Source organism: uncultured Methanobrevibacter sp. (assembly GCF_947169325.1).
GTDB lineage: Archaea > Methanobacteriota > Methanobacteria > Methanobacteriales > Methanobacteriaceae > Methanocatella.
The window spans coordinates 1-41,613 of record NZ_CAMVPN010000011.1; the positions used below are offsets into that span (position 1 = coordinate 1).

Consider the following 41,613-nt stretch of genomic DNA (forward strand, 5'->3'; position numbering starts at 1 on the left):
AGAGCTAACTTTCATCAGAAAATTTCAAATCAACAAAGTTTTTGAAAGAGTCAAAACATTATACTTTATTAATGTGAAAAATCATAATTAATAATAATATCATTTTTTGAAAATTTTTTGAAAAATTAAGATAATAAAATTACATGATTAGTTATAAGTTATAAATTATAGGATAGGGGTGAAGTTAATTGTATTCAGTTAAATCAGTAAAAGAAATTCAAGATTTGAATCCATTCATAGTAGTGGGTTGTGGAGGAGGTGGAGAAAAATTCTCCAATCTTGAAGGTATCGAAACAGTAGGATTCATCGATGATGATGAAAGAAAGCAAGGAAAGCAGTTTTGCAATCATGTTGTTTCAGGCAGTTTGGAAAAGTGCCTTGAAGGTGCACCGGATGCAAAGTCTCTTGTTATAATGTTGCCTATTGGTGCCGAAGGTACTGCATTGAAATATGCTGTCCAGGCAATTGATGCTGGTTTGAATGTCATAACTTCTTTTAGATCTTTGTCTGTTAGTGAAAACTTGTCATTAAAGAAATTCGCTGATTCAAAAAATGTTACAATCAAGGAAATCGGTCCTAGACTGGATGTTGTTGAAAAGATAGCTGGAGTCGCCCCTGAAAAATCATGTGAAGTTTTACCAAAAATATCCTATAAGCCTAAAGCTCCCGTAATCTTTGTTGGAGGCACATCCCAGGAATGCGGCAAACGGACCACAACCAAAATGCTTGGTTTGGCAAGCAGTGAAAGAGGATTGACTCCTGCAATCATATCCACAGATGAAATGGGTCTTGAAGAGCCTACTGATTTTAATTTTAGAGCAGGAAGTTTATCTGCCATGGATGTTCCTGCAGCAGTGCTGTCTGCAATTAAATATGTTGAAGAAACAAAAAACCCTGATATTATTTTTATTGAAGGTCAGTCCAGTTTGACTGAAATGGGTAATCCTCACCCAAGAGGTTTGTCTGCAGCAATTTTGATTGGTGCAAACCCGGATGCAGTCATTGTTGGGCACAGGCCAAATCACCCATACAGAGAACCTCGCGGCATTGAAGAGGAAATCAAAGCTATTGAAGCTGTTGAACCTACAAAGGTTGTCGGACTTTCAGTCAATCTTAAAAACGCTGAATTGGACTTATGTCCTGAATACTTTGAATCAACCTTTAATCTGCCTGCAGAAGACGTTTATAATAATGGTGCAGCTAAATTGTTAGATGCTATTCTTGAATACTTAGAGGAGTAATTTAAATGAGTTTTATGGATAATTTAAAAAGAAGTTTAGGCTATGAAGAAACAGAAACCAACAATCTGAACGCTAATAAGGAGAGTGCTCTTTCAAACATATCAGCAATGTTTAATAACCTGACAAATTCTTCAAATAACCATAACGCACAGCAAAAGAGTAATAATCAACAATACAGGCAAACTCCAAAACCTTCTCAAGCTCACAATCCTGCCCCAAAACCTAATCCTGCTCCAGTTTATGAAGATTATGATGAGTATGAGGTTATTACTCCCGAACAATCCTTTTATGAAATTGTTTTAATCAGACCAAAAACAATTGATGACATCAACTATGTTGTCGATCAGGTATTGGAAGAGAAAAACCCTGTTATCATGGATTTGTCATTCCTTGAAAGGGAAAGTGCAGCTAACTTTAAATTGGCAGGGGATAAAATAAAACAGATGAGGTCAAGATACGGTGTTCAGGCATTATTGCTTGCAAGAACCGATGACAAGGATTTGGTAATTGTTGCCCCTAAAAAAGTCAGAATAATTAATAAAGGATAAGTAGATTAATTTCTACTTTCTACATTTTTTAAAAACTTCAAATATCTCATCAGAATATACAGCACAATCACGACGGCTATTACCGTTTCTATTTTTAATATTGGATTCAATATTGTTTTATATCCTATTTTTGTTAAGACGCCTTTTGTGGCAAGTGTGCTGATTACGAATGGAAATGTAAATGCCGCAAAGCTAGGGTAGAAATCCAGATTCCTGTATTCGATGAATTTGGACAATGAGAATATGTAAAATATGCATGCAAATATGTATAATATTGTTATAAATTCATTTGATATGTTCTGTGCGGAATTCAGATATCCCACAATCAATATGCTTAAAACCGCATTGAAAATGCAGATTAACGGTTTGTTTGCATCAGGAATGTCTGGATGTTTAATGTATCTGTAGATTACAAGAGGCAAGGTTATCAGCATTGCAGAAAAACCTATAATGAAGAATAGGAATCCCATTTCCTCAATTCCATGGACACTTGATGTGATTGCACCCATTGTGATTCCAATGTAGACTATCCAGTAGCTAGGATAGACATTCGAAATATTGAAATTAAGGACAATAAAATGATAGGTAAAGTAAATCATCAGTAAAATGTGCAAAGCTATTGCGCAAATCCATATAGTATATGCCAAAGTCGAATTAAATTGAATGACATATGTGGATAGAATCATCAAACTCATGGAAAAAGTACCGGAACTGCTGACAATCACCGGATTTTTGAAGTCATCCTTGATTTTGGATGAATAAAAAATGATTTTTAAAACTATTAAAATTAAAAATATCACTCCAATGCCGCCAAAAACATATCTGAGATATGGATGGATGTCCTGTGTCAGATTTCCCAAGGACAGTAATGCGAGAATCAATCCGCAGATTGGTATTGGTATATTTTTAATTAATTTCATGTTTTTTCCTTTTAACTGTAACCGTATGTTATCACATATCCGTTTTCGTCAACGAGGCGGAAGTATCCGTCATCATAGCGGATTTTTGTAGTTCCGTCGCTCATTTTTTCACGGGAAACTTCATGTTCGGACGGATTCCAACCGTCGGAGGTTATCTCGCTTTCATGATAAGGAGTATAACCTTTGTAATTTATGTCATTTGTCGGACGGTTTGCGTCTATGGAATTCATTTGGCTTGACTTAACACTTTCATCTTCAAATTTGAAGCTTTTATAATCATCAACGGGCAAATATTTGTTGTTTCCATCAAATGTGCAATTTATATCATAATTGCCTTCGGAAAGGTCATTCAATTTCAATGTTGCAATTCCTTTTTTGTTGGTGGTAATGTCATATTCATTAATGTCGTCCCCGTTAGTTAATGTGATTTTTATTGTCTCATTGGCGATTGCGGTTTTGTTTAAATCAGTTAATTTTACTTTAATTGCATCCCCATTATACATTGTGTCATTGCAGATGATTTTCATTTTGCATTCTTCTTTGCCTGTGTTCTGCAAAATCATTGTTGAAATTCCTGCCGCAAGGATTGCTATAATGATTACTAATAAGATAATGATTATTTTTCTCTCATCCATATTTTCACCAATATTCATTAGATATTGAAGAATTTCTGAGCGTTCTCATGCGATATTTTTTTGATATTGTTATTTTCATATCCTAATCTTTCCAATTCTCGAATTGTTTTAGGAACTGATAGTGGATCTGATGGTTTGTTGCTGATATCGCTGTTCAATAGAAATCTGTCAAAGCCGTATTCATCTAAAATGGCTATTGCATCTTCCTTATCCATCTTTTGAGGCTGCACTGTTAGGCCTAGCATGCTTTCTGATGCAATCGCTTCTGCTATGACGTTCGGATTGATGTGGTCAATGACGGCCTGCTTTTCATCTAAGTGCTGGGGAAGAATTTTCAAAATTTCTTTTAAAACTTCCCTTTTGTTTTTTCTTGGAGTGTGTATGATTACTTTTGAATTTGTTTCATCTGCAATGTCCAGTTGCTTTTTAAAGATTGAAATTTCGTCATCGGTTAAATCTTCAAGGCCAATTTCTCCAATGGCTATTATCTGGTCCTTTTCAATCCATTTGTACAGGTTTTCATAGATTATTTCAGGATCTTTGATTGCATTTGCTGGATGAATTCCTAAGGCCACTTTTAAATCAAGGCCGTATTCGGATGCCCTTTTAGTGTCATACTCACGGATTCTGTTTAGATGATTTAACAATACGGTTTTATTGTCTATTTTATATGGATAATAGCTGCATGTTATTGCAGTGTCAATTCCTGCAAGATACATCTTTTCAAAGTCTTCACTACTTCTTGAATCGGCATGCATATGGGTATCAATCATTGTATCACATCTCAAAAGTTATCTAAGTTCATTTTTGTTAGTTTTCTTTTAAAAAAATATCTGAAAAACCCATTGTTTTTAAAGTTTATGGAAGTGTGCATCGGTGCTTTTGTTCACTTTGATATGTTTTATATCATATAGTAATAAAAATAAGAACATAAGTAATACTACATAGGTGGTTAACATGATAGAAAATATAGAACGTATAGAACATGTCGATTCAATTTTTGAAGATGTGAAATTCGCATCAAATTCCGCAATACGACTTAAGATATTGGCTACTTTATTCAGAAAGCCTCAGAACATGAAGGAACTGACTGAAAACACAAATTTGAGTTACAGTTCGATTTCAAGCAACATGCATGTTTTGGAACTGAAGGATTTCATTTACAGGGAACACAACCGGTATTACCTCACCAATTCCGCTAAAGTCAGAATTGAAGACCTTTTGGAATTCAATTGCGTGATAATGTTGATAAATGACTTTTTCAACATTTTGGTCAATCATGACGTTGACATGATTCCTCCAGAATCAGTATCTGAACTTTATCTGCTTAGGAATGCCAATCTGATGGAGTCCAGTGGTGTAGATGCATACAGGACATACAATTTCATAGATAAGTGTCTGGCAATGGCAAGCAACGTCAAATGTGTGCTGCCGTTTTACTACGAACCGTTCTTCAGCAGCATTGAAGACCTTCTTTCTAAAAAAAGGGATGTGGAGCTCTTTGTTCCTGAAGCCGTTTTGGAGATACTTGAGGATACGACAAATATAGGGAATGTGGATTCCTTTGATGAGCACCATGTCTTCCTGTTGATTGTTACAGACCAGGTAATGATTCTTGGATTGTTTATGGAAAACGGCACCTTTGATAAAAATAGATTGGTTGCCTCAAAAAACCATGATTCCATTCTTTGGGCAGATAATTTGTTTGAAAACTTCAAAAAGAGAAATGATAAATGAGTTTACACTCATTTATAATATTTTTCTAAATATTGTGCAATTTCTGAAATTGCTATTCTTTCCTGTGCTTCGGTGTCCCTGTCCCTTATTGTTACCATATTGTCTTCAAGAGACTCGAAGTCAACAGTTATTGCAAGAGGAATACCAATTTCATCTGCTCTTGCATATCTTTTACCGATTGTTCCGACTGCATCGTATTCGACAGTAAAACCTTCCATTCTCAGGTTTTCAGTTAATTCCTGAGCGATTTCACGAGGTCCTTCTTTGTTTACGAGTGGGAATATTCCAAGCTGTACTGGAGCAACGGATTTGTCGAATTTGAAGTAGTCCTTTTCTTCGGTTTCGGTGAATGAATGCAATAAAACAGAATATGTTATACGGTCAATACCGAATGAAGGTTCAATTACGTGGGGAACGATCTTTTCTCCAGTAATTTTTTCTTCAACATCTTCAAACATGAGCAGATCTTCAGTCACTTCATAAGTTTTATCCAATTCTATTGTGAATTTGCCTTCGCTTTCTATTGCTTTTTTGATTTCCTCAACGTCGGCTTCTTCAATTGCTTGTTTTACTTTAGGAGAATCTCCTTTAAATATTGGTCCGAATTTGGACAAGTTAGGTTTTACAACGGTTTTCTGAACAATTTTAGGTTCATCATATTCAACAAAGACATTCAATTCATCATTACTGTACTGTGAATGTGAAGTTAAGTCGTAATCTCCCCTGTCTGCGATTCCAATTATTTCAACCCAGCCATATTTGTCGGTTTTAACTTCAACGTCCCAACAGTCAAGAGCGTAGTGGGCCATTTCTCCTGCCAGGTGTTGTCTGAATCGCAATACTTCTTCAGGAATTCCAATTTCGGTTAAGAATTTACGGGCCAAATACAACTGGTAAATCAACATTTCATTGGCCACTATTCCTTTATCAAGTGCTTCACGTGCAGTGATTTCTAAAGGTTCCAAATTATTTTCCTGCACTTCCTGTGAGTTTAATCGCAATACTACATCTTCAATCTGTGAAAATTTAGGGTGTGTCTTGTCCTGAGGATTTAAAAAGATTTCCGCTTCTGCTTGTGTGAATTCTCTGAGCCTGATTACTCCTTGCCTTGGTGAAATTTCATTTCTGTATGCTTTTCCAAGTTGCACTGCTCCAAATGGCAATTTTCCTCTGAAAAATCTTTCCAATCTTTTGAATAGAATGAAGATTCCCTGTGCTGTTTCAGGTCTCATGTATCCGACTTTATCGCCTTTTGCACCTATTTCGGTTTTAAACATGAGGTTATAGTTCCAGATATTTGACAGTTTGCCTCCGCATTCTGGACATACGATGTTATTGTCAATGACGATTTGGTCAAGCTCTTCATTTTCAAGGCTTTCCACATCTTCGCCAATGACCTCTTCAATAATGTGGTCTGCTCTGAAAACTTCTCCACATGATTCACATTTACACATTGGGTCTGTAAAGTTATCAACGTGTCCTGATGCTTTCAATACTTCTTTTGGCATTACGGTTGGACCTTCAATTTCGTAAAATCCTTCACCTGAAACGTATTGTTTTCTCCATTTTTGCATGATGTTGTTTTTTAGACTTGCTCCAAGAGGACCATAGTCTGTAAAACCGGATACTCCGGAGTAAATCTCAAAGGACGGCCATAAAAATCCTCTTTTGGCACTAATATTGGACATTTTGTCATGATTCATAAATATTATCTCCATTTATTTTTTTAATTCGTAATCACGTTTAATTCTACTGCTTTCTGGACTGGTCTGGCCCATATATTTGCTGTTCCTACTTGGGTGTCCATATGGTATTTCTGAGGGACTTGTCATTGTCTCAAAAACGATTTGACACACTCTTTGACCGGGATAGAGTGCTACAGGCATTGCGCCTATGTTGGATATTTCCAATGTGATTTTACCTTCAAAACCAGGATCGATGAATCCTGCTGTAACGTGCATTGTAACACCTAATCTTCCCATACTTGAACGCCCTTCCACTCTTGCAACCAGATTGTCGGGCACTTTAACATACTCCAAAGTGGTGGCCAGGGCAAATTCATTTGGATGTATTATAAATGCTTCGCCTTCTTCAACGGTTGTTGATTCCATATATGATGATACGTCCTCTTCATCTTTAGGATCAATGAAAGGTTTCCTGATTACTTTAAATACTTTAAATTCATCTCCCAGTCTCATGTCAATAGAAGATGGCTGTATTTGTTTTTCATCTAAGATAGGTTCAATTTTTATTTTACCTTCTTCCAAATATTCTCTTATATCTTTATCGCTTAAAATCGCCATTTTTTCACACAAGTAAATTTATAAATATTATAATTCTTTGATTTCTATTAAATCGTCAATTCTGTTGACTACATTGTCAATGGTTTGGGAAGTGTAGTCGATTTCAATTGCATCGAATTTGCATGAATTGACGCAAAGTCCACATCCTTTGCAGTTGTCATTATCGATGCTTATTTTATTATCTTTAAAACTGATTGCCTCAAACATGCAGCTTTCCAGGCATTTTTTGCATTTTTTACAGTTTTCCTCATGAAGTTTGACACTGACGCCATCGAGCTTTTCTAATTTATCGCTGATGTCTGAATCCAAATTAGGATAAACTTTCCATAAACAGCAGCATGGACAGCAGTGGCATATTGTCAATAATCCTTTTCCTGGATGCACGTTCATCCAAACTGCATCAATTCTATTTCTTCCGATGATGTGGCTTAAACCTGCCTCATCTGCCCTGTCAACTTGAGCCAAAGCTTCTTCAACAGTTGCCAGTTTACCGATGTGCTTTGGAATTTTTCTTGCTGTGGGTCCAAGGAAAATGCATCCAATGTCTTGAGGGTAATCCTTACAGTCATTGGAGGTTCTGCAAAGACAGGTATTCATTAAAACAATGTCATTGCTGCGCTTTATCACTTCTTTAATCACGTCTGTAGGAAGGAATTCAGACCCTTCAGATTCTATTTTTTTGTTGATATTGATTGTATTTGGTATGACAACAATTTCATCATCTTTGAATAGTGTGAAATCGATTATTTTCTTGTATATTTTTGATTTTTTTGTTATTTCTGCTATCCAGAATCTCCAATTGAAGATATACTTAAGGATAAATCTGCTGAAATCAACTATTCTAGGTCTTCTCATTGTTCACCAATTTTATTTTTTAATCTTCTTAAAATGCCTTTAAGAGTGTGGGCTTCTCGTCCTGTTATGAATGCTCTTGAAATGATATTGTTGAATGTTTTAAGGCCGTTCCTTTTTTTATGGTCGGGAATGTCTAAATAATCAATCAACGCTTTCATGTCTTTTATTAAATATTCCTTTTCCAATTCTGTACTTTCATTAATTCCTTCAACACCGTATTCATGCTTGTTTTTGAATAATTCATAGAATATTATCGCAGCTGCATGGGAAATGTTCATGATTGGGTAAGTTGGGTCTGTTGGAATGGAAACGCAAATGTCACAGTCTCCTATTTCCTTATTTGAAAGACCGTCCCCTTCCCTTCCAAATAATATTGCTATCTTATTAGATACGTTCATGGATTTACCCAGTTCTTCTGGTTTAATTGGGATTCTTGATAGATTGTAGCTTCCTCCAGCCATTCCTGTTGAAGCAACCTTGAAGTCAATTCTTTGTGATTGGTAAAAATCATCCAAAGTCGGAAATATTTTTGCGTTTTCCACAATGTATTTTCCATGGGTTGCCTGATAGAATGCTTCCTTTGTTAATGTCGGAGGATTAATCAATACTAAATTTTTCAATCCGAAGTTTGCCATTGTCCTTGCAAGAAAACCAATATTTCCAGGAGTTTCACATTCAACAAAAACAATATAAATGTTTTCTTTAAAAAGACTGATTTCCTTTTCCTCCTGCTCTCTAACAAGCTTGTCTCTTGCAGTTCCTCTGGACTGCACTCGGGATTTTGATTTTTTTGTTGAAGTTGCCTTTTTTTCGCTGTTGCTTTTTTCTTTTTCATCGGGTGAACTTACTGATGCGGTTTCAACCACTTTCTGTTCACTTACAGCGGCGTCTCCTATTTTAATCAACTCCAATTTTATTTATTCGTAGGCTTTATCTAATAATTCAAGAATATGCATGGATTTAATATCTTCACAACCAATTGCATCTAAACCGTCCTGAAGGTTCAACTCACAAAACGGACAGATTGTAACTACTACATCAGCATCAGTGTCCTTAATCATCTCTGCTTTTGATTTGGATAACTCCAGTGCTATTTCCGGTTTTCCGGATTTTATTCCACCGCCTGCTCCGCAGCATTGGCAAGGATATAGCATTTCTTTTAGCTCAACACCTGGGATTTTTTCTATAATGTCTCTTGGTGCATCTTTAATGCCTTGACCTCTTCCTAAATGGCACGGATCATGATATGTGACTGTCATATTCACTTCTTTTAACTTGCTTTCATCAAGTTTATCAACCAAAAACTCGCTGATGTCCATTACATTCAATTTAGACCCGAATTCTGGGTGGTTGTTTTTCAATGTAGCTCCGCAACCTGAACAGATTGTAATGACTGTATCATAATCCTTAAAGACTTCCTTATTCTTATCAACAAGTTCCTGAACGATATCGGTTTGTCCGGTTCTTAAAAGTGGAGAACCGCAACATACCTGGCCTTCAGGAACATCAACATCAATTCCATTTTCTTTTAGAATTTTAACCAATTTATGCCCAATTTCTGGGAATTTGTAATCGGTCATACATCCTGTAAAGAATGCGATTTTTGAACCGGTATAATTTTCAGCTTCTTCGATAAATGGGGTCTTATCAGTTTTAACGGATCTTCCGGTTTTTAGGATATTTTCCTTAAACGCAACATGTTCCGGAAGAGGTCCTGAACCGTTTGCAACAGCAATTGCCCTTAACTTTTCTATTGCATCGCCAAAGGTATTGATGTTTTTAGGACAAACTGCAAGACATTTGCCGCAGCTTGTACACTTGTATAAACCTTCATCCAATGCTTCTTTGAGCCTATCAAAGTTATCTCTTGGATCGCTTTCGAATTTGCGCATGTATCTCATCAGATAAGGTCCGCCAAATTCTTCAGTTGCAATATTGACAACAGGACAGGTTGATAAGCATGAATAGCACTCGATACAGCTTCTTACCTTTTTGGTATCTGCTGAATCCGCTTTTGTAATTGAAGTGTCAAGTTCGTCGCATTTATGGTCGCATTGAAGGGATAACTCCAAATCCTTTACTTTTGCTTCGATACTTGATTTGTCCACAATCAAATCTTTAATCACAGGGAATCTAAGAGGTTCGATAATTGCTCCGTCCTTTATTTCCTTTTGGCATGCCAGAGCTCCATTTCCTTTAAATAATATTCCGCATGAACCGCACTGGCCTGCTCTGCATGAGCTTCTAAAACTGATGTCCGCATCGTATTTTTCATTGATGGCCTGCAATGCATCCAGAACTTTCATATGGGGTGTTTTTTCAATTTCATAACACTCCAAATGTGGTTCCGTATCAGTTTCACGGTTGAATCTTGAAACATAAACCTTAATCATCATTTCTCTCCAAAATTATTAAAAGCTTATAAAACATTATAATATATTATTTATAGGTAAAGGTATTATATAATAATATTGTATTATTGATTATTTTGAGGAAAATATATGAATTTAAAAGAATTAGTTACAGGAGCTGCCGGTGAAAAACAATTTTTACTTGGTAACGAAGCGGCTGTTAGAGGTGTTATAGAGGCAGGTGTTTCTATTGCAGCCACTTATCCCGGAACTCCTTCATCAGAAATTGGAAATGTGCTCTCAGTATTGGCAAAAGAGGCCAATATTTATTTTGAATTTTCTACTAATGAAAAAGTCGCAATGGAGGTTGCAGCCACTGCAGCTGCATCCGGACTTAGGTCATTTACTTTTATGAAGCACGTGGGCATGAATGTAGCTGCAGATTCATTCATGACAACTGCATATTCAGGTGTCAACGGTGGAATGGTTATTTTATCCGCTGATGATCCGTCATTGTTCTCATCACAGAATGAACAGGACACCCGTAATTATGCAAGATTGGCCAATGTGCCTATTTTGGAACCTTCCAACTGTCAGGAAGTTAAGGATATGGTCAAATATGCATTTGATTTATCAGAACAGTTCAATTTACCAGTAATTGTCAGAACAACCACTCGCGTATCTCATATGAGAGGAGTAGTTGAATTCGGTGATGTTCGAGACAATTCATCAAACAACGACAATCACTGGAAAAGAGGCCACTTCAAAAAGGACCCTTCAAAATATGTTCCTGTTCCTGCATTTGCAGGCGACATGCACGTAAGACTATGGGATAAAATCCACAAACTTGAAGAAGTCACAAATAAAAGTGAATACAACAAAGAAATAGACTTTTCCGCTGATAAGAAATACGGTTTGATTGCTTCAAGCAGTGCATATAACTACGCTCATGATGTTGTTAAATTCAATGAATTGGACATTAACATCCTGAAATTGGGATTTTCTTATCCGTTCCCACAGGAATTGGTTGGCGAATTTTTAGCAGATTTGGATGAAGTGTTCATTGTTGAGGAAGTTGACCCGATAATTGAAAGGGACGTTCTTGCAACATTAGGTGCCAAAAAGCTGAATGTCAATGTCCACGGTAAACTGGACGGCACATTCCCACTTTACCATGAGTTCAACTCAGACATTGTCAGTGACGGCTTAAATAAGGTATTGAACTTCAAGGAAGATGAAAGCGTTGCATATTCCACAAGCCTGGAAAAACTCCAAGAGGACATTCCCAATAGAGCCCCGGTATTGTGTGCAGGCTGTCCTCACAGGGCAATGTATTATGGAATAAACAAGGCAATTGATGAATTGGGCTTGAAACTTGATGATGTGGTATTTGCATCAGACATAGGATGTTATACATTAGGTATCAATCCTCCTTACAACTGTGCAGATTACCTGCTGTCAATGGGTTCAAGTGTCGGTGACGGTTGCGGATTTTCAGTTTCAACAGATCAAAAGGTAGCAAGCTTCATTGGGGATTCAACATTCTTCCACAGCGGTATTTCACCTTTAATCAATGCTGTTCACAACAAGCATAACTTTGTTCTAACAGTCCTGGACAACAGGATAACCGCAATGACCGGAGGCCAGCCAAACCCAGGAATTCCTGTTGATGGAATGGGTGACGAGGCTCCCGAAGTGTCAATCCGTAAACTGGCGGCCGCCTGTGGCTGTGACTATGTGCGTGTAATAAACCCATTCAATTTGGAGCAGGTCGTTAAAACTTACAAGGAAGCGTTCGAACGTGACGATACTGCAGTGATTGTTTCAAAAGCTCCATGCACATTAATCAAAGGATTGACTAAAAAACCGCCGGTCAAGTTTATTGAAAGTAACTGTAACAACTGTGATAAGTGTGTAAGTGAATTGGCTTGCCCTGCCATTTCAAAAATCAATGGAAAAATCACAATCGATAAATCCCAATGTGACGGATGCAATGTATGTATTCAGGTTTGTAAGTATGGCGCTCTAGAGGCAGGTAGGTGAGAAAATGGATAATCATTATAGTATTTATATTTGTGGTGTAGGTGGTCAAGGAATCATAAAGACATCTACAATAATTGGTGAAGCTGCTATGAACCAAGGTTTGGATGTGGTAATGAGTGAAATTCACGGAATGTCTCAAAGAGGAGGATCTGTTTCTACAGAATTGAAAATCGGAGGATACAACTCTTCAATCATTCCAAACAAAGGGGCAGACATGCTGCTTGCTTTTGAACCTATCGAAACTATAAGGGGTCTTGATAAGGTAAATTCAGAGACTAAAATCGTTTACAATACTCATCCTATTGTACCTTCTTCAGCGGATAAACCTTATCCAAGTGTCGACAACATTACAAAAACATTAAAGGAAAATTTCAAACATGTTCTTCCAATCAATGGAACTGAACTTGCTGTTGAAGCCGGAAGCGTTTTAGCTTTGAACATGGTTCTTTTAGGTGCCGTAACTGCTGATGACAAGTTTCCACTAACCAAAGAGTCAGTCATTGAGGCAATGAAAAATAATTTAAAACCTAAATTCCATGAAATGAATTTAAAAGCTATTGAAAGTGGGTACAATTCTATCAAAGGTTAAATTTTAAATAGTATTTGGAATAAAAAATTAATTAGATAATTGAAGTTGTGGTAATATGGCTTATAAAATTGACAATGCTATTGTAAAAAAAGATATTGCAGGCAATTTAACATTAATTGACCCGGATAATGTATTTGAAGATGAAGATGCATTCATTGCTGTTAAAAGTGATGATTTAATCACTATCCAACTTTTAATCAATGGAATCTTGAAAAATGACTTTAAAAGTTGGAGGGAATTGGGAGTAGTTCCTGAAACTGACCCATTGAAAAGTATTCTCGTACGTTTAGGTTATTCAAAAGAAGATATAGCTAACTTATTAAAAGAGTTATAGCTATCTTTCTTTACTTTTTTTTAAAATTTTTCTCTAAAAAATAAGTTTAGAAAAGATGTTAATCTTTTCTATAAGTCTTTAATATCGTTTTCATCCAATATTTTAACATTGCTTTCTTTTAATGCATCTATAGCCTTTTCCATATTTTCCAATCTCATAACGACAATGGCTTCATCAGTTTTGCTACTTACAAATGCATACAGATATTCTAAATTGATTCCTTTTTCATCAAAGACAGCTAATGTTGAGTTTAATCCATTAGGCTCATCTGGAACAGCTAAAATGATTACCTCATTTTCCTTAACAATGAATCCATCATTTTCGAGTGATTCTATTGCTTTTTCATTATCGGAAACGATTAATCTTAAAATTCCGTATTTTGTAGTGTCTGCTATTGAAAGTGCACGAATGTTAATGTTCTGCTTAGCCAATGTGTCAATAGCCTTTTTAATTCTACCTTCTTTGTTTTCGACAAAAATTGAAATTTGTTTTACTGCCATCATATCACCTATTCAAAATTCCTTTCATCAATTACACGAACAGCTTTACCTTCACTTCTTGGTAGTGATTCCGGTTCACAGATTGTTACATCCACTCTTAGTCCTGTTTCTGACCTGATGGATGCTTGGATTTGTTTTTCCACTCTTTCCATTTCTTTCATTTCATCTGAGAATAACTCTTTTGATGCTTCCACTTTAACTTCCACTTCATCTAAGATATCTGGTCTTGTCACATGGATCATGTAGTTAGGACTGATTCCGCTAATTTTAAGCAATGCCTTTTCAATTTGTGATGGGAACACCATGACTCCTTTGATTTTAAGCATATCATCGCTTCTACCAGTGATTCTTGTCATTCTGACGGTTGTTCTTCCACATTCGCATTCCTCTTCAATAAGTGAAGTCAGGTCTTTTGTTCTAAATCTTAAAATAGGCATTCCTGTTTTTGTCAATGATGTTAAGACAAGCTCTCCTTTCTCACCGTAACCTAAAGTTTCACCAGTTTCGGAGTTAATAATTTCCGGGTAGAAATGGTCATCTTGAATGTGCATTCCGTTTTGTTCGCTGCATTCCTGGGCAACGCCCGGACCCATTACCTCTGTTAATCCGTAAATGTTGTGGGTTTTAATTCCGAGAGATTTTTCGATTCTCTTTCTCATCTCGTCTGTCCACATTTCTGCTCCATGGATTCCTGCCTTCAAGTTAATGTCTTCTAGGGGGATTCCCGCTTTTTCTCTTGACTCGCCGAGATACATTGCATAGGATGGTGTGCATGTTAGGATGTCACTTTGGAAATCAACCATTGTGTCCAGTTGCCTTTGTGTATTTCCTGCAGAAATTGGTATTGTTATTGCACCCATTTTGTTTCCGCCGTGATGGATACCGAATCCTCCTGTAAACAATCCGTATCCGTAAGCATTTTGGATAATGTAGTCTTTTTCAGCACCTGCCATTTTCAGTCCACGTGAAATGCATTCTCCCCAGATGTCCAAATCGTTTTGGGTGTATGCGGTTACTGTTGGTTTTCCTGTTGTTCCTGAAGAGGCATGAACCTCCACAATCTCTTCACGGGGAACTGCAAGTAAACCTAATGGATAAGCTTCTCTTAAATCGCTTTTTGTAGTAAATGGAATTTTTTCGATATCTTTTAAAGTTTTTATGTCTTCAGGTTTTATTCCTGCATCATCAAATCTTTTTTTGTAGAATTCAACATTTTCATATGCCAGTTTCACTGTTTTTTGCAATCTCTCAAGTTGAATCTTTTCCTTCTCTTCCTTAGTCATGCATTCTGCTTTTTCATTCCAAAACATTATATCCCTATTTCATGATTTTTTTTAATGTGTTTAATTATAATCTTCATTCATTATAAAACTTTATGAAACTGTTTAATTTTTTCATATTTTGGCAGGTGATTATTTTAACATTGAGGAAACAAAATTGTTCTCATTTTGTTATATTGCAAAAGGACAACTAAATTTACTTTATTCTTATAAAAAACTATTTATAATTGGCAGATTATAGATTAACATGGTGATAACTATGGATTCAAAAATTAACAAAGGAAGAATAGAATTTAATGATGAAAATTATGAAAAAGCATTGTCCTACTTTGATACTGTTGCGGAAGATGATGAGGACTATGACTATGTGCTGATTTTTAAAATCACTTGCCTGATGGAACTTGAGAGATATGACAAGGCTCTCTTTTTGATTGATTCCCTTCTTGCCGAAGACGATGATGATGAGCTGCTTTTGTATGAAAAAATCCGGTGCCATATTGCCTTGGACGAAAGGTCAGAGGCACTCGCCACATTGAAGAAATTTGAACGCATCATTCCTAAGGACAACAAAAACGTCATGCTGGACATTGCTCGGTTCTACAAATTCTTGGGTGAATTCAAAAGCGCATTGAGATTCTGCAATTTGGCATTGTCCATCGATGGTGATTTTGAAGAGGCAATCTATGAAAAAGCACTGGTTGCAATTGCAATGGGCAATGATGAAATCGCTGATAACTGTGCAAACAAGCTTCTGGATGTGGCAGGCGATGACAAGTATAAAATCATCCCAATATTCATGCTTAAAATAAACTGCGGAAAATTGAGGGATTGCGTCGGCATCGTTGACAGTTTGGAAGATAAATTTCAGGATAATACATGCAACATGCTTAGAATAGTGATTTACAATCAATTGCGTGAAAAATTGGATGTTAATGTCCATTTAACTGATGATGCCGATTTGTCTGTCGCTGAAGCTATTGATCTCTTGCTTGATTATGAACAGACTGGCGTTAAATGGGGATTTGTCAATGATGTTGGTTTCATCATTATGTAATGTACATAAATGTACCTTGATGTATATAAAAATAGTAATGTTTATATAATTTCTTTATTAATATAAAATATTGTAATTATTATAAATTATTATTAATTATTTTTTTAGAGGTAAATATTTATGGACGTAATGATTTTAGCAATTGTATTTATTATTTACATATTTGCGCTTGTTTTTGTAGGTTATTATGCATACAAAAAAACCAATTCCTCTGAAGACTTCATGATAGCGGGTAAGGACACTCACCCATTCATCATGGCGATGAGTTATGGAGCCACATTTATTTCGACAGCCGCTATTGTAGGTTTTGGAGGTGTTGCCGGTGAATACGGTATGAGTGTTTTATGGTTGGCGTTCCTCAACATCATCATAGGGGTATTCATCGCATTTGTATTCTTAGGAAAAAGAACCCGTAGGATGGGGCATGCTTTAGGATCTCTGACCTTTCCTGAGTTTTTAGGAAAACGTTTTGACAGTAAATTCATTCAATATGCTTCAGGATTAATCATCTTCTGCGCAATGCCGATTTATGCCGCTGTGGTATTGATTGGAGCTGCAAGATTTTTGGAATCATCACTGTTGATTGATTTTAGCATAGCATTATTGATTTTATCAATCATTATCACATTCTATGTGCTGTTCGGTGGAATCCGTGGTGTAATGTATACTGATGCCCTTCAAGGAACAATCATGGTTGTTGCAATGGTATTCCTTTTGGTATTCGTATACTGGTTGCTTGGAGGAGTAAACACCGCAAATACTGCACTTTCAGGAATGGTTAACTTATATCCTGCCGATGCCATAGCAACGGGTGGAACGGGTTGGACTTCGTTTCCGGAATTTGGAACACCTTTCTGGTGGTCACTGGTTTCATCCACATTAATCGGTGTAGGTATAGGTGTACTGGCCCAGCCTTCCTTGATTGTAAGGTTCATGACAGTTAAATCAGACAAGGAACTGAACAGGTCAGTTTTAATCGGAGGTATTTTCATTGCAATCATGCCAACCACAGCTTATATTGTAGGATCTCTTTCAAACGTGTATTTCTTCGATAAACTGGGGAAAATCGCAGTGGATGTGGTTGGAGGAAACATCGACAAGATTATTCCGACATTCATCACAATGGCACTGCCTGAATGGTTTGTTTACATATTCCTGTTGTCTCTGATTGCGGCTGCAATGTCAACAATATCATCACAACTTCACACACAGGGAACCGCATTCGGTGTGGACATCTATTCAGTTATAAGGGACAAATCCAAACAGAAATTGGACCAGGTATCCATTTCAAGAGTAGGTATCTTAGTTGCTATCATCTTGGCTTTGATAATGGCATTCTCACTTCCTGGAAGTGTAGTTGCACTCGGAACAAGTTTGTTCTTTGAAATCTGTGCAGCAGCATTCCTTCCAGTGTTCTTGGGAGCACTTTACTGGAAAGGAATTACAAGACTCGGAGCCATTGCAGGAATCGTATCCGGAACATTGGTAAGCCTTTTCTGGTTGATGTTCGTGTTCAAAAAGACAGCAGTCGGACTTGGAATCTGCAAATTCCTATTGGGTGTAGAAACAATCTTGCCTTCCGCTCCATGGCCGTTCATTGACGTGATGCTGATAGCTGTACCTGTCTCAGCAATATTCGTTGTTGTCGTAAGTCTGCTTACCCAACCCCCTGCACAGGATGTCATCGATAAGGCATTTTCAAACATAGACAAAAAGGGAAGTGATGCATAATGGCAATTTTAGGAATTAGTGACCCATTGATTTGGGGAGTGTATCTTGGAATTATCTTATCCACACTTTTATGTATTGTTTATGGTATCGTAAACTGGAACAAGGGAGATTAGATTCTCCTCACTTTTTTTTTTATTTTTAATTGCATTTCTATTCACATTAACGCAAGCTATTTTCAATTTCCACATTAAATTTCTGTGGGATATATATGCAATCATCAACAGATTTAGTATCAGAACTTTGGAGAAGTATATATGGCAAGTCCGATTGAAGTAATTTTAGTGCCGGCGTTAATGATTTTATTAGGATTTTTCCTAAGACAAAAAGAGATTTTGGAAGATAATGCCCGTGAAACATTGTCAAAAGTTGTTTTGTATATTGCGTTGCCTTCAATGATTTTTGTAAATCTCCGGACAGCAAGTATTTCTCATGATATGCTCTTTTTACCAATTTTGGGTATTGCTACCAGTTTCACATTATTGATTGTAGCTTATCTTTACTGCAGGGCTCGTAACTACTCTAAAAAGAAATCCTGGACAATAATGATTGCATCATCCATCATGAACACAGGTTTCATCGGATTTCCGGTTTCAATGGGTGTTTTTGGAAATGAAGGGTTTCTGAATGCCGTATTTTTTGATCTTTCCACTTCAATGATGATTGTAATGTATGGTGTTATCCTTGCAAGGGAATTCGGAGGAGACCGTAATGAGGTAATCAGAAATACAGTAACTTTCATTCCTCTGTGGGCGGTCATTTTCGGATTGATATTCAATGCATTCAATATACCATTGGTCTATGTGATTGAAAACATCCTGAACTACTTCGCACAGGCCACCATTCCATTGATAATGCTTGCAATAGGTCTTTCACTTGATTACAGTAACATCAAGAATTATCTCTCCGATTCCATTGTTGTTTCGATATTTAAGCTGGTGCTGGCTCCTGCAATCATTTTTGTGATGCTTTCTCTTTTGAAAATTAAAGGAATGGCGTTCAATATTGCAATACTTGAGGCGGCAATGTCAACGGCGGGCAATTCGTTGGTGCTTGCAGTTCAATATGACTTGGACAAGGATTTGATGAGTTCGTTCATTTTCACCACGGTGGTTTTAAGCGTTTTGACATTGACGATTATAATTTCAGTTCTAACACTGTAATCTTAATTTAAAGTAGGATAATATTATTAATAAGTTCAAATATATTTAGTAATAATTAAGTTAAATGGATGAAAATATATGTGGCAAATGCAATTCTCGCTGCAGTATTATCTTTTTTAATTCCTGGATTAGGCCAAGCTTATGCAGGCGACATTAAAAAAGGAGTAATTTTCTTTGTAATCGCTGTCATTTTAGCAGTTGCATCATTCTTTACAGGATTTTTACTGTCCATTCTATCATTAATATTTGCAATTTACGCAGCATATGATGCTTATAAAATGGTAGAATAATTTTAGGTTTAAATCCTATGATTTAAAACATTATAATTTTTCTTCTTTTATTTTTTTTTTTTTTTTTACTGAAATCTTTTTATAACTTTTTTTCCAAATCTATTTTCATGAAATACTTATTTGAGAATTTTACCCGCTTTGAAAAAAATGACCCAGAATTTCATGAAATCTTTAAGAACTTTGCCTACGGTGAGGTATTTGAATATTCCACATTATCCAGAAAGGATTCTGTTTTGGTGACTTTGGCTTCATTGATTGCCGCCCAATCACCAAAAGCTTTCAAAAAGATTCTGATGGCTGCTTTAAATGTTGACATCACTCCCGAAGAGATTAAGGAACTGCTTTACCAGTCCGTCCCATATGTGGGATTTGGAAGGGCACACAATTTCTTCGGTGTTGTGATAAAGGTCTTTGACAAAAAAGGAATTGAGTTGCCTTTGCCTGAGCGATCAAACACAACTCCTGAAAACAGACATCAGAAAGGTCGTGAAATTCAGGAAAGCTATTTTGGAGCGGAAAACATTGAAATGATGAGAAATGCCACACCTGATGACCAGAAACATTTCAACACCTTCCTTGAAGGGTTCTGTTTTGGGGATTTCTACACACGTGACGGCCTGAACGACCAGCAGAGGGAACTTATCACATTCACATTCATTGCAACCTTAGGGGGATGTGAAAATCAGCTGAGAGGCCACACACAAGGCAATCTGGCCGTCGGCAATGACAAGGAAAAGCTGATTTCTGCAATAACTGTCATGATGCCTTATATAGGTTTTCCAAGGACACTCAACGCATTGGCAATCGTCAATGAAATCTGCGGTTAAGTATTTAAATGATGTTGTTCATTTAATAACAAGCGAAGGTGATATTCATGATATACAAATGTACAATCTGTGGCCACATCCACAATGAGGAAGCAACAGGAATTTTATTAAGTGAATTGGACGCATGTCCAATCTGCAAACAGGAAATTTCCAAATTTGTTGAAGTGGAAAACTCAAAATCCAGCGAAAACGTTGACATTAACTCTGAACTATCATATGATAAGAACTATGCAAAAAGCGACAAGGACATAAGGGCAATGGATGCCATACACCAGATGGCAATTACAGGTGAAAGCATCGTTGCTGCAATGTATACAGAACTTCAGATGCCAAATTGGGATGAGATACTGATTTTGGGCAATCAATTGAATCCTCAACCCTTGGAATCAACTGTGGAAGTCAACACCCAAACAGTCATTGGTAAGAACGCCAAAAAGCCGTTGGTAATTGAAAGTCCAATCTACATCACTCACATGTCCTTCGGGGCGCTTTCAAGGGAAACAAAAATTGCACTTGCCAAAGGCAGTGCTGCTGTTAAAACAGCCCAGTGCAGCGGTGAAGGTGGAATCTTAATTGAAGAGATGGAAAACGCTTACAAATACATTTTCGAGTATGTTCCAAACAAGTATTCTGTTAATGATGAAAACCTAAGAAATGCTGATGCGATTGAAATCAAGATAGGCCAATCCACAAAACCTGGTCTTGGAGGACAATTGCAGGGCGAAAAGGTAACCTCTGAAATTGCAAAGGTACGTGGAAAGCCAATCGGTAAGGATATTCATTCTCCCGCTACAATTCCTGAAGTGAACTCAAAAGAGGATTTGAAGGATTTGGTCGATGAGCTGAGATTAAGATCTGAGGGTCGTCCGATCGGTTTGAAGTTTGCAGCCGGAAGAATTGAGGATGATTTGGATTATGTATTGTATGCAGAGCCGGATTTCATTACCATTGATGGTCGTGGAGGCTCAACCGGTGCAAGTCCACAGTTAATCCGTGATTCAACATCAGTTCCAACAATATATGCACTTGCAAGGGCTCGCAAATACCTCGATGAGCATGAAAGTGACATTGACCTGACAATAACTGGTGGGTTGAGATTGTCCTCTGATTTTGCAAAGGCTCTGGCAATGGGGGCAAATGCGGTAGCAATCGGTACTGGGGCTATGATTGCGGCGGCATGCCAGCAATATAAAATCTGTGGCACTGGTGAGTGCCCTGTCGGTGTTGCAACCCAGGATGCGGAATTGAGGGAGCGGCTCAAGATTGAAACTGCTGCAAAAAGGGTTGAAAACTACCTGAAGGTTTCAACTGAAGAGCTTAAGACTTTTGCAAGAATCACTGGCCATGATGACGTGCATGATTTAAATGTCAGTGATTTGTGCACAATCAACTCTGAGATATCTGACTATACTGATATAAAACACGTTTAGGATGTTTGGGCGTTAATGTTTAACATTAATGCTCAAGTTTACTTTTTAATATCTATTTTAAAAAAATTACTTGTTCAATATTATTTTTTTCAAGTTCGATTTTTGATTTAGGTTTGTAATTTATTTTATTTCGTAATTATTGTTAATTTCACTTATTTTTGAATTTAAAGAATCTTCAGTGAAAATCTATTTTTTCGATATGATATTACCTCATATCAGTTTTCATGCCTATTTTAGTTTCGTTATGAAAATATTTATATGTCAGTGTTAAGTAAAATAATATTACTAATCATGATATTTAGATGATAGTTAGGATTGGGAAGGAATGGAGAAATACTATTTGGGCATTGGATTGATTTTCATTCAATCAATTAATGTTTTTTTCGCTGCTGTGTTTGGGTCCATTTTCGTTTAATGGATGTGAATTGGAGCAGTATTGATGGTGCAGGGATATTTGCTGGGCATCGGCAATAATTTTATTTTCTAATCTTAGATGATGCATTTAATGTCTGATGGTGCTTTAAATATATTCAAAAGGAGGATACCAATGAAATCTATGAAAAAAATATTACTTGTTGCTGCTATAGCATTAATAGCAATCGTATGTGCAAGTTCTGCAGTTAGTGCTGGCTGGTTTGACTTTTTAGGTGGATCCGGCAATAGTACTGATACTAGTTTAGATGGTAAGGAAGTAAACTTAGCTGCTGCAGCTAGTTTAAAAAACGTATATGATGAAAAGTTAATCCCTATGTTCCAGGAAAAATACCAAGGTGCAAAAGTTACTCCAACTTACGCTTCCAGTGGGGATTTACAAACACAAATTGAAAATGGGTTAGAAACTGACGTGTTCATGTCCGCTTCAAATAAGCAGATGAACGCTTTAGTCAATGAAAGTTTAATAGACAATAATACTAACCTTCAATTCTTAGAAAACAAAGTAGTTTTAATCGTACCTGCTAACTCAAGTTCAAATATCTCTTCATTTGATGATTTAGCAAACGCAAGCGGAGTCATCGCTATCGGTGACCCTGAATCCGTACCTGCAGGTCAATATGCTAAAGAAGCATTAACCAACCTCGGTATTTGGGATTCTGTAGAATCTAAATTATCTTTAGGTACTGATGTAACTGCTGTATTAAACCAAGTAGCTCAAGGATCTGCTGATTGTGGTATTGTATACTCTACTGATGCAAAATCCATGCCAGATGATGTAAAAGTGGTTTGTGAAGCTCCTGAAGGATCTTTAAACACTTCTGTCATCTATCCTGTAGCTATGATTAAAGACGCAAAAGACGCAGATGCTGCACAAGCATTCTTAGACTTCTTACAAACCAAAGAAGCTAAAGATGTCTTTGTTGAATACGGATTTACTATCCACGAATAGATTTGGTTCTTAATAGTTAAAACATGATAAAGGAGATTAGACATGACTGATTGGTCCCCGATTTTCATTTCAATGAAAACTGCAAGCTTATCAATATTCATAACCTTCTTTGTAGGTTTGATTGTAGCTTGGGGCCTGGTTAAGCTTAAAAATGACTCATTAAAAATAGTGCTTGACGGTATTTTCACATTACCTATAGTGCTTCCCCCTACTGTTGTTGGGTTCTTTTTACTCTACATTTTTGGTGTCAGGGGACCAATCGGCAGATTTTTCATAGACTTTTTTACTGTGAAAATTGCTTTTTCATGGCATGCGACTGTCATTGCTGCCGTTGTCATGTCTTTTCCTTTAATGTATCGTTCCGCCAGAGGAGCATTCGAGCAAGTTGATTCTAATTTACTGGATGCAGGCCGTACATTAGGAATGTCTGAGTGGAACATTTTCTGGAAAGTTTTATTTGCAAATGCATTGCCGGGAATTATCAGCGGAGGAATCCTTGCTTTTGCCCGTGGTTTAGGCGAGTTTGGTGCTACAGCAATGCTTGCAGGTAATATTGCCGGACAAACCAGAACACTCCCGATGGCAGTCTACTCGGAGGTGGCTGCAGGTAATATGGGAGAGGCTTTTAATTATGTAATTGTCATTGTTATCATATCATTTATAGCTATTTTTATAATGGATTACATTTCCATACGTAAGGAAAGGCAATGGAAATAGGTTAAGGTTATTGGGGATATATTATGAATAATAAATTATTGAAAGTGGATATCCAGAAGGAACTTAATGAATTCGACCTTGAAGTCGATTTTGAATTGAAAAATAAACGTTTGGGTATTCTAGGCCCTTCCGGCTGCGGTAAAAGTATGACCCTGAAATCCATTGCGGGAATTGTCAATCCGGATAATGGTGTTGTAAGTTTGAACACCGGTGAAGAAACTACTTATTTTGATTCTAATAAGAAAATTAATTTGAAACCTCAGGAGAGAAATGTAGGTTACTTGTTTCAGAATTATGCTCTCTTTCCCAATATGACTGTAGAGGAAAATGTTACTATTGGATTGTCTAAAGAGGGCAATGGTAAAAAAACATCCTTTTTAAATCGTTTTTCATCTAATCGTACAGTTAAGGGAAACGTTGCAAGCGGCTTGTCTAAAAGTGATGATGAAAGAGTTGCTGAAATGATTAAACGTTTCCATTTGGAAGGACTAGAAAAAAGATATCCTCGACAGTTGTCTGGAGGTCAACAGCAAAGAGTTGCCCTTGCCCGTATATTGGCATATCGACCGGATGTTATATTGCTGGATGAGCCATTCAGTGCAATGGACACTTTCTTAAAAGAGCAATTGCGTATGGAACTTGCCAATCTGCTAAGGGATTTTGACGGATTTTCCATCATGGTTACCCATGACCGTGACGAGGCATTCCAGTTTTGCGATGAGCTCATAATACTGGATGCAGGTAAAATTATCGCAAAGGGAACTACATATGAAATATTCGAGAATCCTAGAAGGGTTGAAGTTGCCAGACTTACAGGGTGCAAAAACATTTCTGAAATTGAAATCATAGATGATTATCATCTCAAATCTTTGGATTGGGATGTTACTTTTGAAGTATCACAAAAGATTTCACCTAACATCACTCACATTGGAATAAGGGCACATGACTTTTCTGCAGCTCAAAAGGGTGATGTTAATGTCTTCAGCACTGAAAATTCAACTGTATTGGAGATGCCTTTTGAATGGGAAATAACCTTGGCAAACGGGTTATGGTGGAAATATGACAAACAGATTTATGAGCATGATTTTGTGATTCCAAAGTATCTGAAAGTGGATCCTCAAGATATAATTTTATTGGAAGAGTAACTGGATTCTGTAATAAATTGCCATTGATATAAATTAAAATAATATTCGATAATCTGATTAAATAACGCTTATTTTTAATTTTTAGAGTTTTTAACAAATATTTTATTTTTCGATATAGGATATTTTGAGTATTTTCATAACAAAAGTTTTATATATCTGATTTTAAAGTTTACATGTGTGAATTGTTATTCATAACGTTTTTTTTAAAATTTGGAGTAATCATAATGAAAAATAAGACCTTGTTTGCAATTACTATAATTATTTTAATCATTGCGGTAATGGGCGCATCATTCACATTCGCATCGGATAATGCAAAATCCGGTTCTATCGTTGTTTATGCTGGAGCGGGATTTTCTGAATTGGGTGATGACCTGGTAAAAACTTTCAATGAGAAGTATCCCAACATTGAAGTTAACATGAGATATGGTGGAAGCGGAGAGCTTTTCACCACAATGGAAACTCAAAAAAGCGGCGATGTATTCTTCCCTGCCGCATACAAATATATGGGCGAAGCTGTTGAAAACGGTTATGTTGAAAATGACACTGTAAAAAATGTAACCAAAAACATTCCCGTTATTATTGTACAGCCTGGAAATCCTAAAAACATCACAGGTATTGATGATTTGGCACGAAGTGATGTAAAAGTGGGTTTGGGTGAAGCTGAAGGGCCTGCGATTGGTAAATCCTCACAGGAAATACTCAACAAAAGCAATGTGACTGTGGATCCTGTTGTTACAACTACCACTGTGAACCAATTGGTGACCTATCTCATTTCAGGTGAAATCGATGCTACCATCATATGGAAAGCAATGACCACCTGGGCGGATAATCAGGGCAAATTTGAAGTAATTGAAATTCCTGAAAATCAAAACAAGATAAGCACCATTCCGATTGCTGTTACAACATTTACCGAAGACAGTGACTCCGCACATGCATTTGTGGACTTTGTCACCGAAGATGAGGATGCACACAAACTGTTTGAAAAATGGGGATATGAATTATTATAGATAACCTCTATTTTTCTTTTTTAATTTATAATATGGAAAGGGGATTATGCGTTCTAAATTTGAAATTTTGGTTATTTCCATAACGGTAATCGTTACTTTAATCTTATTTTTAGTAATTGGAAGCATGTTTTTAGTAACCACTCCACAGGGCTTTTTGGAGTCCCTTTTTTCATCTGAATTCGCATATTCAATTTGGCTGACCATATACACTTCATTAATATCTGCAACTTTGGTGGTTATATGCTGCATTCCAATGGCATACAGTTTATCACGGTTGGATTTTCCCGGAAAATGGTTTTTCAGAATCATATTGGACATTCCAATGGCGTTGCCTGAAATTGTTGTGGGAATTGCTCTTTTGATGTTTTTGGGAAACTACGGCATCGGGGGAATGTTGGATTCAATTGGAATCAAGTTCGTTTTCAATACTTTAGGAATAATAATTGCCGAATTTTTCATAGCGCTTCCATATGCTATTAAAATGCTGCATTCAACATTCAACTACATTGACACAAGGTATGAGTTTGTTTCAAGAAGTTTGGGGTACAGCGATTTTGAAACTTTCTATAAAATCACACTTCCTCTCTCAAAGCAGGGATTGTTTGCAACAATCATCATTACTTTGGCACGTTGCATAGGGACATTTGCTGCAGTGCTCTTTGTCGGAGGAGGAATTCTGCATAAGACTGACACGTTATCGATTACAATGTATCTGCATTTGTCCACAGGAAATATGGACATGGCAATCACTGCAGGAATAGTATTGGTCATAATATCTGTAATCACAATAGCCATCATGGAGAAATATGCTCCCGAAACGTATAATCAATAGGGTGATATCATGTATCTTGAAGTTGAAAATTTAAATGTCAATCTTGGTGAGTTTCACCTGAAGGACATAAGTCTGGAAATTGAAAGGGGAGAATACGTAGTTTTGATTGGACCAACAGGTTCTGGAAAATCCGTTCTGCTTGAAACAATCATAGGCTTTTATCAGCCGGATTCAGGAATCATTAAACTTGATGGAAAGATTCTAAACGATGTTGCTCCAGAAGAAAGAAACATTGGCATCGTCTATCAGGATCATGTATTGTTTCCAAATATGAACGTCTATGACAATATTGCATATGGTCTAAAAAGGGATAAATCCCTCACAAAAGAGGAAATAGATGAAAAAGTAAAAAGTATCGCTGAAAAAATGAATATTTCCCATATTCTGCACAGGGATGTCTTGACATTAAGCGGAGGGGAATCTCAAAGAACAGCACTTGCCCGTGCAATTATTGTCGGACCGGATATAATTCTGATGGACGAACCTTTCTCTGCATTGGATGTAACAACACAGGCAAAATTAACATCTTTGATTAAAGACATAGGAGTGGAGTATAAAACAACATTTCTTCATGTGACTCATAACTTTAATGATGTCTGGAACTTAGCAGACAAGGTAGGGGTTATGAAAAACGGTGTTTTACATCAACTGGACTATATCTACAAAGTATTTTCAAAACCTGCTAATGATTTTGTTGCCAGTTTTGTAGGTGTGAACAACATTTTTGATGGAAAAATAGTAAATACGAAACAGAATTCAGTCACCGTGAAACTAAATGACAATATTCAGATACAAAGTACTGATGATGAATACTGTAACCTCGCATCCCATGAGGTTATCGGAGAAAACGTTTTGGTTGCAATAAGGCCTGAAAACATTATCTTTGCAAAATCAACATTTGAATCATCTGCAAGAAACCAACTTAAGGGAAAGATAACCAAAATAGAAGAGTCTGGACCAATAGTCAATGTTGAAACGGATGTTGAAGGCATATTATTTAAAGGAATTTTAACCAGAAATTCATTTGAAAATCTTGATTTGAAATTGAATGGCGAGGTTTATTTGATTTTCAAATCTGTAAATGTTAATGTCTTGGACAGTTATAACACGTTTAAGTTATCTTGATTGCTTTTAATTGAATGTGTTTTTCATTAACAGCATTGTTTTTGATTTTCAATCTGATTTTTCTTTGGGGATATATATCCTACTTCTGATTTAGGATGCAAAACGAATTTTGCTGATGGTAATGTCAAAATTTAAAGCAGCCCTTCTCATGATTGTCAATAACTCCAATTGATTCTAGATATGAATATATGATTGTTGGGCCGACAAATTTCATTCCTCTTTTTTTTAGATTTTTGGAAATCTCTTTGGATAAATCAGATTCGGTTAGATATTCGGCTTTGATGATTTCACCATCCGTAAATGACCAGATATAATCTGAAAAGCTTCCAAATTCTTTTTGGATTTCAATGAATATTTTGGCATTGTTTATTGCAGAAGTGATTTTGCCTTTATGGCGTATTATTCCCTCATTGTTTCTAAGTTCTTCGATCTTTTCCTCATCATAATTGGATACTTTAACAACATCAAAGTCGTCAAATGCCTTTTTGAAGTTTTCACGTTTTTTAAGAATTGTAATCCATGAAAGACCTGCCTGAAATGATTCCAGAACAAGCATTTCAAACAGTTCCCTGTCGTCATATGTAGGAATTCCCCATTCCTCATCGTGGTATCTGATGTATACTTCATCATCGGTTACCCAACTGCATCGCCTTTTGTTCATAGAAATAATTATTATATTCATCAATAATATATATTTTTAAGGGAAATTTAATGGATTGATGATATGAATCCTGATTTAAAAAAGAAACTGATACTGTTTGTTCTAATGATTTCATTCATGGCTCTTTATATGCTCGTGTTCGGAACTAAAAATATGGTAATCGGGCTTACTGTAATTTTGGCTGCGTTCATGAGCTTAGGCAATGACCTGTCATTCAAACCCAAATTGTCATTCATTAAAATCTTTTCATTGCTTTTAATTTTAGGGATTGCAGCTTATCTGAATAACCCTTTAACGATTTGGGGTTGCATATTAACATTTATTGTGGTATTCGCAACCACATTCACATCATATAATATGTTTGGAACCAGCACTTACCTTCCTTATCTTATGTGCTATTTCATGATGATTTCAGCCAGTGTTGACCTTGAAGGCCTGCCGATGAGGATTCTGTCATTGCTTTTTGGAGCTGTTTTCATTGTGGGATTGAATATTGTTGTCAATAGGAAAAAGGATTATAAACTATCAAAGGCAACCATTGATGGGCTGGTCAGTGAACTGGACAATTCGATAGATTTGAAACTGAATGGAGGGGAAGTGTCTCATGAAAACTTTAAAACCGCCAATGGTCTTTATTCTGCCATTTTCAATAAGTTCGAATATAAATATTTTCCAACAGAAAAACATCAGTTTGCTTTAAATCTAATAAAATCATTTCAACATATCGGGTTTCTGATAGCGGATTATGACTTTTCCAAAAATGAATTGAGATATGTAAAAGATGTTTTATCCAAAATCAGACAGATCAATCCTGAAGATATTTTCACGGATGTTGAGATAGAAACTAATGAAATGCCATTGGTTCTCTTGAATCTTGAAATAATTGCAAATGAGGTTAATAAGGATTTGGCTGAAGACAGTTCGCTTCCGGATAAAAAAACAATAAGAACATTGTTAAGACCCATTCTTAAAAAGGAATTTTCTTTAAAATCTCCTAAATTCGTGTTCGCTTTTAAGATGGCTTTCATGCTATTCATTTGGCAGCTGCTGACATTGATGTTCGATCTGCCTTTCACAAAGTGGCTGTATTTCATTACTCTTCCGCTGATGATGCCTTACGTTAACGATTTGGCATCCATGGCAAAGGCACGTATCAAGGGAACATTTCTGGGTGTATTCATATTTGCATTGATTCTCGTTTTGATTCCGTATATTCCGATTTCAGCTAAAACAGTGGCGATAATCTTATTTGTTGCATGTATTTTTGTCCTTGTTTTAAAAATGGAGGATAAATTCATTTTAACCACTGCTTCTACCATAATGTCTGTCATGACTGCATTAATATATATTAATCCTCCTGAGGCGTTGGCTCTTAAATTGCTTGGGGTAGTTGTTGGTGTGGTTGTAGTGTCCATTTTTAACTTTAAGTTTTTGCCGTATTCAGTTGAAGCGGAAACGCAAAACTGTTTGAAGGTATGCTGTGAATTCAATGGCCAATATTTTGATTTGATTAAGGAAAAATGTAGGGGTGTTGAATCTGATAGGAAAACTGTTCTGCTAGTTTTAACAAATATTGTTCGTGAAAATATTCAAGTAACAGATGAAAACATGCAATTGTATGATTTGCAAATAAAGATAACCGATATCTGTAATTTCATATTAAATTATTTGGATGTCCATTCTCCATGTGAAAAATTGAAAAATAATTTAATATGCATTATAGACAAAGATTATAATGTTGACAATAATTTAGATGTTAAAGATAGGATTATTGCACATGTAATGCTTTATATTAAAGGATTATATGATGATGAAAAAGCTATTATGAGGGATTTAAAATGAATAAGTTAGGTATGGGAATGATGAGGCTTCCTCTTCTAGATGAAAACGACTTTACAAGCATTGATTACGAGCAGGTCAACCAGATGGTGGATGCGTATATGGACGCAGGTTTCAACCACTTCGACACTGCATACATTTATCATGAAGGAATGGGAGAAAAGGCTTTTAAAAAATGTGTTGTTGAGAGATATCCTCGTGATTCATTTAAAATTGCAACAAAACTACCATTGTTTGTAATCACAGAAGAATCACAATTGGAGCCACTTTTTGCCGAACAGCTCGAAAATTGCGGTGTTGAATACTTTGATTACTTCATGTTGCATAATGTAAGCGGATATACAGAAACAGCATGGAAAAACGTTGATCTGTATTCTTTTATCCAAAATAAAAAGGAAGAGGGATTCATAAAACATATTGGGATATCAACCCATGGGAATGCCGAATTTTTAGAGGAAATTCTATTCATGCACCCTGAACTGGAGTTTGTTCTGCTTCAAATTAACTATCTTGACTGGGAAGATGAAGGAATTGACTCAAGAAAATGTTTTGAAGTTGCAAAAAAATACAATAAACCTGTAATGATTATGGAGCCTTACAAAGGAGGATTTTTGGCAGATGTTCCTGAAGAGGCGGAAAAAATCATGAAGGAGTATAATCCTGACCGGTCAGTAGTTTCATGGGCGATGAGATTTGTAGCCAACTTGGATGCATGTGTTGTTTTAACCGGTGCAAGCAACCTTGAACAGCTTGAAAACAATATTCAGGAGTTTAAAAATGCAGATCCCCTGAATGATGAAGAGTTAAAGATTCTTGAAGATGTTTCAGAAATCATAAACAGCAACATCACTGTTGACTGTACAAAATGTCGATATTGTGTCGACACTTGCCCGGAAGAGATTGACATTGCCAAAATCTTTGATTTGTACAACAAGGAAAAAATTCTCAATAAGGATGGAAACCCATGGTCACAACTGGGAAACGCTTATCTGAACTATTCCAGGCTTCCTGATGTTGGATTGGCTTCAGACTGTAGCGAATGTGAAAGCTGCATTGAGGAATGTCCTCAGCAGATTAACATTCCTGAAGTCCTCAAGGACGTTGCAAAAACATTTGAAACCGAAGGTTATGGATTTACTAATTAATCCCTTTTCTATTTTTTTTGTTTAGTTAAAGCAATGTTTAATAATTATTAAGTATATATTTATAAATAGTTAATTTATTGAAGGTTTTAGACATGATACCTGGTATGAATAAAAAACAAATGAAACAGATGGAAAGGCAAATGAAAAAAATGGGTATGAAAATGGAGGACCTGGACGGTGCTCGTGAAGTAATTATCCGTTTTGATGACAAAGAGTTAATCATTGACAATCCTAACGTAAGCTTAATGAATGTAATGGGTCAGGAAACCTATCAGATTGAAGGTAAAGCCCGTGAAGTAGAGCTAGAATATGAAGTTGAAATTCCAGACGAAGATGTTGAAATGGTAGCAAACAGTGCTAATGTAAGTGAAGATGAAGCAAGGGCAGCACTTGAGGAATGCAAAGGAGACTTGGCTGAAGCTATCATGAAATTAAACCAATAGGATAAAATGACATTAATTGCACACATATCTGACTTGCATGTCTGCAAGGCGGATTTTGATGAAGATATATTTATGCAGGCGGTTGGTGAAATAAATGCTATGCAGCCTGACATGATAATATTGACAGGGGATTTAACAGATAATGGTTACTATGTCGAGTTTGAACAGGCAGCCAGATACCTGTCACTTTTTGACGCTCCGTTGTTTGCAGTTCCCGGAAACCATGATTCACGTAATTTGGGTTATCAAAGTTTTGAGGAATTGATAGGTGAGCGAAGCTGGAAACTGACCTTAGGCGAAAAGGTCACAGTCATGGGTCTAGACAGCAGTTCTCCGGATGAAGACCGAGGGCATGTCGGAACTCCTCAGCACATGTGGCTGGAACATCAATTGGATGAATGTGTAATTAATGAAAACTTTTCTATTGTGGCTTTGCATCATCATGTAGTTTCCATTCCACAAACTGGCCGTGAACGTAATGTTCTCTCCGATGCAGGAGATATTCTAAAGACATTGACAACTCATGAAGTTGATTTGGTATTGTCCGGCCACAAGCATGTTCCAAACATCTGGAAAATAAACGACACTGTCGTGGCAAATGCAGGATCATTGTGTTCCACCAAGCTGAGAGGAAAAAATAAGAATTCATATAATGTTTATAATATTTCAGATACTGAAATTGAGATTTTTCTAAATACTGTCGGTGGCGAAAGATTTTTATTTGGAAAATACACAAGAAATAAATTATAGATTTAAATATAAAATTAGATAAATATACAATACTGAATTAATTTTAGGTGATATTATGAAAGTTGTCGTAGATGCTTCTAATGTAGCTTATTATGTAAAAAATGAGAATGGTCAACCAAAATTGGCCAATATCCTTGCTGCTGTTAAAGCATTAGAAGAAAGTGAAGATGAATTTGTAATTATTGCTGATGCATCACTCCGTCATGATATTGATGATAAAGAAAAATTCTTGAAATTGTTGGAAAGTGAAAATGTAGAGGAAGTTCCAGCAGGAAATGATGCGGATCATTTTATTCTTGAAATTGCCACTAATGAAAAGGCAAAAATATTATCTAATGATAAGTTCAGAGATTATGCTGCTGAATTTAGAAATATCGCTTCAATGAGAATTCCATTTGTGATAGATAATGGAAGATTGACATTTGGAAAACCAAAGCAACCTAAAAAAGATAAGAATATCCTTCAAAACATTTGTGATGAAATCATTAAGGAACTGAACTTTAAGAAATGGGAAATATATACAAGCAAGGAAGGATTGGAAATTTCTCCATTAAACATAGCCAAACAGGCTATTATTCGCATTGACAATGAAAGCAATACAGAATCCAAACTTGAAAATATTTTCTCAAAAATTCCAATGTTCAATAAGATTGTGGAAATGGTTGATGATGTGGAAATTGCAGCTCCTTATGTGATATTTGTTTTGGTTCATCCTAAGGATTATAAGCTTGCGGTTAAAAATGCTGGAAATATTTCAGTGACAATAGCAGACAGATTAGGTCTTGAGAAAAAACCTTTGATTGCCGTTCGTAACGACCTTTTTACAAAACCGGGCAACTTCGAGCTGAACATTTTGCTTGCCGATGAGGTGACTGAAAATGCTCCTTACAACATTTTAGTACGTGTAAGCGCTCATGATGAAGTATTCATTAAAAGAAACTCAAGAAATATTGCAAGCACTATAGCTGGCAGATTAGGTTCTTGGAAGTTTCCATTTGTATCCGTCAAACCGGATATGATTTTAGAAAAACCTGGAGACTTTGAAATAGAACTTGAGAAGGGAGGAGCTTTTGATGACTAGTTTTTTAACTAAGTCTTACATTAAGTTGACCACTCGACTTAATCCCATTTCAGTCGGAACAAAATTTTTTCCAACAAACAACCTCGAAACAGAATATGTGGAGTTGTTTAATTACACTCAGACTATTCTTTTTGAGCTTGAAAAGGCAGAAATCACATCAGATACAATATTGCAGAATCTAATTCGTGATGTGGGTGCTGAAAATATTCCAACTGAATACACTTTTCATGAATTATCTCCCGCAGAAAATAGAATAGAAGAATATGCTTTGGTAAGTAACATTATCATGGGTAGCGATCGTTACTTTTACATTGAACTGCAACATCCTTCAAATTTAATCAATATATTTGTTAAGATTATCGAAACTGAAAAAGGAGAGATTGTCGAAAAAACTGATACTGAACTTGTAGCAAGGATGCTAAGCAAAAATGATGCTATTCGTGTAGCTATTGAACTAATAGGTATTGGATTATCTGAAGGAATCCAGGTTATTTCCGCTGTAGGAATGACTGGAGCCGCTTCAATCGAAAGGGCAATCCATTACACTCAAAGTGTTGGAAGTTTTCCGGGCATTGCATTTACAAAACTTGGAGGAGAGTATGCCCTTGTCTTTGACGATGCATTTTTGCTTAAGGAATCCCGACCTGTGAATTTGGAAAATTATCTATTCATCGACCTGATTGATTCTACAAAATTCATTGATAAGCATGGCAGAACCCAGCTTGTCGAACTTATGACTGGAATAAAGAATTTCATCGAAACAGAATGTGACGGTGAACTTGAAGGTTATAGGGAAGGAGGGGATGATTTTATTGCAAGATTCCCATCCAAGGATTTGGCTATCCGCGCAGGACTTGATGCAGCATGGTTTGCACTTGATAATGGTGCTAAAATCAGAGCGGGAGTTGGCAGAAGCAGACGTGAAGCGGGTGAGAGGGCTCAATTGGTTGATAATTTGGAATCCACTTCTCCATTGTCATTAGTTGTATTTGAATTGGCTAATGGATTATATGCTTATAATATTCCATCTGAATTTTCAAGAACATTGATTAATTTGATTGAAAATGAAAAATCCAAATTGATTGGTGTGTTTATATTTGTATTCATATTTGTATATGTGATGTCAATTTTAGGTCTTGGAGTATTTGGTTTTGTTGGAATTTTACTGGCTTTACTTTATGCATTTTTCGCATAAAAAATTAAAAGGAATTTAATATGAGACGAAAACAAGACGATAAACGGGTATTGAGAGCAGGTAACGGTAGAAATACTCGTAAAGGTCGACGAAATAACAATCGAAAATCGTTCGGATTTTCTAATAATAGACAATCCGCTCCTCAAAGAAAACCAAAAAAGCAAAAAAAGAGGAGTTCCAGGACAGTCTTTCTAATGATTATGGTATTATTGGCTTTTGTCATTGGGGCTGGAATTGGAGTTATGCTGAGCTTTGACAGCGGCAATGAGGATGCTAATAATGAAACCCATATAGAAAATGTTACTGTAGAAATGACTACAAATTTAAATGAAACCCAAGAGGTAACATTTGATGAAGCCGATGCTGTTGATTTTAATGAAAATCAGACGGAATTTATATTGAAAGATGAAAATAAGGAATATTATGACCCTTATGAGGATATACAACAATAACTTATTTTTTTGTGATTTTTATGAATTTTATTAGAAATCTTGATGGGGGATTTTCAGTAATTGAAAATCTTGAAGTATCAGGGGCTCGTGAAGGCAAATTTGGAGTAACTATTATTCATTGTCCAAATAGTACTGTTTCAGGTGTTTTTACTTCAAATAAAGTTGTTGCAGCTCCTGTTAAGTATACTAAAAATGTAATTAAGGATGGAATTGTTTCAGCCGTTTTTGTAAATAGTGGAAATGCCAATTGCTTTACAGGCGAGCAAGGATTTAAAGATTGTGAAACTTTAGTGGAATTGGTTTCAAAGGATTTAAAAATCCCCAAAAATGAAATAGCAATCTCTTCAACAGGGGTCATTGGTCGTGAAATGCCTATTGACATAATTTCCAAAGTGGCTTATGAATCCCTTTCCAAACTGGGAAATAATCCAGAAAACTCTCTTGCAGCTGCAAAAGCCATCATGACTACAGATACTTTTCCAAAGGAATGTGCTGTTGAAGTCACATTAACAACTGGCCAGACAGTTAAAATTGCAGGTATTACAAAAGGAAGTGGAATGATTGCTCCGAATATGGGAACAATGCTGTCATTTATCGTAACAGATGCAATAATCCCTGCGGGTGACATTAAAAAAGCATTGAAGATGGCTGCAGATATCAGTTTCAACATGATTGTTGTTGATGGTGATGAGAGTACCAACGACACATGCCTGATGATGGCCAATGGAGCTTCAGGCGTTGAAGTGGTCATGGATGGTAAAATCGATTCCAATTTCCAGGATGCATTGAATTATCTCTGTATTGATTTGGCTAAAAAAATGGCTCGTGACGGTGAAGGAGCCACAAAATTCATTGAAGCAAATGTTTGTGGTGCAAAGGACGATAATGATGCACGCCTTGCAGCTAAGTCAATCATATCATCAAGTCTTTTTAAATCAGCAGTCTTTGGGGGCGATCCAAACTGGGGAAGAATAGTGTCTGCTATAGGATACTCCGGTTGTGATTTGAATCCGGACATTGTAACCATTTCAATCGCTGATGATGAAGACGATGTTGATTTGGTAAAGAACGGTGAAATTCTGGCATTTGAAGACACTCCATATCTTGAAAGGGCAGAAAAGATAATGCAATCCAAAAATGTCATAGTCAATATTGACATGGATTTAGGTGATGGTGAGGCAACTGCATGGGGTTGTGATTTAACTTATGATTATGTCAAAATTAATGCAGAATACACCACTTAAAGAAAACCTTTAAATATATTGAAAACAAATATTTTTATGTTATATATAATTCTAATGTTTTAATGATTGAATTTGAAGGAGGGTAAGATATGGCAAAAGTTAAAGGAACTAACAGAAGAACCAGACAAAAAAGAAGTTATACTAAACCTGGTAGTAAAAGAGGAAGAGGAGTTAAACAAACTTGGAAAAAATAATCCTCTTATAACTTTTTTTTATTTATTTTAACTATTTTTTGATGTTATTAACATTTCATCATATTGACAATTTTTAAATACTATTTTTCACAAACCTTTCTTTAGGTGAAATTAATGAATGGTCATAGAGCACACGGATTTTCAAGCGCATTATTTTTGGATTCGGATGAAATCTTGGGAGAATTAGACCTTAAAGGTGATGAAGTCTTTATGGATGCAGGCTGTGGCGATGGTCACAATGCAATTAAAGTTGTTGAAGAATATCTTCCTAATGGTACTGTTTATGCAGTAGATATATATGATGCTTCTATCGAAGATATGGAAACCTATAAAAAAGAAAACAATGTGATTAATCTCATCAACATTGAAGCGGATATCACTGAAGGGATTCCAGGTGTTGAAGATGAATCAATTGATGTTGTATTGATGGTTAATGTATTCCATGGATTTAAGGCATCAAGAAAAATTGATGAAGCCATCAGTGAATTTGCAAGAATCATCAAACAGGATGGTAAAATTGCAATCATGGATTACAAAGCATGGGACGTTCCTAAAGGACCTCCAACTCCTGTAAGAAGTTCTCCTGAAGAATTGGAAGAATACTTTGCAAAACATGGTCTTAAAAAGATTTACTTAAATGAAGAAATAGGTGAGGACATTCCTGAAGGAAAGTCTCACTATTTGATAATGTTTCAAAAAGAATAAGTGTTAAATGGGATTAAATCCCATCTATTTTTATATTTTAAAATTAAAAAAAGAGAAAGTTTCGATATTTAGTCATCTGCTAAATTATCGAAGTATCCTTGGATAAATACGACTGGAGTTCCTTTGTCTCCGGAACCGCTTGTCAAATCACATAGGGAACCGATTAGATCTGTTAATCTTCTTGGTGTTGTTCCTTCTGTAATCATTTGTCCGGTTAAGTCCGCATCTTTCTGTTTAATTTCTTGTTTGATTGCTTCTTTTAATTCGTCGCCTTTTAGATCTGCGAATTTGTTGTCGGAAACGTATTTTAATTTGATTTCGTTTGGTGTTCCGATTAATCCGTCTGTATGTGCTGGTGATACGACTGGATCTGCGAGTTCCCAAATTTTTCCAACTGGGTCTTTGAATGCTCCGTCACCGTAAACCATTACTTCTATTTGTTTGCCGCTGATTTCGATTAGTCTTTTTTGTACTTCTTTTACTACTGCATCTCCTGTTTTAGGGAAGAGTTTTAGTTTTTCTTCAGTGGCTTTGTTGGAGCCTAAAAGTCCGTAGTCTGGATTGAATCCTGAGTCTCCAACAGGTTCTGTAAGGACTTGGTGCAATCCGTATACGTTTGCCCCTAATTCTTTGAGTAATTTTGTTGTTTTTTCTCTTGTGTGAATGTCACAGGTTAAAACGTCATTGGTGTAGTCGAGAATTGTTTTTACATCATTGGAGAAGACGAATTCGACTTCACAGTCTTCGCTTTCGATTATTTCTCTGTAAAAGTCAATCATGTTGATTCCTGTGAATGGGTGTATCCATGATCCGAAAGTTTCTGCATATTCTTCTTCGGTGATGATGCTTGCGAGGTTATATTCGCTTTTGTCCAATAGTTCTTCGTCTAAAATTCCGTTTCCTACTTCGTCTGCTGGGAATGATGTTAATAAGGTTATTTTATCCATTCCTCTTGCAATTCCTTTTAATACGATGGAAAATCGGTTTCTACTTAAGATTGGGTTTGTCACTCCGATTTTTTTGGATGGGAATTTGTTTTGTAAATCTTCTGCAATGTCGTCAACAGTCACATAATTTCCTTCTGAAATACCTACAACTGCTTCTGTGATTGCAACAACGTCTTTATCTCTAAATTCAAACCCTTCATCTTCTTTTGCAGCCATTAATGAATCCACAACTATTGTGGCTAAATCATCGTCTTTCTTAATAATTGGTGTTCTGATTCCACGTACTACAGTACCAACACATCTCATTTTTATACCTCTATATCATAATGTCGCTGGAACTAATTTTCCAACAACCCATATATTTTATATTTTTTAAGTTATATATAGGTTAAGATTTCCCCCAATTTTTTCGAATTAAAAATAATTTCCTTGAAAATCATTAAATACTATCTTTTAAAGACTATTAGTAATGAAATGTGGTGATAGTTATGGAACACAAACATCATGCTAAATCAAGTGCTAATTTCCTTGATTCCGATGAAATTTTACGGGAATTGAATCTTAAGGGAAATGAGGTTTTCATGGATGCAGGTTGCGGTGATGGATACATTTCCATTAAGGCAATCAACGAATATCTTCCCGATGGCATTGTCTATGCAGTGGATAGCTATGATGTGGCTATTGAAGAATTGAATGAATACAAACAAGAGAATAACATTGAAAATTTAATCACCGTTCTGGGAGATTTTACCGAAGGTATTGTCGATGTTTGTGATGGTGAAATTGATGTTATTTTGATGCTTAATGTATTTCATGGGTTTCAGGATACAAAAACCAGGGATGCTGTAATTGAAGAATTGTCCAGGTTAATTAATGATGAAGGTAGAATTGCAATCATGGAATTCAGGCCAATCGATTGGTCATTTGGCCCTCCGACTGAAATAAAATGCAGTCCTGATGAATTGGAGGAGATATTTTCCAAACACAATCTTAAGAAAGTTCATTTAAATGAAAATATGGGTCAGAAGAGTCCTGAAGGAAATTCACATTTTATGATAATATTTGAAAAGGAGTAATTAGACATGATTTTTGCAGCGATTTTGGCAGGTGGCATAGGATCTAGAATGGGGGGTACAGATACTCCTAAACAGTTCCTGCCATTAGGTGACCGGCCGGTTATTGTTCACACTATTGAAAAATTCGTAATTAATAATAAAATTGATAAAATCATCGTTTTAACACCTCAAAATTTTATAAACCATACGTCTCATCTTATTGAGGAGTATATTGGAGATAACTCCAATGTCATTGTCATTGAGGGTGGGAAAACAAGAAACGATACAATAATGAACAGTATCAACTATATTGATGAGAATTTCGGCATTGATGATGATTCGATTATTATAACCCATGATTCAGTGCGCCCATTTGTAACCCACAGGATTATTGAGGATAATATTGAATGTGCAAAAAGATATGGGGCCTGCGATACCGTTGTGCCTGCTACAGACACAATCGTTGAAAGCATAAATGGCACCACTATTGAGAGCATCCCCGTACGGGATTATTATTACCAAGGCCAAACTCCACAGAGCTTCAATATAAAGAAACTTTTTAACTTAATCAATAGTTTGACGGAAGAGGAAAGCAATATACTGACAGATGCATGTAAAATATTCACTTTGAAAGGTGAAGATGTATATCTGGTCGAGGGCGAAGTAACAAATATTAAAATTACTTACCCTTATGATTTGAAATTAGCAAATACTATACTTGAGGATAATCATGATTAACATTGTCTACAGATTGAAATCTCCTAAATTCTTTGAGGAATCCATTGACGAAATTGAATTAGACGGAGTTGTCGTAAGGCCGACATACCTTTCAATATGTCAGGCTGACCAAAGATACTATCAGGGCTCCAGACCAGCTGAAATTTTGGATAAGAAACTGCCGATGGCACTGATTCATGAAGGAATAGGAGAAGTTGTCTTTGATAGCGAAGGCAATTTCAAATCCGGAGAAAAGGTAGTGATGATTCCAAACACACCGACCGATGAAGACGTATGCAGACTCAACTATTCCTACAAATCAAAGTTCAGGGGAAGCGGTTTTGACGGATTCACTTCCGATTTAATAAAGCTTGGATCTGACAGGGTTGTAAAAATCCCTGATGACTTTAATTTGCATGTTTCAGCTTTCATTGAATTGATGTCAGTTGCATATCAGGGGATTTCTAAGTTCGAGGAAATCTGCACAACACCAAAGGAGGTTTTGGGAGTTTGGGGCGATGGAAACCTTGGATTTATCACATCCCTTCTTTTAAAGGAAAAATTTCCTCATTCAAAGATAATCGTCTTTGGAAAACATTATGATAACCTTGATTTGTTTTCCTTTGCCGATGAAATCTACAGGATTCATGATGTACCGGATGACTTGACTGTTGACCATGCATTTGAATGTGTGGGATCAAGCGCTTCCCAATCAGCTATTGACCAAATAATTAACATTATCAATCCTCAAGGTACAATTAACTTATTCGGTGTAAGTGAATATCCGATTCCAATCAATACGAGAATGGTTTTGGAAAAAGGATTGACAATCCAGGGAAACAGCCGTTCCGAAAGGGAGGATTTTGTTGGTGTGGTTGATATGCTTTCTAAAAATCCTCAACTGTTTGAATACTTGGAGAAGCTGATTACCAGCGTATGTGAAATAAATTCCTTAAATGACTTAAAGGAGGCATTCGATAAGGACCATATTTCCAAATTCGGCAAAACAATTCTCAAATGGAATAAATAATCAATAGAGTATTCTATTCATTATTTTAAATGCTTCCACTCTATAATATTTCTTTTCATTTTTTTTCAATGTCGTCAACTTAATTTTTGATTTCATGTTTTTTTCCTGATTTTTATG

General features: G+C 36.2%; 43 protein-coding genes. 31 read left to right on the top strand and 12 right to left on the bottom strand.

Annotated elements, in window-relative coordinates; translation table 11 throughout:
- Window positions 1–188 precede the first annotated feature (188 nt).
- Together Q0W26_RS02825 and Q0W26_RS02830 are read left to right on the top strand one after the other, a co-directional pair.
- Complete coding sequence (locus tag Q0W26_RS02825; protein ID WP_298522159.1) at window positions 189–1,241, top strand: DUF1611 domain-containing protein; 1,053 nt, start codon at window positions 189–191, stop codon at window positions 1,239–1,241.
- Window positions 1,242–1,246: 5 nt separating this feature from the next.
- Window positions 1,247–1,789, top strand: coding sequence for a cell division protein SepF (locus Q0W26_RS02830; RefSeq protein WP_298522160.1), 543 nt, complete (start codon window positions 1,247–1,249; stop codon window positions 1,787–1,789).
- Between the two features lie 5 nt (window positions 1,790–1,794).
- Here the strand turns inward: Q0W26_RS02830 and Q0W26_RS02835 are convergent, their stop codons facing one another.
- The 3 genes from Q0W26_RS02835 to Q0W26_RS02845 are packed head-to-tail and all read right to left on the bottom strand — an operon-like array spanning window position 1,795 to window position 4,117.
- The gene (locus tag Q0W26_RS02835; RefSeq protein WP_298522161.1) at window positions 1,795–2,709 is read right to left on the bottom strand and encodes a TDT family transporter; all 915 of its coding nucleotides are present in this window, start codon (window positions 2,707–2,709) and stop codon (window positions 1,795–1,797) included.
- Window positions 2,710–2,720: 11 nt separating this feature from the next.
- On the bottom strand, window positions 2,721–3,344 hold the full coding sequence (locus tag Q0W26_RS02840) for an Ig-like domain-containing protein (RefSeq protein WP_298522162.1): 624 nt from the start codon (window positions 3,342–3,344) through the stop codon (window positions 2,721–2,723).
- A 17-nt stretch (window positions 3,345–3,361) separates the two neighbouring features.
- A complete protein-coding gene (locus Q0W26_RS02845; RefSeq protein ID WP_298522163.1) occupies window positions 3,362–4,117 on the bottom strand; it encodes a TatD family hydrolase in 756 nt (251 codons plus the stop codon).
- 184 nt (window positions 4,118–4,301) lie between these two features.
- Between Q0W26_RS02845 and Q0W26_RS02850 the strand changes: the two genes are divergently transcribed.
- Entirely contained in the window at window positions 4,302–5,081 is a 780-nt protein-coding gene (locus Q0W26_RS02850; protein ID WP_298522164.1) for a winged helix-turn-helix domain-containing protein, read from the top strand.
- 8 nt (window positions 5,082–5,089) lie between these two features.
- On the opposite strand, the gene glyS is transcribed toward Q0W26_RS02850, so the two are convergent.
- Genes glyS through tfrB form a run of 5 tightly spaced genes read right to left on the bottom strand, consistent with a single transcriptional unit; the run spans window position 5,090 to window position 10,632 of the window.
- A complete protein-coding gene (gene glyS, locus Q0W26_RS02855; protein ID WP_298522165.1) occupies window positions 5,090–6,784 on the bottom strand; it encodes a glycine--tRNA ligase in 1,695 nt (564 codons plus the stop codon).
- A gap of 15 nt (window positions 6,785–6,799) precedes the next feature.
- On the bottom strand, window positions 6,800–7,384 hold the full coding sequence (gene dcd / locus Q0W26_RS02860; RefSeq protein WP_298522166.1) for a dCTP deaminase: 585 nt from the start codon (window positions 7,382–7,384) through the stop codon (window positions 6,800–6,802).
- Between the two features lie 27 nt (window positions 7,385–7,411).
- Window positions 7,412–8,239 (bottom strand): 4Fe-4S binding protein, encoded by an 828-nt coding sequence (locus tag Q0W26_RS02865; protein ID WP_298522167.1) that lies wholly within the window; start codon window positions 8,237–8,239, stop codon window positions 7,412–7,414.
- Window positions 8,236–9,144, bottom strand: coding sequence for a TrmJ/YjtD family RNA methyltransferase (locus Q0W26_RS02870; RefSeq protein WP_298522220.1), 909 nt, complete (start codon window positions 9,142–9,144; stop codon window positions 8,236–8,238). Before Q0W26_RS02870 ends, Q0W26_RS02865 begins: the two co-directional genes overlap by 4 nt.
- A gap of 12 nt (window positions 9,145–9,156) precedes the next feature.
- On the bottom strand, window positions 9,157–10,632 hold the full coding sequence (gene tfrB, locus Q0W26_RS02875; RefSeq protein ID WP_298522168.1) for a fumarate reductase (CoM/CoB) subunit TfrB: 1,476 nt from the start codon (window positions 10,630–10,632) through the stop codon (window positions 9,157–9,159).
- Window positions 10,633–10,740: 108 nt separating this feature from the next.
- Here tfrB and iorA point away from each other — a divergent pair, with 108 nt between their 5' ends.
- From iorA to Q0W26_RS02890, 3 genes are read left to right on the top strand one after another with little or no spacing between them, the layout of a single operon-like run.
- Window positions 10,741–12,633: an indolepyruvate ferredoxin oxidoreductase subunit alpha gene (iorA, locus tag Q0W26_RS02880; RefSeq protein ID WP_298522169.1), complete on the top strand. Its 1,893-nt coding sequence runs from the start codon at window positions 10,741–10,743 to the stop codon at window positions 12,631–12,633.
- A gap of 4 nt (window positions 12,634–12,637) precedes the next feature.
- The gene (locus Q0W26_RS02885; RefSeq protein WP_298522170.1) at window positions 12,638–13,222 is read left to right on the top strand and encodes an indolepyruvate oxidoreductase subunit beta; all 585 of its coding nucleotides are present in this window, start codon (window positions 12,638–12,640) and stop codon (window positions 13,220–13,222) included.
- Between the two features lie 55 nt (window positions 13,223–13,277).
- Window positions 13,278–13,556 carry a hypothetical protein gene (locus tag Q0W26_RS02890; protein ID WP_298522172.1) on the top strand — a complete coding sequence of 93 codons (279 nt, stop codon included), beginning with the start codon at window positions 13,278–13,280 and terminating at the stop codon, window positions 13,554–13,556.
- A gap of 68 nt (window positions 13,557–13,624) precedes the next feature.
- On the opposite strand, the gene Q0W26_RS02895 is transcribed toward Q0W26_RS02890, so the two are convergent.
- Together Q0W26_RS02895 and Q0W26_RS02900 are read right to left on the bottom strand one after the other, a co-directional pair.
- On the bottom strand, window positions 13,625–14,056 hold the full coding sequence (locus Q0W26_RS02895) for an amino acid-binding protein (RefSeq protein ID WP_298522174.1): 432 nt from the start codon (window positions 14,054–14,056) through the stop codon (window positions 13,625–13,627).
- An 8-nt stretch (window positions 14,057–14,064) separates the two neighbouring features.
- Window positions 14,065–15,366, bottom strand: a complete 1,302-nt coding sequence (locus Q0W26_RS02900) for a phenylacetate--CoA ligase family protein (protein ID WP_298522175.1) — start codon at window positions 15,364–15,366, stop codon at window positions 14,065–14,067.
- Between the two features lie 229 nt (window positions 15,367–15,595).
- On the opposite strand from Q0W26_RS02900, the gene Q0W26_RS02905 reads away from it, so the two are divergent.
- The 13 genes from Q0W26_RS02905 (at window position 15,596) to Q0W26_RS02960 (ending at window position 28,038) form a co-directional block, all read left to right on the top strand.
- The gene (locus Q0W26_RS02905; protein WP_298522176.1) at window positions 15,596–16,390 is read left to right on the top strand and encodes a tetratricopeptide repeat protein; all 795 of its coding nucleotides are present in this window, start codon (window positions 15,596–15,598) and stop codon (window positions 16,388–16,390) included.
- 120 nt (window positions 16,391–16,510) lie between these two features.
- The gene (locus tag Q0W26_RS02910; protein ID WP_298522177.1) at window positions 16,511–18,121 is read left to right on the top strand and encodes a sodium:solute symporter; all 1,611 of its coding nucleotides are present in this window, start codon (window positions 16,511–16,513) and stop codon (window positions 18,119–18,121) included.
- Window positions 18,121–18,234 carry a symporter small accessory protein gene (locus Q0W26_RS11925; RefSeq protein ID WP_342765329.1) on the top strand — a complete coding sequence of 38 codons (114 nt, stop codon included), beginning with the start codon at window positions 18,121–18,123 and terminating at the stop codon, window positions 18,232–18,234. Before Q0W26_RS02910 ends, Q0W26_RS11925 begins: the two co-directional genes overlap by 1 nt.
- A gap of 141 nt (window positions 18,235–18,375) precedes the next feature.
- The gene (locus Q0W26_RS02915; protein ID WP_298522178.1) at window positions 18,376–19,281 is read left to right on the top strand and encodes an AEC family transporter; all 906 of its coding nucleotides are present in this window, start codon (window positions 18,376–18,378) and stop codon (window positions 19,279–19,281) included.
- Between the two features lie 68 nt (window positions 19,282–19,349).
- The gene (locus Q0W26_RS02920; RefSeq protein WP_298522180.1) at window positions 19,350–19,571 is read left to right on the top strand and encodes a DUF6677 family protein; all 222 of its coding nucleotides are present in this window, start codon (window positions 19,350–19,352) and stop codon (window positions 19,569–19,571) included.
- Window positions 19,572–19,678: 107 nt separating this feature from the next.
- Window positions 19,679–20,398 carry a carboxymuconolactone decarboxylase family protein gene (locus Q0W26_RS02925; RefSeq protein WP_298522181.1) on the top strand — a complete coding sequence of 240 codons (720 nt, stop codon included), beginning with the start codon at window positions 19,679–19,681 and terminating at the stop codon, window positions 20,396–20,398.
- Window positions 20,399–20,445: 47 nt separating this feature from the next.
- A complete protein-coding gene (locus Q0W26_RS02930; RefSeq protein WP_298522182.1) occupies window positions 20,446–21,828 on the top strand; it encodes a glutamate synthase-related protein in 1,383 nt (460 codons plus the stop codon).
- A 547-nt stretch (window positions 21,829–22,375) separates the two neighbouring features.
- Window positions 22,376–23,212 carry a molybdate ABC transporter substrate-binding protein gene (gene modA, locus Q0W26_RS02935; protein ID WP_298522183.1) on the top strand — a complete coding sequence of 279 codons (837 nt, stop codon included), beginning with the start codon at window positions 22,376–22,378 and terminating at the stop codon, window positions 23,210–23,212.
- 42 nt (window positions 23,213–23,254) lie between these two features.
- Window positions 23,255–23,929, top strand: a complete 675-nt coding sequence (gene modB, locus Q0W26_RS02940; RefSeq protein ID WP_298522184.1) for a molybdate ABC transporter permease subunit — start codon at window positions 23,255–23,257, stop codon at window positions 23,927–23,929.
- Between the two features lie 23 nt (window positions 23,930–23,952).
- Window positions 23,953–25,074 carry a sulfate/molybdate ABC transporter ATP-binding protein gene (locus tag Q0W26_RS02945; protein ID WP_298522186.1) on the top strand — a complete coding sequence of 374 codons (1,122 nt, stop codon included), beginning with the start codon at window positions 23,953–23,955 and terminating at the stop codon, window positions 25,072–25,074.
- A 224-nt stretch (window positions 25,075–25,298) separates the two neighbouring features.
- Window positions 25,299–26,081 carry a molybdate ABC transporter substrate-binding protein gene (gene modA, locus Q0W26_RS02950; protein ID WP_298522188.1) on the top strand — a complete coding sequence of 261 codons (783 nt, stop codon included), beginning with the start codon at window positions 25,299–25,301 and terminating at the stop codon, window positions 26,079–26,081.
- Between the two features lie 46 nt (window positions 26,082–26,127).
- Window positions 26,128–26,913 carry an ABC transporter permease gene (locus Q0W26_RS02955; protein ID WP_298522190.1) on the top strand — a complete coding sequence of 262 codons (786 nt, stop codon included), beginning with the start codon at window positions 26,128–26,130 and terminating at the stop codon, window positions 26,911–26,913.
- Window positions 26,914–26,922: 9 nt separating this feature from the next.
- Complete coding sequence (locus tag Q0W26_RS02960; protein ID WP_298522192.1) at window positions 26,923–28,038, top strand: ATP-binding cassette domain-containing protein; 1,116 nt, start codon at window positions 26,923–26,925, stop codon at window positions 28,036–28,038.
- Between the two features lie 124 nt (window positions 28,039–28,162).
- On the opposite strand, the gene Q0W26_RS02965 is transcribed toward Q0W26_RS02960, so the two are convergent.
- A complete protein-coding gene (locus tag Q0W26_RS02965; protein ID WP_298522193.1) occupies window positions 28,163–28,699 on the bottom strand; it encodes a DNA-3-methyladenine glycosylase I in 537 nt (178 codons plus the stop codon).
- 63 nt (window positions 28,700–28,762) lie between these two features.
- Here Q0W26_RS02965 and Q0W26_RS02970 point away from each other — a divergent pair, with 63 nt between their 5' ends.
- The 9 genes from Q0W26_RS02970 (at window position 28,763) to Q0W26_RS03010 (ending at window position 37,747) form a co-directional block, all read left to right on the top strand.
- Window positions 28,763–30,541, top strand: coding sequence for an FUSC family protein (locus tag Q0W26_RS02970; RefSeq protein WP_298522194.1), 1,779 nt, complete (start codon window positions 28,763–28,765; stop codon window positions 30,539–30,541).
- The gene (locus tag Q0W26_RS02975; RefSeq protein WP_298522196.1) at window positions 30,538–31,683 is read left to right on the top strand and encodes an aldo/keto reductase; all 1,146 of its coding nucleotides are present in this window, start codon (window positions 30,538–30,540) and stop codon (window positions 31,681–31,683) included. The genes Q0W26_RS02970 and Q0W26_RS02975 overlap by 4 nt, the downstream gene beginning before the upstream one ends.
- Before the next feature lie 92 nt (window positions 31,684–31,775).
- Window positions 31,776–32,126 carry a nascent polypeptide-associated complex protein gene (locus tag Q0W26_RS02980; RefSeq protein WP_298522221.1) on the top strand — a complete coding sequence of 117 codons (351 nt, stop codon included), beginning with the start codon at window positions 31,776–31,778 and terminating at the stop codon, window positions 32,124–32,126.
- Window positions 32,127–32,132: 6 nt separating this feature from the next.
- Window positions 32,133–32,876 (top strand): metallophosphoesterase, encoded by a 744-nt coding sequence (locus Q0W26_RS02985; RefSeq protein ID WP_298522198.1) that lies wholly within the window; start codon window positions 32,133–32,135, stop codon window positions 32,874–32,876.
- Window positions 32,877–32,931: 55 nt separating this feature from the next.
- Complete coding sequence (locus Q0W26_RS02990; RefSeq protein WP_298522201.1) at window positions 32,932–33,957, top strand: Zc3h12a-like ribonuclease; 1,026 nt, start codon at window positions 32,932–32,934, stop codon at window positions 33,955–33,957.
- On the top strand, window positions 33,950–35,152 hold the full coding sequence (locus tag Q0W26_RS02995; RefSeq protein ID WP_298522204.1) for a hypothetical protein: 1,203 nt from the start codon (window positions 33,950–33,952) through the stop codon (window positions 35,150–35,152). The genes Q0W26_RS02990 and Q0W26_RS02995 overlap by 8 nt, the downstream gene beginning before the upstream one ends.
- 200 nt (window positions 35,153–35,352) lie before the next feature.
- Window positions 35,353–35,604: a hypothetical protein gene (locus Q0W26_RS03000; protein WP_298522207.1), complete on the top strand. Its 252-nt coding sequence runs from the start codon at window positions 35,353–35,355 to the stop codon at window positions 35,602–35,604.
- 20 nt (window positions 35,605–35,624) lie between these two features.
- Entirely contained in the window at window positions 35,625–36,848 is a 1,224-nt protein-coding gene (gene argJ / locus Q0W26_RS03005) for a bifunctional ornithine acetyltransferase/N-acetylglutamate synthase (RefSeq protein ID WP_298522210.1), read from the top strand.
- 308 nt (window positions 36,849–37,156) lie between these two features.
- A complete protein-coding gene (locus Q0W26_RS03010; RefSeq protein ID WP_298522212.1) occupies window positions 37,157–37,747 on the top strand; it encodes a class I SAM-dependent methyltransferase in 591 nt (196 codons plus the stop codon).
- 68 nt (window positions 37,748–37,815) lie between these two features.
- Here Q0W26_RS03010 and Q0W26_RS03015 read toward each other — a convergent pair whose 3' ends face one another.
- Window positions 37,816–39,000: a coenzyme F420-0:L-glutamate ligase gene (locus Q0W26_RS03015; RefSeq protein ID WP_298522214.1), complete on the bottom strand. Its 1,185-nt coding sequence runs from the start codon at window positions 38,998–39,000 to the stop codon at window positions 37,816–37,818.
- Window positions 39,001–39,182: 182 nt separating this feature from the next.
- Here Q0W26_RS03015 and Q0W26_RS03020 point away from each other — a divergent pair, with 182 nt between their 5' ends.
- The 3 genes from Q0W26_RS03020 to Q0W26_RS03030 are packed head-to-tail and all read left to right on the top strand — an operon-like array spanning window position 39,183 to window position 41,496.
- On the top strand, window positions 39,183–39,770 hold the full coding sequence (locus Q0W26_RS03020; RefSeq protein ID WP_298522216.1) for a class I SAM-dependent methyltransferase: 588 nt from the start codon (window positions 39,183–39,185) through the stop codon (window positions 39,768–39,770).
- 6 nt (window positions 39,771–39,776) lie between these two features.
- Window positions 39,777–40,487 (top strand): 2-C-methyl-D-erythritol 4-phosphate cytidylyltransferase, encoded by a 711-nt coding sequence (locus Q0W26_RS03025; protein ID WP_298522217.1) that lies wholly within the window; start codon window positions 39,777–39,779, stop codon window positions 40,485–40,487.
- Window positions 40,480–41,496 (top strand): ribitol-5-phosphate dehydrogenase, encoded by a 1,017-nt coding sequence (locus tag Q0W26_RS03030; RefSeq protein WP_298522219.1) that lies wholly within the window; start codon window positions 40,480–40,482, stop codon window positions 41,494–41,496. The genes Q0W26_RS03025 and Q0W26_RS03030 overlap by 8 nt, the downstream gene beginning before the upstream one ends.
- Window positions 41,497–41,613: the final 117 nt, after the last annotated feature.

Coding starts and splice junctions, on each gene's coding strand:
- Q0W26_RS02915 (WP_298522178.1), top strand. CDS start 18,376: ATGGCAAGTCCGATTGAAGTAATTTTAGTGCCGGCGTTAATGATTTTA.
- Q0W26_RS02955 (WP_298522190.1), top strand. CDS start 26,128: ATGCGTTCTAAATTTGAAATTTTGGTTATTTCCATAACGGTAATCGTT.
- Q0W26_RS03030 (WP_298522219.1), top strand. CDS start 40,480: ATGATTAACATTGTCTACAGATTGAAATCTCCTAAATTCTTTGAGGAA.
- Q0W26_RS03020 (WP_298522216.1), top strand. CDS start 39,183: ATGGAACACAAACATCATGCTAAATCAAGTGCTAATTTCCTTGATTCC.
- Q0W26_RS02830 (WP_298522160.1), top strand. CDS start 1,247: ATGAGTTTTATGGATAATTTAAAAAGAAGTTTAGGCTATGAAGAAACA.
- Q0W26_RS02985 (WP_298522198.1), top strand. CDS start 32,133: ATGACATTAATTGCACACATATCTGACTTGCATGTCTGCAAGGCGGAT.
- Q0W26_RS02995 (WP_298522204.1), top strand. CDS start 33,950: ATGACTAGTTTTTTAACTAAGTCTTACATTAAGTTGACCACTCGACTT.
- Q0W26_RS02840 (WP_298522162.1), bottom strand. CDS start 3,344: ATGGATGAGAGAAAAATAATCATTATCTTATTAGTAATCATTATAGCA.
- Q0W26_RS02895 (WP_298522174.1), bottom strand. CDS start 14,056: ATGGCAGTAAAACAAATTTCAATTTTTGTCGAAAACAAAGAAGGTAGA.
- Q0W26_RS02945 (WP_298522186.1), top strand. CDS start 23,953: ATGAATAATAAATTATTGAAAGTGGATATCCAGAAGGAACTTAATGAA.
- Q0W26_RS03025 (WP_298522217.1), top strand. CDS start 39,777: ATGATTTTTGCAGCGATTTTGGCAGGTGGCATAGGATCTAGAATGGGG.
- Q0W26_RS02890 (WP_298522172.1), top strand. CDS start 13,278: ATGGCTTATAAAATTGACAATGCTATTGTAAAAAAAGATATTGCAGGC.
- Q0W26_RS03000 (WP_298522207.1), top strand. CDS start 35,353: ATGGTATTATTGGCTTTTGTCATTGGGGCTGGAATTGGAGTTATGCTG.
- Q0W26_RS02965 (WP_298522193.1), bottom strand. CDS start 28,699: ATGAACAAAAGGCGATGCAGTTGGGTAACCGATGATGAAGTATACATC.
- tfrB (WP_298522168.1), bottom strand. CDS start 10,632: ATGATTAAGGTTTATGTTTCAAGATTCAACCGTGAAACTGATACGGAA.
- Q0W26_RS02975 (WP_298522196.1), top strand. CDS start 30,538: ATGAATAAGTTAGGTATGGGAATGATGAGGCTTCCTCTTCTAGATGAA.
- iorA (WP_298522169.1), top strand. CDS start 10,741: ATGAATTTAAAAGAATTAGTTACAGGAGCTGCCGGTGAAAAACAATTT.
- dcd (WP_298522166.1), bottom strand. CDS start 7,384: ATGGCGATTTTAAGCGATAAAGATATAAGAGAATATTTGGAAGAAGGT.
- Q0W26_RS02920 (WP_298522180.1), top strand. CDS start 19,350: ATGAAAATATATGTGGCAAATGCAATTCTCGCTGCAGTATTATCTTTT.
- Q0W26_RS02835 (WP_298522161.1), bottom strand. CDS start 2,709: ATGAAATTAATTAAAAATATACCAATACCAATCTGCGGATTGATTCTC.
- Q0W26_RS02845 (WP_298522163.1), bottom strand. CDS start 4,117: ATGATTGATACCCATATGCATGCCGATTCAAGAAGTAGTGAAGACTTT.
- glyS (WP_298522165.1), bottom strand. CDS start 6,784: ATGAATCATGACAAAATGTCCAATATTAGTGCCAAAAGAGGATTTTTA.
- Q0W26_RS02925 (WP_298522181.1), top strand. CDS start 19,679: ATGAAATACTTATTTGAGAATTTTACCCGCTTTGAAAAAAATGACCCA.
- Q0W26_RS02905 (WP_298522176.1), top strand. CDS start 15,596: ATGGATTCAAAAATTAACAAAGGAAGAATAGAATTTAATGATGAAAAT.
- argJ (WP_298522210.1), top strand. CDS start 35,625: ATGAATTTTATTAGAAATCTTGATGGGGGATTTTCAGTAATTGAAAAT.
- Q0W26_RS02910 (WP_298522177.1), top strand. CDS start 16,511: ATGGACGTAATGATTTTAGCAATTGTATTTATTATTTACATATTTGCG.
- Q0W26_RS02885 (WP_298522170.1), top strand. CDS start 12,638: ATGGATAATCATTATAGTATTTATATTTGTGGTGTAGGTGGTCAAGGA.
- Q0W26_RS02865 (WP_298522167.1), bottom strand. CDS start 8,239: ATGAGAAGACCTAGAATAGTTGATTTCAGCAGATTTATCCTTAAGTAT.
- Q0W26_RS02980 (WP_298522221.1), top strand. CDS start 31,776: ATGATACCTGGTATGAATAAAAAACAAATGAAACAGATGGAAAGGCAA.
- Q0W26_RS02850 (WP_298522164.1), top strand. CDS start 4,302: ATGATAGAAAATATAGAACGTATAGAACATGTCGATTCAATTTTTGAA.
- Q0W26_RS02990 (WP_298522201.1), top strand. CDS start 32,932: ATGAAAGTTGTCGTAGATGCTTCTAATGTAGCTTATTATGTAAAAAAT.
- modB (WP_298522184.1), top strand. CDS start 23,255: ATGACTGATTGGTCCCCGATTTTCATTTCAATGAAAACTGCAAGCTTA.
- Q0W26_RS02960 (WP_298522192.1), top strand. CDS start 26,923: ATGTATCTTGAAGTTGAAAATTTAAATGTCAATCTTGGTGAGTTTCAC.
- Q0W26_RS03010 (WP_298522212.1), top strand. CDS start 37,157: ATGAATGGTCATAGAGCACACGGATTTTCAAGCGCATTATTTTTGGAT.
- Q0W26_RS11925 (WP_342765329.1), top strand. CDS start 18,121: ATGGCAATTTTAGGAATTAGTGACCCATTGATTTGGGGAGTGTATCTT.
- modA (WP_298522183.1), top strand. CDS start 22,376: ATGAAATCTATGAAAAAAATATTACTTGTTGCTGCTATAGCATTAATA.
- Q0W26_RS02930 (WP_298522182.1), top strand. CDS start 20,446: ATGATATACAAATGTACAATCTGTGGCCACATCCACAATGAGGAAGCA.
- Q0W26_RS02900 (WP_298522175.1), bottom strand. CDS start 15,366: ATGTTTTGGAATGAAAAAGCAGAATGCATGACTAAGGAAGAGAAGGAA.
- Q0W26_RS03015 (WP_298522214.1), bottom strand. CDS start 39,000: ATGAGATGTGTTGGTACTGTAGTACGTGGAATCAGAACACCAATTATT.
- modA (WP_298522188.1), top strand. CDS start 25,299: ATGAAAAATAAGACCTTGTTTGCAATTACTATAATTATTTTAATCATT.
- Q0W26_RS02970 (WP_298522194.1), top strand. CDS start 28,763: ATGAATCCTGATTTAAAAAAGAAACTGATACTGTTTGTTCTAATGATT.